Source organism: uncultured Thiohalocapsa sp. (genome assembly GCF_913062725.1).
Taxonomy (GTDB): Bacteria; Pseudomonadota; Gammaproteobacteria; order Chromatiales; family Chromatiaceae; genus Thiohalocapsa.
On the sequence record NZ_CAJXWY010000037.1, the window covers coordinates 1 to 43,294 of the forward strand.

General features: G+C 68.5%; 45 protein-coding genes. 28 read left to right on the forward strand and 17 right to left on the reverse strand.

Translation table 11 applies throughout. The features are described 5' to 3' along the window. Nucleotides 1–232 precede the first annotated feature (232 nt). From recO to icd, 14 genes are all read left to right on the forward strand, one after another. Nucleotides 233–955 (forward strand): DNA repair protein RecO, encoded by a 723-nt coding sequence (gene recO, locus QZ588_RS11345; protein ID WP_295542791.1) that lies wholly within the window; start codon nt 233–235, stop codon nt 953–955. Between the two features lie 44 nt (nt 956–999). Beyond that, nucleotides 1,000–1,755: a pyridoxine 5'-phosphate synthase gene (gene pdxJ / locus QZ588_RS11350; protein WP_295542792.1), complete on the forward strand. Its 756-nt coding sequence runs from the start codon at nt 1,000–1,002 to the stop codon at nt 1,753–1,755. Nucleotides 1,756–2,148: 393 nt separating this feature from the next. Then, nucleotides 2,149–3,759 (forward strand): 2,3-bisphosphoglycerate-independent phosphoglycerate mutase, encoded by a 1,611-nt coding sequence (gpmI, locus tag QZ588_RS11355; protein WP_295542794.1) that lies wholly within the window; start codon nt 2,149–2,151, stop codon nt 3,757–3,759. A gap of 61 nt (nt 3,760–3,820) precedes the next feature. After that, on the forward strand, nt 3,821–4,048 hold the full coding sequence (locus tag QZ588_RS11360) for a hypothetical protein (RefSeq protein WP_295542796.1): 228 nt from the start codon (nt 3,821–3,823) through the stop codon (nt 4,046–4,048). A 138-nt stretch (nt 4,049–4,186) separates the two neighbouring features. Continuing rightward, complete coding sequence (locus QZ588_RS11365) at nt 4,187–5,428, forward strand: glucose-1-phosphate adenylyltransferase family protein (RefSeq protein ID WP_295542798.1); 1,242 nt, start codon at nt 4,187–4,189, stop codon at nt 5,426–5,428. A 117-nt stretch (nt 5,429–5,545) separates the two neighbouring features. Next, nucleotides 5,546–6,199, forward strand: coding sequence for an endonuclease (locus QZ588_RS11370; RefSeq protein ID WP_295542869.1), 654 nt, complete (start codon nt 5,546–5,548; stop codon nt 6,197–6,199). Between the two features lie 336 nt (nt 6,200–6,535). Continuing rightward, entirely contained in the window at nt 6,536–6,913 is a 378-nt protein-coding gene (gene sdhC / locus QZ588_RS11375; protein ID WP_295542800.1) for a succinate dehydrogenase, cytochrome b556 subunit, read from the forward strand. Then, a complete protein-coding gene (gene sdhD / locus QZ588_RS11380) occupies nt 6,910–7,254 on the forward strand; it encodes a succinate dehydrogenase, hydrophobic membrane anchor protein (protein WP_295542801.1) in 345 nt (114 codons plus the stop codon). The genes sdhC and sdhD overlap by 4 nt, the downstream gene beginning before the upstream one ends. Nucleotides 7,255–7,272: 18 nt before the next feature. Then, nucleotides 7,273–9,036, forward strand: coding sequence for a succinate dehydrogenase flavoprotein subunit (gene sdhA, locus QZ588_RS11385; RefSeq protein WP_295542803.1), 1,764 nt, complete (start codon nt 7,273–7,275; stop codon nt 9,034–9,036). Nucleotides 9,037–9,133: 97 nt separating this feature from the next. Next, the gene (locus tag QZ588_RS11390; protein WP_295542805.1) at nt 9,134–9,826 is read left to right on the forward strand and encodes a succinate dehydrogenase iron-sulfur subunit; all 693 of its coding nucleotides are present in this window, start codon (nt 9,134–9,136) and stop codon (nt 9,824–9,826) included. A 47-nt stretch (nt 9,827–9,873) separates the two neighbouring features. Then, complete coding sequence (locus QZ588_RS11395; RefSeq protein WP_295542807.1) at nt 9,874–10,161, forward strand: succinate dehydrogenase assembly factor 2; 288 nt, start codon at nt 9,874–9,876, stop codon at nt 10,159–10,161. Nucleotides 10,162–10,398: 237 nt separating this feature from the next. Next, entirely contained in the window at nt 10,399–11,184 is a 786-nt protein-coding gene (locus QZ588_RS11400) for a TatD family hydrolase (protein WP_295542809.1), read from the forward strand. Then, a complete protein-coding gene (locus QZ588_RS11405) occupies nt 11,181–11,930 on the forward strand; it encodes a tRNA threonylcarbamoyladenosine dehydratase (RefSeq protein ID WP_295542810.1) in 750 nt (249 codons plus the stop codon). The genes QZ588_RS11400 and QZ588_RS11405 overlap by 4 nt, the downstream gene beginning before the upstream one ends. Before the next feature lie 216 nt (nt 11,931–12,146). Beyond that, nucleotides 12,147–13,403 carry an NADP-dependent isocitrate dehydrogenase gene (gene icd / locus QZ588_RS11410; RefSeq protein ID WP_295542812.1) on the forward strand — a complete coding sequence of 419 codons (1,257 nt, stop codon included), beginning with the start codon at nt 12,147–12,149 and terminating at the stop codon, nt 13,401–13,403. Between the two features lie 37 nt (nt 13,404–13,440). On the opposite strand, the gene cspD is transcribed toward icd, so the two are convergent. After that, complete coding sequence (gene cspD, locus QZ588_RS11415; protein ID WP_295542814.1) at nt 13,441–13,647, reverse strand: cold shock domain-containing protein CspD; 207 nt, start codon at nt 13,645–13,647, stop codon at nt 13,441–13,443. Nucleotides 13,648–14,025: 378 nt separating this feature from the next. On the opposite strand from cspD, the gene clpS reads away from it, so the two are divergent. Beyond that, on the forward strand, nt 14,026–14,349 hold the full coding sequence (gene clpS, locus QZ588_RS11420; protein WP_200234067.1) for an ATP-dependent Clp protease adapter ClpS: 324 nt from the start codon (nt 14,026–14,028) through the stop codon (nt 14,347–14,349). 196 nt (nt 14,350–14,545) lie between these two features. Continuing rightward, nucleotides 14,546–16,810 (forward strand): ATP-dependent Clp protease ATP-binding subunit ClpA, encoded by a 2,265-nt coding sequence (gene clpA, locus QZ588_RS11425; protein ID WP_295542818.1) that lies wholly within the window; start codon nt 14,546–14,548, stop codon nt 16,808–16,810. An 85-nt stretch (nt 16,811–16,895) separates the two neighbouring features. Here clpA and infA read toward each other — a convergent pair whose 3' ends face one another. The 8 genes from infA to trxB form a co-directional block, all read right to left on the reverse strand. Next, a complete protein-coding gene (gene infA, locus QZ588_RS11430; protein WP_295542820.1) occupies nt 16,896–17,114 on the reverse strand; it encodes a translation initiation factor IF-1 in 219 nt (72 codons plus the stop codon). Between the two features lie 206 nt (nt 17,115–17,320). After that, nucleotides 17,321–18,082, reverse strand: coding sequence for an arginyltransferase (locus QZ588_RS11435; RefSeq protein ID WP_295542822.1), 762 nt, complete (start codon nt 18,080–18,082; stop codon nt 17,321–17,323). After that, nucleotides 18,072–18,533: a leucyl/phenylalanyl-tRNA--protein transferase gene (locus QZ588_RS11440; protein ID WP_295542824.1), complete on the reverse strand. Its 462-nt coding sequence runs from the start codon at nt 18,531–18,533 to the stop codon at nt 18,072–18,074. Before QZ588_RS11440 ends, QZ588_RS11435 begins: the two co-directional genes overlap by 11 nt. A 6-nt stretch (nt 18,534–18,539) precedes the next feature. Then, entirely contained in the window at nt 18,540–19,055 is a 516-nt protein-coding gene (locus QZ588_RS11445; RefSeq protein ID WP_295542826.1) for a hypothetical protein, read from the reverse strand. A gap of 58 nt (nt 19,056–19,113) precedes the next feature. After that, the gene (aat, locus tag QZ588_RS11450; protein WP_366929559.1) at nt 19,114–19,842 is read right to left on the reverse strand and encodes a leucyl/phenylalanyl-tRNA--protein transferase; all 729 of its coding nucleotides are present in this window, start codon (nt 19,840–19,842) and stop codon (nt 19,114–19,116) included. Beyond that, a complete protein-coding gene (locus QZ588_RS11455; protein ID WP_295542828.1) occupies nt 19,839–21,026 on the reverse strand; it encodes a GNAT family N-acetyltransferase in 1,188 nt (395 codons plus the stop codon). Before QZ588_RS11455 ends, aat begins: the two co-directional genes overlap by 4 nt. Before the next feature lie 99 nt (nt 21,027–21,125). Continuing rightward, nucleotides 21,126–21,410: a hypothetical protein gene (locus tag QZ588_RS11460; protein WP_295542830.1), complete on the reverse strand. Its 285-nt coding sequence runs from the start codon at nt 21,408–21,410 to the stop codon at nt 21,126–21,128. Nucleotides 21,411–21,474: 64 nt separating this feature from the next. Next, nucleotides 21,475–22,437, reverse strand: a complete 963-nt coding sequence (trxB, locus tag QZ588_RS11465) for a thioredoxin-disulfide reductase (protein WP_295542832.1) — start codon at nt 22,435–22,437, stop codon at nt 21,475–21,477. A gap of 288 nt (nt 22,438–22,725) precedes the next feature. On the opposite strand from trxB, the gene QZ588_RS11470 reads away from it, so the two are divergent. From QZ588_RS11470 to larE, 11 genes are all read left to right on the forward strand, one after another. Then, nucleotides 22,726–24,018 (forward strand): SGNH/GDSL hydrolase family protein, encoded by a 1,293-nt coding sequence (locus QZ588_RS11470; RefSeq protein ID WP_295542833.1) that lies wholly within the window; start codon nt 22,726–22,728, stop codon nt 24,016–24,018. Nucleotides 24,019–24,234: 216 nt separating this feature from the next. Then, nucleotides 24,235–26,844, forward strand: coding sequence for a DNA translocase FtsK (locus tag QZ588_RS11475; RefSeq protein WP_295542835.1), 2,610 nt, complete (start codon nt 24,235–24,237; stop codon nt 26,842–26,844). A 4-nt stretch (nt 26,845–26,848) separates the two neighbouring features. Beyond that, nucleotides 26,849–27,547: an outer membrane lipoprotein chaperone LolA gene (gene lolA / locus QZ588_RS11480; RefSeq protein ID WP_295542837.1), complete on the forward strand. Its 699-nt coding sequence runs from the start codon at nt 26,849–26,851 to the stop codon at nt 27,545–27,547. Between the two features lie 86 nt (nt 27,548–27,633). Continuing rightward, nucleotides 27,634–28,293 carry a riboflavin synthase gene (locus QZ588_RS11485; protein ID WP_295542839.1) on the forward strand — a complete coding sequence of 220 codons (660 nt, stop codon included), beginning with the start codon at nt 27,634–27,636 and terminating at the stop codon, nt 28,291–28,293. A 111-nt stretch (nt 28,294–28,404) separates the two neighbouring features. Then, entirely contained in the window at nt 28,405–29,535 is a 1,131-nt protein-coding gene (gene ribBA, locus QZ588_RS11490) for a bifunctional 3,4-dihydroxy-2-butanone-4-phosphate synthase/GTP cyclohydrolase II (protein ID WP_295542840.1), read from the forward strand. A gap of 97 nt (nt 29,536–29,632) precedes the next feature. Beyond that, complete coding sequence (gene ribE / locus QZ588_RS11495) at nt 29,633–30,100, forward strand: 6,7-dimethyl-8-ribityllumazine synthase (RefSeq protein WP_295542841.1); 468 nt, start codon at nt 29,633–29,635, stop codon at nt 30,098–30,100. Further along, nucleotides 30,100–30,594, forward strand: a complete 495-nt coding sequence (gene nusB, locus QZ588_RS11500) for a transcription antitermination factor NusB (protein WP_295542843.1) — start codon at nt 30,100–30,102, stop codon at nt 30,592–30,594. The genes ribE and nusB overlap by 1 nt, the downstream gene beginning before the upstream one ends. 55 nt (nt 30,595–30,649) lie before the next feature. Continuing rightward, nucleotides 30,650–31,606, forward strand: coding sequence for a thiamine-phosphate kinase (gene thiL, locus QZ588_RS11505; protein ID WP_295542845.1), 957 nt, complete (start codon nt 30,650–30,652; stop codon nt 31,604–31,606). Nucleotides 31,607–31,727: 121 nt separating this feature from the next. Next, the gene (locus tag QZ588_RS11510; RefSeq protein WP_295542847.1) at nt 31,728–32,246 is read left to right on the forward strand and encodes a phosphatidylglycerophosphatase A; all 519 of its coding nucleotides are present in this window, start codon (nt 31,728–31,730) and stop codon (nt 32,244–32,246) included. Nucleotides 32,247–32,311: 65 nt separating this feature from the next. After that, complete coding sequence (gene parC / locus QZ588_RS11515; RefSeq protein ID WP_295542848.1) at nt 32,312–34,561, forward strand: DNA topoisomerase IV subunit A; 2,250 nt, start codon at nt 32,312–32,314, stop codon at nt 34,559–34,561. 191 nt (nt 34,562–34,752) lie between these two features. Beyond that, on the forward strand, nt 34,753–35,547 hold the full coding sequence (gene larE, locus QZ588_RS11520; RefSeq protein WP_295542850.1) for an ATP-dependent sacrificial sulfur transferase LarE: 795 nt from the start codon (nt 34,753–34,755) through the stop codon (nt 35,545–35,547). 13 nt (nt 35,548–35,560) lie between these two features. Here larE and QZ588_RS11525 read toward each other — a convergent pair whose 3' ends face one another. From QZ588_RS11525 to QZ588_RS11555, 7 genes are all read right to left on the reverse strand, one after another. Then, nucleotides 35,561–35,842 carry a cupin domain-containing protein gene (locus tag QZ588_RS11525; protein ID WP_295542852.1) on the reverse strand — a complete coding sequence of 94 codons (282 nt, stop codon included), beginning with the start codon at nt 35,840–35,842 and terminating at the stop codon, nt 35,561–35,563. Nucleotides 35,843–35,926: 84 nt separating this feature from the next. Further along, the gene (locus tag QZ588_RS11530; RefSeq protein WP_295542853.1) at nt 35,927–36,937 is read right to left on the reverse strand and encodes a transketolase C-terminal domain-containing protein; all 1,011 of its coding nucleotides are present in this window, start codon (nt 36,935–36,937) and stop codon (nt 35,927–35,929) included. Then, nucleotides 36,934–37,911, reverse strand: coding sequence for a 1-deoxy-D-xylulose-5-phosphate synthase N-terminal domain-containing protein (locus tag QZ588_RS11535; protein WP_295542855.1), 978 nt, complete (start codon nt 37,909–37,911; stop codon nt 36,934–36,936). Before QZ588_RS11535 ends, QZ588_RS11530 begins: the two co-directional genes overlap by 4 nt. Before the next feature lie 135 nt (nt 37,912–38,046). Further along, nucleotides 38,047–38,694 (reverse strand): hypothetical protein, encoded by a 648-nt coding sequence (locus tag QZ588_RS11540; protein ID WP_295542858.1) that lies wholly within the window; start codon nt 38,692–38,694, stop codon nt 38,047–38,049. 57 nt (nt 38,695–38,751) lie between these two features. Then, nucleotides 38,752–39,498 (reverse strand): YciK family oxidoreductase, encoded by a 747-nt coding sequence (locus QZ588_RS11545; RefSeq protein WP_295542860.1) that lies wholly within the window; start codon nt 39,496–39,498, stop codon nt 38,752–38,754. A gap of 96 nt (nt 39,499–39,594) precedes the next feature. Continuing rightward, nucleotides 39,595–40,059, reverse strand: coding sequence for an FKBP-type peptidyl-prolyl cis-trans isomerase (locus tag QZ588_RS11550; protein ID WP_295542862.1), 465 nt, complete (start codon nt 40,057–40,059; stop codon nt 39,595–39,597). Nucleotides 40,060–40,083: 24 nt separating this feature from the next. Beyond that, nucleotides 40,084–40,224, reverse strand: a complete 141-nt coding sequence (locus QZ588_RS11555; RefSeq protein ID WP_295542863.1) for a hypothetical protein — start codon at nt 40,222–40,224, stop codon at nt 40,084–40,086. A 201-nt stretch (nt 40,225–40,425) separates the two neighbouring features. Here QZ588_RS11555 and rimO point away from each other — a divergent pair, with 201 nt between their 5' ends. Further along, nucleotides 40,426–41,802 carry a 30S ribosomal protein S12 methylthiotransferase RimO gene (gene rimO / locus QZ588_RS11560; protein ID WP_295542865.1) on the forward strand — a complete coding sequence of 459 codons (1,377 nt, stop codon included), beginning with the start codon at nt 40,426–40,428 and terminating at the stop codon, nt 41,800–41,802. A 57-nt stretch (nt 41,803–41,859) separates the two neighbouring features. Here the strand turns inward: rimO and QZ588_RS11565 are convergent, their stop codons facing one another. After that, on the reverse strand, nt 41,860–42,786 hold the full coding sequence (locus QZ588_RS11565) for an alcohol dehydrogenase catalytic domain-containing protein (protein WP_295542867.1): 927 nt from the start codon (nt 42,784–42,786) through the stop codon (nt 41,860–41,862). Nucleotides 42,787–43,294: the final 508 nt, after the last annotated feature.

Consider the following 43,294-nt stretch of genomic DNA (forward strand, 5'->3'; position numbering starts at 1 on the left):
CTGCACACTCGCGTCTGCGTGAACCCGGACCTATTGTACCCGGCCTGCGGCCCGATAAGTCGGACAGCCTCCTAGTGCCGCGCGGTGCCAATCCATCCATGGGGCGGCGCCGGGTGGCCTGCAACCTCGCATCGGGCGCGTGGCCGCGTCGGCGCCCGGTCGGCTCGCAGCAATGGCGGGCCGCATGCGTGTCCCGGGTGCCATGGGTTGGGCGGGGCAGGGTCGTTGTGCGATGAGTCGCGATCAGCTGCAAGCGGCCTATGTACTGCATCGCCGGGATTACGGCGACACCAGTCTGCTGTTGGAGGTTTTCACGGCGGGTCGCGGGCGCTTGCCCCTGGTGGCCAAAGGCGCACGCCGCGGGCGCCGGGCGGGTGGCAGCCAGGCGGCGCTGCTGCAGCCCTTCGCGCCCCTGCTCATCACCTGGAGCGGGCGTGGCGAGGTCGGCACGCTGACCCGCGCGGAGCCCGCCGGTCGCGCCGCGACCCTGCTGGGCGACGCCATCTATTGCGGCTTCTACGTCAACGAGCTGCTGCTGCGGCTGCTCGGCCGCGCCGAGCCCGATGAGGTGCTGTTCGGGGCCTACCAGCGTGTACTGACGGAGTTGGCCGCGGCGGATGGCGCCGGCGCCCCCCTGCGCCGCTTCGAGCTGACCCTGCTCGAGCAGCTCGGTTATCGCCCGCGGCTGGACCGTGATGCCGAGAGCGGCGCCGCGGTACAGCCGCACCTGCGTTATGTTTGCGACCCCGAGCGCGGGCCCGTGCAGGCGGTCGTGGCGGATGCGGCCGATGCCGTCAGCGGGGCGACGCTGTTGGCGCTGCACAACGGCACGACACTCGCCGGCGCCGCGGCGCGTGAGGCCCGTGATCTGTTGCGCCGGCTGCTGGCGCCCCACCTCGGGGAGAAGCCGCTGCTGAGCCGAGCCCTGTTCGCGGCCCGGCACCGGCGGCGCTGATGCGCTCGTCGCTACCCGAAACCATTGCACGGAGCCAATCCACCATGTCCGAATCCGCCGGTGCACCCATTCTCCTCGGCGTCAATATCGACCACGTGGCGACGCTGCGTGAGGCCCGCGGCACCCGCTATCCGGAGCCCATCCAAGCCGCCCTGGTGGCCGAGCAGGCGGGGGCCGACGCCATCACCCTGCACCTGCGCGAGGATCGCCGCCACATCCAGGAGCGGGATGTGGAGCTGCTGCGGGACATCCTGCACTCGCGCATGAACCTGGAGATGGCCGCAACCGCCGAAATGGGCCGCATCGCAAGCCGGCTGCAGCCGGCGGACTGCTGCCTGGTGCCCGAGCGCCGGGCCGAGCTGACCACCGAAGGCGGACTGGACGTGGCCGATCACCGCGCGGCGCTCAACGACTACTGCGCCATGCTGGCCGAAGCCGGCGTGCGGGTATCGCTGTTCATCGATCCGGACCCCGCGCAGCTCGATGCCGCGGCGGCGGTGGGCGCGCCGGTGGTCGAGCTCCATACCGGCCGCTACGCCGATGCGACATCGCCTGCGGCCCGGCGCGACGAGCTCGCGCGCATCGCCCGTGCGGTGGCGCACGGGCGCACCCTCGGGCTGCAGGTGAATGCCGGGCACGGGCTCGACTATCACAACACCGCGGCCGTCGCCGCCATCCCCGGCGTGCGCGAGCTCAACATCGGCCACGCCATCATCGCACGGGCCATCTTCTCGGGCCTCGCCGCCGCCGTGGCGGATATGAAGACCATCATGCTGCAGGCGGCGGCGACGCGCGCCTGAGGGACCGCCGGCACACGCGGGCGCGGCCACGGCGGTGCGCGCCGCCGCCGGGGCCTTTCGGCGTGACCCGAAGCGGCGATTTGCACCATATCCATGGCAGAAAGCCATAGGCTGCGTTTGCGCGCATTGTGGCTATCCTGTTGGCCACGGCAACGACCGCGACGCTAGCGCCGCCTGCCGTGCCAACGGTGGCTGACAGCTTCGCCGGCGCCTTCCGCCCAAGCAGCGCGCGCGATGCACCGAGAGGGTGCAACCTGGCGCCGGGCCGGCGGCCAGGCGACCGCAGGTCATGCCGCCATTGCCGGCGGCGGGGCGCGGGGGGTTTTAAGGCACGGATCTTGCGCGTCCGGGCCCAAGCACACCCGGCCACCGCAAACCTCAGCGGAGAAACCCATGAGTCAGTCCGATGCAGCGCCGAAGCCCGCGGGCACCGATCCGGCGAAACCCGTGGTGCTGGTGATCCTGGACGGCGTCGGCGTCAACCCCAGCAAGCTCAACAATGCCGTGGCCCAGGCGCACACCCCGCGTCTGGATGAATACTTCCACCGTTACTCCTTCACCATGCTCAATGCCTCCGGCGGTGGCGTGGGCCTGCCGGACGGGCAGATGGGCAATTCCGAGGTGGGCCACATGACGCTCGGCAGCGGCTGTACCGTGCGCCAGGATCTCGTGCTCATCGACGACGCCATCGCCGACGAGCGCTTCTACGACAATGCCGCGCTCATCGCCGCCGCCGACGCCGCCAGGGCCGCCCGGCGGCCGCTGCATCTGCTCGGGCTGGTGTCCGATGGCGGCGTCCATTCCCACAGCCGACACCTGATGGCACTCATCGAGCTGTGCCGGCGCCGCGGCGCCAAGCCGCTGCTGCACATGATCACCGATGGCCGCGACACCGCGCCGAAATCCGCCCTCAACGAGCTGAGTGAGCTGGAGCAGGCTCTACAGGACGCCGGCGGCGGCTTTGCCACGGTGAGCGGTCGCTACTACGCCATGGATCGCGATCGCCGATGGGAGCGCACCGAGCGCGCCTGGCGTGCAATCGTGCTCGGCAAGGGCCGTGGAGCAGCCGACGCCCGCGGCGCCATCAACGCCGCCTATGCCGCCGGCGAGGCCGATGAATTCATCCACCCCAGCGTCATCCATGGCTACCAGGGCATGGCGCCCGATGACCCGCTGGTGCTGTTCAACTTCCGCAAGGACCGGCCGCGGCAGATCGCCGCCGCCCTGGCGCTGGCCGAGTTCGACGGCTTCGATCGCGGCGGCGCGCCGAGGGCGGCCATCACCTGCATGATGGAGTATGACAAGGCGCTGGGCCTGCCCTTCGCCTTCACGCCGGAAGCGCCGGCGGTGGCGCTGAACCGCTACCTGAGCAGCCTGGGCCTGCGTCAGTTCCATTGCGCCGAAACAGAAAAGTACGCGCATGTGACCTTCTTCTTCAACGGCGGTATCGAGACACCGGCGGCGGGCGAGACCCACCGGCTGATCCCCTCACCATCGGTGCGCACCTACGACTTGAAGCCCGAGATGAGCGCGTCGCAGGTGGCGGACGCGGTGGTGGCGGCCATCGATAGCGGCGACTACGGCTTCGTCGTGGTCAATTTCGCCAATGGCGATATGGTGGGCCATACCGGCGACATGCTGGCCGCGGTGCGCGCCATGGAAGCGGTGGATACCCAGGTCGGACGGGTGCTGGATGCCGCCGTGGCCGCCGGCTACGCGGTGCTGCTCACCGCCGATCACGGCAACTGCGATCTGATGACGGACCCCGAAACGGACGAGCCGCACACCCAGCACACCACCCATCCTGTGCCCCTGCTGGTGGTGGATCAGCAACGCTGGCTGCTTGCGCCCAGTGGCACCCTGGCGGATGTGGCGCCATCGGTGCTGGCGCTGATGGGACTGCCGGTGCCGGCACAGATGACCGGACGCTCGCTGCTCCTGCAGCCGTTGTCGTCGCAGCCGACTGCACTCATGCAGGAGCGGCGGATGGCCAAGGCCGGGTGAGCGGCGGCTGATGTCCGGGCCGCTATCCACGCCACCGGCATCACGCCCAGGCAGGTCGCCCATGGCAACACCCGAGTATCTGCAGTCACCCCGGCGACGCGCCCAGCGGCGGCGCCGGTGGCGGCGGCATCGGCTTTCCACCCTGTTGCATCGCCTGGTGCTGCTGCTGGCATTGGCGGCGGGCACCGGCTCGCTGGTTTACAATGCGCTCAGTATCATCAACGGCGAGGGTGGCCTGGTGGGGCTGTCGATGGCAGTGGGGACGGACGTGCGCGCCGCCGCCGGCTGACGCATCCGCGTCGCACGGCACCGGTGAGCCGATGCCCATCGTCACCCACGGTGCCGGGCCCGAGCATTGTGCCCATCCTCGGGCCCTGCCGCCGACTCCACCCGGCGCACCGGCGCGCGCCCCGCACCAGCGAATATCATGCCCAGCGCGACTCTGACCTTCGTCTTCGCCATCGAGCGCGGTGCACCCGCACCGCTCACCCAACAGCGCACGAAAGCCGCGGTGCCCTTCGCGGGCAAGTACCGTGTCATCGACTTCACGCTGGCCAACTGCCTGCACTCCGGGCTGCGTCAGGTGTTGGTGCTGACGCAATACAAGTCGCATTCGCTGCACAAGCACCTGCGCGACGCCTGGTCGGTGTTCAATGCCGAGCTCGGCGAGTTCATCACGGCCGTGCCGCCGCAGATGCGCACCGGCCACGACTGGTACGGTGGTGTGCTCGATGCGCTGAGGCAAAACCGCTACCTGATCGAGCGCTCCGGCGCCGAGCACGTGCTCCTGCTCGACGGCGGTCTGGTCTACCGCATGGACTACGCGGAGCTCATCCGCGCCCACCGCGAGCGAGCGGCTGCGGTGACCTGTGCCGTGCGCCCGGCGGGTGCGGCGGTGGCCGGCGGCGCCGTGGCGCTGCATTGCGACGATGCCGATTGCATTCAGGGCCTGACGCCGTGCCCGGAGGTCGATCCGGACATCACCTTCGATGCCCCCATGGGCGCCTATCTGGTCGACAAGGCCCTGTTGCTCGCCGAGCTGGACGCCCTCGCCGATGCCGAAGCGGGCAGCACGTCCGCGGTCGACTCGGCTTCGCCGCCCGGCGCCGGCGCCGACCTCGCCATCCGCCTGCTACCGTCGTTGCTGGCACGCGAGCGGGTGTGTGCCTATCGCTTCGGCGGCGAGCGCGGGCGCGTGACGCCGGACCGCTACTGGAGCGATCTCGGCTCCACCGATGCCTATTTCCGCGCCAACATGGCCCTGCTGGAGGCGCAGCCGCAGCTCGATCTCTATCAGCCGGACTGGAATATTCTCACCTACCAGGGCCAGTACCCGCCCGCGCGCACGGTGCCCGGGGCCACATCGGGCAATGAGGGCATCTTCGTCAATTCCATGCTCGCCGCGGGCACGGTCATCCGCGGCGGCGGCGTGAGTCACTCTGTGCTCTTTCCGCTGGTGGAGGTGAACGACGGCGCCATCGTCGATGAGGCGATCCTGTTCGAAGGCGTCAAGGTGGGCGAGGGCGCACAACTGCGTCGCTGCATTTGCGACAAAGACGTGGTCATTCACCCCGGCGAGCGCATCGGCTTCGATCGCGCCGCCGACGAAGCGCGTTTCGAGGTCTCGCCGGACGGCATCGTGGTGGTGCCGAAGGGCGAGCAGGTCTGAGGCGTGGCCGGTCGCTGCGGCGATGACGACGCCACCGCTTCGCAGCGGGGCCCGGCTATGGCTGCGTGCATCGACCCCGCGCCGGCCGAGATGCTCACCGCGGCCCGGCGGACGCCGATGGACACCGTCGGCCTGCTGCGCTGGGTGTTCGCCAGCCTACTCGAGGCCCATGGCCGCCAGCGCTGGTGGCCGGCCGAAACGCGATTCGAGGTCATGGTTGGCGCCATCCTCACCCAAAACACCGCCTGGACGAATGTCGAGAAGGCCCTCGCACAACTCGCCGCGCGGACCACGCTGACCCCACAGGCGTTGTTATCCCTACCCGAGGTCGAGCTCGCCGCGCTGCTGCGGCCCGTGGGCTATTTCAATGTCAAGGCGGCGCGTTTGCGGGCCTTCTGCACGGCGCTGCTGGCGGCGGGCGGCGAAGCGGCCCTCGCCGCCGAGGCGACGGACGCGCTGCGAAGGCGACTGCTCGGCATGCACGGCGTCGGCCCGGAAACGGCGGACGACATCCTGCTGTATGCCTTCGCGCGGCCGGTCTTCGTGGTCGATGCCTATACCCGCCGGCTCTTCGGGCGTCTCGGCGTCCTCGGCGGCGGCGAGGATTATGAGGCTATCCGCGCGCGCTTCGAGCGGGCACTCGGCGCTGACGCGGCCTTGTTCAACGAGTATCACGCGCTCATCGTCCGCCACGCCAAGGATCTCTGCCGCGCGCGACGGCCGCTGTGCGCCGATTGCGTGCTCCGCAGCGGCTGCCCGAGCGCCGATTGAGGATAATGCACGCCGCCGCGGCATCGCCCGCACGCTGCGGCTGCGGCGCGGCTCACCACCGATCGCCGCCAATACCCTATTGCGCTCATGGGTCAGTATCGACGCCTGAGATGCTGACTATTGGGCACAGGTGCTTGCGGCACGGTGACGGCATCGATACGATGCTGCGGTGCACAAATGGCGTTGGGGGCTGCGTGCCTCTGTCGCCCGGCTCGGCACAAACCAAAGACGCCGGTCAGTCCGTGCCCGCAGGGACAAAGAAAACGAACCGCGCGCAGCGCGGTCAGACCACCTTGAGACGGTCGTCTCACTGGCCATCGCACTGCTGAGGAGATAATGACAACACATCGACCTGTCTTTCTGGAGCTCTGGCGCATCCATCTGCCGATTCCGGCGGTGGTGTCCATCCTGCACCGCGTCAGCGGCGTGCTGATGGTGCTGTCCATCCCCGTCTTCGCCTGGCTCTTTGCCCAGGCATTGGCCAGCCCGGCGGGCTTCGCTGCGTCGGCGGCCTTCCTCGGCCATCCGCTGGTGCAGCTCGGGCTGCTGGTGATGGCCTGGGCACTGCTGCATCACCTCATCGCCGGCATTCGCTACCTGATGATCGACTTAGGACTGGGTGTGGACCGCTCGACGGCGCGGGGCACCGCCTGGACGGCGCTGACCGCGGCGCTGGCGCTGACGATCCTGGTGGCCGGGGGGATGCTGCTGTGAGCCGGCGCGCGTCCGGTCTCAAGGCCTGGTTCGTGCAGCGGGCGAGCGCGGTCTATCTCGGGGTTTTCGGCGGCTATCTGGCGCTGTACTTCATGCTGGCGCCGCCATCGGGCCATGCGCAGCTGGCCGCCTGGGCAGCGAGCCCCTGGGTGGCGCTGGGGCTGCTGGTGTTCATTCCGCTGCTTCTGGCGCATGCCTGGGTGGGCATCCGGGACGTGTTCATGGACTACATGAAGCCCATCGCCCTGCGGGCGGTGGCGATGACCCTGGTGGGCTTCGTATTCCTCGCCTCCGGGCTGTGGGTGGCGCAGGCCATCATCGCCGCCCGCGCACTCCAATAACAACGCCGGGAGGTGACTATGTCCATTCCCCATCGCAGATTCGATGCCCTCATCATCGGCGCCGGCGGCGCCGGACTCAACGCGGCCCTGCGCCTGGCGAGCGCCGACCTGCGCGTGGCCGTGGTGTCCAAGGTCTTCCCGACGCGCTCGCACACCGTCGCCGCCCAGGGCGGGGTGAACGCGGCGCTCGCCAACGTGCTGCCGGACGACTGGCATTGGCACATGTTCGACACCGTCAAGGGCTCGGACTACCTCGGCGATCAGGATGCCATCGAGTACATGTGCCGGGAGGCCATCCCCACCGTCTATGAGCTGGAGCACGCCGGCGTGCCCTTCTCGCGCATCGACGACGGGCGCATCTATCAGCGCGCCTTCGGCGGGCAGAGCCAGAATTTCGGCGGCGACCAGGCGGCGCGCACCTGCGCGGCGGCGGACCGCACGGGCCATGCCATCCTGCACACGCTCTACCAGCAAAACGTGCGCGCACGCACGCACTTTTTCGATGAGTATTTCGCCATCGACCTGATCCGGGACGAGGAGGGCGCCATCCTGGGCGCCCTGGTGCTGGAAATCGAAACCGGCGAGCCCCTGGTCATCGAGGCCAAGGCGACCCTGCTCGCCACCGGCGGCCACGGGCAGGTGTTCCGCACCACCACCAACGCCTTCATCAACACCGGTGACGGCATGGCCATGGCGCTGCGCGCCGGCGTGCCGCTGATGGACATGGAGTTCTATCAGTTCCATCCCACCGGCGTCGCCGGCAAGGGCATGCTCATCACCGAGGGTGCCCGCGGCGAGGGCGGCTATCTCATCAACGGCGACGGCGAGCGGTTCATGGAGCGCTACGCACCGCGGGCGCTGGATCTGGCGAGTCGCGACGTCGTCGCCCGTTCCATGGTCACGGAGATCCGCGAAGGCCGTGGCTGCGGGCCGAACAAGGACCACGTCATGCTGCGCCTGGATCACCTGGGCGCCGACGTCGTCCACCGCCGTCTGCCCGGCATCACCGACATCTGCCGCGTATTCCTGGGCCTGGACCCGGCCGAGCAGGCCATCCCGGTGTTCCCGACGGCGCACTACGCTATGGGCGGCATCCCGACGGATCGCTTCGCGCGGGTGGTCGCGCCGGCGCGCCACGGACCCGAAGAAGTGGTTCCCGGCCTCTACGCCGCCGGTGAATGCGCCTGTGTCTCGGTGCACGGCGCCAACCGACTCGGTGGCAATTCGCTGTTGGACATCCTCGTGTTCGGTCGCGCCGCCGGCACGGATATCCTGGCGTACGTCGCCGAGCATCCACACCACCGCCCGATACGCGATACCGACATCGAGCCGGCGCTGACCCGCCTGGGACGCTGGGACCGCACCGGCGAGGGCGAGTCCGTCGCGGCGGTGAAGGCGGATTTGCGCAAGCTCATGGAAGACCATTGCGGCGTGTTCCGCGACGACGCCACCATGGCCGCGGGCGTCGACAAGCTGAAGGCCCTGCGCGAGCGTGTGGAGCATGTGCGTCTCAAGGACCAGAGCCGCACCTTCAACACCGCCCGCATCGAAGCACTGGAGCTCGACAACCTGGTGGACGTGGGCATGGCGACGCTGATGTCGGCATTCCATCGCCAAGAGAGCCGCGGTGCGCACTCCCGCGTCGACCACCCGGAGCGCGATGACGAGCAGTGGATGAAGCACAGCCTCTACGCCCGCGACGGCGACCGCATGGACTACAAGCCCGTTCGCACCAAACCGCTGACGGTGGAGAGCTTTCCGCCGAAGGCGCGGGTTTACTGATCAAGACCTATCGAGGGTCGAGGCGCGCGGGTCGCGGCGTAGCAGCCACCGCGTGACCCACCTCGATGCTCGAGATTCCCAACGCGATACTCGAACCATGCAAATCAGCGTATACCGTTACCACCCCGAGCAGGATCAGCAGCCCCGTATGCAGACCTACGAGGTCGAAGAGCAGCCGGGCATGATGCTGCGCGAGGCCCTGTTGGCCATCAAAGAGCAGGACGAGACCTTCGCCTTTCGGCACTCCTGCGGCGAGGGGGTGTGCGGCTCCGACGGCATGAACGTCAACGGCAGCAACAAGCTCGCCTGCATCACGCCGGTGTCGGCGCTGAAGCGGCCGATCCAGGTGCGCCCGCTGCCGGGCCGCCCGGTGATCCGCGATCTGGTCGTGGACATGACCCAGTTCTACGAGCAGTACCGCAGCGTGCAGCCCTACCTCATTCGCAAAGAGCCGCTGCCTGAGCAGGAAATCCGCCAGTCGCCCGAGGATCGCGACAAGCTCGACGGACTCTACGAGTGCATCATGTGCGGCGCCTGCTCCACCGCCTGTCCGTCGTTTTGGTGGAACCCCGAGAAATTCCACGGACCCCAGGCGCTGCTGGCATCCTGGCGTTTCCTCGCCGACAGCCGTGACCAGGCCACCGAAGAGCGTCTGGACGCGCTGGAGGGGCCTTACAAGCTCTTCCGCTGCCACACCATCATGAACTGTGTCGAGGTCTGCCCCAAGGGCTTGAACCCCACCCGCGCCATCGGCAAGATCAAAGACCTCATGCTCGAGAAGTCCATCTGACCCCCCGCACCATGAACCGCCGCATGGACCCGCCCGAGACCCAGGCCATGCCTACGCAGGAGGCCGGCCGAGAAGCGGCGCGGCTGCGCTGGCAGTGTCGCCGCGGCATGCTGGAGCTCGATCTGCTGCTGAATCGCTTCCTGGAGACGGGCTTCCCCGCACTGGATGCCGCCGGCCGCGCCGACTTCGTGCGTCTGCTGGGCTACCAGGACCAGATCATCCACGATTGGCTCATGGGTCAGGCGGTGCCGGCGGATGCGGCCATGCGGCGCTTGGTTGGCGAGATTAGGGCAGCGATGCGCAACGCCACGGCCGCCACGGGCGACGCCCCCTGAGGTGCCGCGCGCACGATCCGCGTCGATCCGCCGGCGGCGGCGGTCGGCCCCCCGCGTGTCGCAGCGGATACTCACGCCGGGCGGGACACCCGCCGGCGTCTCACCGGCCCGCTCCTGCACCGCCGGCTTGCCGCAGCCCACGGCGCCGGGCCGGTCGCTGGTGACCATGCGCTCGCCCGGAGGCGCCGGTTGCCCGCCTGTGCCGTCCGTTTCAGTGCCGCGCGCCATCCCTCGACCATGCACCTGATCGATACCCACTGCCACCTCGATGTCGCCGATTTCGATGTCGATCGCGACCGTGTGCTCGCGCAGTGCCGGGCGCAGGGCGTGCGCGACATCGTGGTGCCGGCCATCGACCGCGCCGGCTGGCCGAAGCTGCTCGCGCTCTGTGCCCGCGAGACCATGCTGCACCCCGCGCTTGGCATGCACCCGGTGTTCATGCTCCGCCATCGGCATGCGGATCTGGCGGCGCTGGAAGCCGCCCTCGCCGCGGCGCGACCACTGGCCGTCGGCGAGATCGGCCTCGATTTTGCGCAGGAGACGGACGCCGCGGCCCGCGAGCGCCAGCGCGACCACTGTGCCGCCCAACTCGCCATCGCCGCGCAGGCCGGGCTGCCGGTGCTGCTGCACGTGCGCAAGGCCCACGACACCATGCTCGGGCTGCTCCGGCGGGCCGGCGTGCCGGGGGGCATCGCGCACGCCTTCAACGGCAGCCCGGAGCAGGCGCGGGCCTATCTGGACCTGGGCTTCAAGCTCGGCTTCGGCGGCATGCTCACCTTTCGGCGCTCGTCCAAGCTGCGCAGGCTCGCGGCCGCGCTCCCCAGCGCGGCCCTGGTGCTGGAGACGGATGCGCCGGACCTGACCGTCGCCTCCCACCGCTACGAGCGCAACAGCCCCGCATACCTGCCGGAGGTGCTCATGGCCCTCGCCGACGTGCGTCAGGCCGACCCGGCCGCGGTGGCGGCGGTCACCACCGCCAACGCCCGGGCGGTGCTCGCTCTCCCGGCGCCCGCAACCGCATGAGCGCCGCCAGCCCCATCGGTGAGCGCACGGCGATCCTCATCGGCGCCGCCGGCTGTGAGCGCCTCGCGGCGGCCCATGTGCTGCTGGCCGGGCTCGGCGGCGTCGGCTCCTTCGCCGCAGAAGCCCTGGCGCGCGCGGGCATCGGCCGGCTCACCATCGCCGATTTCGACGTCGTGGCGCCGTCCAACCTCAATCGCCAGCTCTGCGCGCTGCACAGCACCCTGGGTGCACAGAAGGCAGCGGTGATCGCGGCGCGCATTGCGGACATCAACCCGCACTGCGCGGTGACCATCCGGGACGAATTTTTGTCCGTCGATGCCCTGCCCACGCTGGTGAGCGAAGGCGCCTTCGATCAGATCGCGGATGCCATCGACAGCCTCAGCAGCAAGGTCGCCCTGCTGGCCGCGGCACTCGATGCGGGGATTCCCGTGAGCGCCAGCATGGGCGCCGGCGGGCGCCTGGACCCCACCCGTATTCAGGTCACGGACCTGATGGAAACCCGCGAGTGCGCCCTGGCGCGGGAAGTGCGCAAGCGCCTGCGCCGTCTTGGCCACACGCGCGGTGTGCAGGCGGTCTGGTCCGATGAGCGCCCGCTGCCGCCGCTGCCGCCGCAGCCCACCGGCCGCGGCCGCGACCGGGCTGTGAACGGCACCATCAGCTACATGCCGGCGCTGTTCGGGCTGACACTGGCGGGCGTGGTGGTGCGGCGTTTGCTCGCCGACCCGGCGCGTCCACCCATCGCCTGATCGGGCGGGCGCCGCAGAACGCCTCGCGCGGGGCAGAGCATCGGCCCAGCACACCGGCGGACTTGCCGAGCAGAACCGGGCAGAATCGGGCGGGACATCGTGGCGGCAGTGTCGGCGGCTCGGGTGTTACCATCGGGGCGGTCCGCCGCGTTCCATCCTTGCGCTTCCCAACCAACATCGCCGCCACCGGCGGCGCCCCTTCCGAGGACTTGCAGCATGGCCTACCAACACATCCAGATTCCCACCGATGGCGAGCGCATCAGCGTCGACGCCGACCACCGCCTGCAGGTACCCAGTCGACCCATCATCCCGTACATCGAGGGCGACGGTATTGGTATCGACATCACGCCGGTGATGAAGGACGTGCTCGACGCCGCGGTCGCCAAGGCCTACGGCGGCGAGCGCAGCATCGCCTGGATGGAAATCTACGCCGGCGAGAAATCCACGCGCGTGTATGGTGAGGATGTCTGGCTGCCGGACGAGACGCTGGAGGCGGTGAAGGACTTCGTGGTGTCCATCAAGGGGCCGCTGACCACCCCCGTGGGCGGCGGTATTCGCTCACTGAATGTCACATTGCGCCAGCAACTGGATCTCTATGTCTGCCTGCGGCCGGTGCGCTATTTCGCCGGCACACCAAGCCCGCTGGTGCACCCGCAGGATACGGACATGGTGATCTTCCGCGAGAATTCCGAGGATATCTACGCCGGCATCGAGTGGCAAAGCGGCTCGCCGGAGGCCAAAAAGATCATCGAATTCCTGCAACAGGAGATGGGCGTCACCAAGATCCGTTTCCCGGAAACCTCAGGTATCGGCGTGAAGCCGGTCTCCAGCGAAGGCACCAAGCGCCTGGTGCGCAAGGCGATCCAGTACGCCATCGATAACGACCGGCCCTCGGTGACCCTGGTGCACAAGGGCAACATCATGAAATTCACCGAGGGCGCCTTCAAGGAATGGGGTTATCAGCTCGCCAAGGACGAATTCGGCGCCGAGGAGATCGGTGCCGGGCCCTGGTGCAGCTTCAAGAACCCGCGCACCGGCACCGAGATCACCGTCAAAGACGTCATCGCAGATGCTTTCCTGCAGCAGATCCTGTTACGCCCGAAGGAATACGACGTCATCGCCACCCTGAACCTGAACGGGGACTACATCTCTGATGCGCTGGCGGCGCAGGTGGGCGGCATCGGCATGGCGCCGGGCGCCAACCTGTCCGATACCGTCGCCATGTTCGAGGCCACCCATGGCACGGCACCCAAATATGCCGGCAAAGACCAGGTGAACCCGAGCTCGCTGCTGCTCTCGGGGGAGATGCTGCTGCGCCACCTGGGCTGGACCGAGGCGGCGGACTTGGTGATCAAGGGCATCGAGGGGTCGATCTCGGCTAAGACCGTCACCTACGACCTCGAGCGACTGATGGAGGGTGCCGTCAAGGTGAGCTGCTCGGGCTTCGGCGCGGCCGTCATCGACAACATGTAGGATCGGCGCGGGCGCCGACGGCGCGCGCGCCGGCCGGTCAGTACGCGCGCTGTACTTTGGCGGCGTGGAGCCCCTTCGGCCCCTGGCTCACCTCGAACGCGACTTTCTGGCCCTCTTTGAGCGTCTTGTATCCGTCCATTTCGATGGACGAGAAGTGCACGAAGACATCCTCCTCGCGGTTGTCAGGCTTGACGAATCCGTAGCCCTTGGCATTGTTAAACCACTTAACGACGCCTGTCATCATGGCGGGATCTCCTCCGGTGCTCGACCGCTGTCGCGCGGTTCGATTGGTGGGTGGTGGTCGCATCGTTGTTGTCGGCGAGTGCAAGTCTGGACCGATCGCACATCGCCGGGTGCCAGGGTGCGGCCTGCACCGCCCGCCGGTCACCGTATCCCCGAAGTATAGTCTGCTGATTCACATGGTCAATCGGCGTGATTGCCAACCCGGCGCTGACCCGTGGCTCAGGGTGCCGTGTGTCCAAGATGGGTGCCGATGCACGCATGTACGGGCGTAGACGGCGGCGTATGGGGGCTGTATTTTCTGTTGTCGAGCCCTCACAACTTGGAAGGGCGCGAGCCCACCCAACCACCACCCCACAGTCTGTCGCGCCAAACCGAAGTCATGAGCGAGTGGAATCCAAACGAAGACCAGGACTCGGGTCTCGTCGTCCAGGAGTCCAAGCCAGCGCTGAAGCGCCCACCCTTGTTTAAAGTCTTGCTGGTCAACGACGACTACACGCCGATGGAGTTTGTCGTCCACGTCTTGGAGACATTCTTTCGCATGAACCGCGAGAAAGCCACCCAGGTGATGCTGCATGTGCACACGCGGGGGGTGGGCGTCTGCGGCGTCTTCACCCGTGATATCGCCGAGACCAAAGTGAACCAAGTCAACGACTTCAGTCGCGAGAACCACCATCCGCTGCTGTGCACCATGGAGGAAGCGTGAGCCTCAGCTGTCCATCCATCCGCGCGGCCGCCACCAGCCCCGCGATCCGCCTTGGTGCCGAGGGCTCGCACGGGGGTCCGTATGGCGGGCGACGGCGCGCGCGCACTCATCGAAGCCCCATCGTCGCCACGTCCTGCTGTACCACCGGGCTTCCGGTATCCTTTTCTTGCTCCCAACGCTATCCAGGGTCCAGAACATGTTGAGTAAAGAGCTCGAATTCACTCTGAACCACGCTTTCAAGGAAGCGCGCGAGAAGCGGCACGAGTACATGACCGTCGAGCATCTGCTGCTCTGTCTGCTGGACAACCCCACGGCGGCCAAAGTCCTGCGCGCCTGCGGCGCCGATGCCGATAAGCTGCGCAAGGACATCGCCACCTTCATCGACGAGACCACACCCCTGATCGCGGAGGGCGACGCCCGCGAGACCCAGCCGACACTCGGCTTCCAGCGGGTCCTGCAGCGCGCCGTCTTCCATGTCCAGTCCGCTGGCAAGAAGGAAGTCACGGGCGCCAATGTGCTGGTGGCCCTCTTCAGCGAGCAGGACAGCCAGGCGGTCTACCTGCTGAATCAGCAGGACGTCTCCCGGCTCGACGTGGTCAACTACATCTCCCACGGCATCTCGAAGGTGCCGGGCGAGGAGCAGGACGACGACACCCAGGCCGAAGCCGAGGAGCCGCGCGCAGAGGAAAAGGAATCATCCAGTGCCCTTGACAACTTCGCCACCAACCTGAACGAGCTCGCCCGCCAGGGCCGTATCGACCCGCTCATCGGTCGCAGCGGCGAGGTGGAGCGCACCGCGCAGATCCTCTGTCGGCGACGCAAGAACAACCCGTTGCTGGTGGGCGAGGCCGGCGTCGGCAAGACCGCCATCGCCGAGGGGCTCGCAAAGAAGATCATCGACGGCGACGTGCCCGATGTGCTCGGCGATGCAGTCATCTACGCGCTGGACCTGGGCTCCCTGGTGGCCGGCACCAAGTACCGGGGCGATTTCGAAAAGCGCCTCAAGGCCGTGCTCGCCGAGCTGAGGCGCCGGCCCCATGCCATCCTCTTCATCGATGAGATCCATACCATCATCGGCGCCGGCGCCGCATCCGGCGGCGTCATGGACGCCTCCAACCTCATCAAGCCGGTGCTGGCCTCCGGTGAGCTGCGTTGTATCGGCTCCACCACTTATCAGGAGTTTCGCGGCATCTTCGAGAAGGACCGGGCCCTGACCCGGCGCTTCCAGAAGATCGACGTGCATGAGCCGACGGTGGAGGAGACCTTCGAGATCCTGAAGGGCCTGAAGAAGCGCTTCGAGGAGCATCACCAGGTCAGCTACACCAACCCGGCCCTGCGGGCGGCGGCGGAGCTCTCGGCCAAGTACATCAACGACCGTCACTTGCCCGACAAGGCCATCGACGTCATCGACGAGGCCGGCGCCAACGTTCAGCTGCGCCCGGCGGCCAAGCGCAAGAAGCGCATCGACGTGGGCGATGTGGAAGCGATCGTCGCCAAGATCGCCCGCATCCCCCCGAAAAAGGTGTCCACGTCCGACACCGAATCCCTGCGCAACCTCGATCGTGACCTGAAAATGGTCGTGTACGGCCAGAACGAGGCCATCGATGCGCTCACCGCCGCCATTCGCATGAACCGCTCCGGCCTCGGCAACGAGGAGAAGCCCATCGGCTCGTTCCTGTTCACCGGCCCCACCGGCGTCGGCAAGACCGAAGTCACCCGCCAGCTGGCGCGTATTCTCAGCATGGAGCTGATCCGCTTCGACATGTCCGAGTACATGGAGCGGCACACGGTCTCGCGCCTCATCGGTGCACCGCCCGGCTATGTCGGCTTCGATCAGGGCGGGCTGCTGACCGAAGAGATCACCAAGCACCCGCACTCGGTGCTGCTGCTCGATGAGATCGAGAAGGCGCACCCGGATGTGTTCAACCTACTGCTGCAGGTGATGGATCACGGCTCGCTCACGGATAACAACGGGCGCAAGGCGGATTTCCGCAACGTGGTGCTGGTGATGACCACCAACGCCGGCGCCGAGGAGACCAGCCGCCGCTCCATCGGCTTCACCGAGCAGGACCACTCCACCGACGCCCTGGAAGCACTCAAACAATACTTCACGCCGGAATTCCGCAACCGACTCGATGCCGTGGTGCAGTTCGACGCGCTGGATCAGACCACCATCGCCAGTGTCGTCGAGAAATTCATCTTCGAGCTGGAACAGCAGCTGGCCGAGAAGAAAGTCGCCCTGGTGGTGGACCCGGATGCCAAGGCCTGGCTGGCAGAGAAGGGTTATGACCCGAAGATGGGCGCACGCCCGATGGCGCGGGTCATCCAAAATCACATCAAGAAGCCGCTGGCCAATGAGCTGCTGTTTGGAGAGCTCGCCGACGGTGGTACCGTAACGGTCAAGCTGGGGCCGGATGACGACCTCATCTTCAGCTACGAAACCGAGAAAGCGACGGCCTAGCAGCCAAATCACGGGACGACGGAGCGTCCCTTTGTGCGCCTACTGCACGGTGGCCGGCGCGTTCCGGCCTCAGTGCCAGCGACGCTCAGCGTGCGCGGTACGTGATCCGCCCTTTGCTCAGATCGTAGGGGGTCAGCTCCACCGTCACCTTATCGCCGGTGAGGATGCGGATGTAGTGCTTGCGCATCTTGCCAGAGATATGAGCGGTTACGACGTGGCCATTCTCAAGCTCCACGCGGAACATGGTATTGGGCAGGGTCTCCATGACCACACCTTCCATCGTGATAACGTCTTCTTTTGCCATGGATTTGGATGGGTGCTTCGGTTCCGGCTCCGCGGCCGCGTCGCCGCCACTCGCGCTGTTTGGAAGTTGGGAGGGTGTTGCCAGTCGTCTTACGGGCCACACCACGTAAGCCCACCATCATATCACACTCGGCTTTTCCAGCTGCCCCCATGCCGACCATCCACGATGCAATATCACGTCGCCTTGGCAAAGCATCTGCCGGCACGCTAGCAGCGGATGATCTCCCCCTTGCCGTAGCGTCGCCACCCGCGTCCGTCCCAGGCCTCGATGGGCCGGAAGCCGTCCTTGTAGGCCATCTTGCGGCTCTCACCGATCCAGTAGCCCAGGTAGACATACTCCAGGCCCAGGCGACGGGCTTCGCGAATCTGGGCGAGCACCGCATAGGTGCCCGGCGCGCGTTGGGATTCTTCCGGGTCGAAGAATGTGTAGACCGCCGAGAGGCCATCGCTGAAGAAATCGGTGACGGCAACACCCACCAGTTGGGCGTCATCGCCTGAGCCGCGGCGGAGCTCCAGAAAACGGGTGTGGCCGCCCCATGGCGCCAGCAGGAAGCGCGCATAGGTCTCCACTGAGACGTCATCGGCCATATCGCCGTCGTGATGGCGATGCAGCAGGTAGCGCTCGTAGAGCTGGTAGTGCTCCGCCACGAGGCTGGCCGGGCGGGTGACGATGTGCAGCTCGGCATCGTTGCGCACGGCGTTGCGGCGCTGGGAGCGGTTCGGCGTAAAGGCGGTCACGGGCACCCGCACCGGTACGCAGCGTTGGCAGCCGCGGCAGGCGGGGCGGTAGAAATGCTGACCGCTGCGGCGGAAGCCGATCTGTTGTAGCCACTCGGCGCGGGCGGCGTCGATGTTGGCGAGGGGATCGACGAATAGGGTGCGCGCGCGCAGGCCGTCGATGTAGGAGCATTCGTGCTCGCCGGTCAGGTAGAGCTGCAGATCGCCGCGGGCGGGGCGGTCATCGCGCATGCCCCACCTCCGCCGCCACATCGGCGGCTCGCGGTCCCTCGGGGATGGCGATGCTGCCAGCGTCCCGGGAGGCCTGGAGTGTCGGCTGGTCACGGTACTGCCCCGGCAGATGCGCGAATTGGGCGCGCGGGATCTGCTCTGCACCCGGGCTCGGCAGCTGTCCGGTGAGGATCTGGCAGTCGATGGGCGCAAAGCCCCGGCTGTGGAGGAAGCGGCAGAGGTGCACAAGGGCCACCTTGAAAGCGTTGTCGATGCGGGTGAAGATGGATTCACCGAAGAAGATAGCGCCGATGGCGACGCCATACAGCCCGCCGGCGAGTGTGTCATCCTGCCAGACTTCGACGGAAGTGGCGATATGTCGCACATTAAGTGACCGGCTGGTAGCGATCATCTCCGGAACCAGCCAGGTGTCACCGCCATCGGCGCGGGGTGTGGTGCAGGCGTTGCTCACGGCGGGTCAGACCGGCGGCGCTAGCGGCTGGAAGTAGCGCATGGCGGTGATCACCAGGCCGACGCCGGTGACGATGAAGCCGATGAGCCACAAAAAGTGTTTATCTTGGCGCTTGAGCATTTCATCGAAGCGCCTGTCGACTTGCTCGAAGCGCTTGTCGACTTGTTCGAAGCGCTTGTCCATATCCGCCTTCATGAGATCCAGGCGCTTGTCGACTTGCTCGAAGCGCTTGTCGACTTGTTCGAAGCGCTTGTCGACTTGTTCGAAGCGCTTGTCCATATCCGCCTTCAGGAGGTCCAGGCGCTTGTCGACTTGCTCGAAGCGCTTGTTGACCTGCTCGAAGCCCTCGCGCATCAGTTCGCGTTGGTGCTTGAGCTCTTCCTCCACGCGCACCATGCGCTCGTGCAGTTCGATCTCGTATATCGCCGTCGGTTTGCCAAGGCTTTGCTCGGCGATCCAGTCGCTGATATGCGCTTTGACGTACTCGCCGATTTGTTGCAGGTCTTGTTGAGCCAGGGCCATCTGCGTGCTCCGTGTTGCCGAGGGGCGATGCCACCGCCGTCGAATGTACCAGCAGCCGCTAACAGGCAGATCGGTTGCCATTATCCCAGGAGACCTGGGGTGCCGGCTGGTCACGGTACTGCTCCAGCAGGCGCACGCATTGGGCGCGCGGGATCTGCTCGGCGCCCGGGCTCAGCAGGTGCCCGGTGAGGACCTGGCAGTCGATGAGCGCAAAGCCCCGGCTGTGGAGGAAGCGGCAGAGGTGCACAAGGGCCACCTTGGAAGCGTTGTCGACGCGGGTGAACATGGATTCACCGAAGAAGATAGCGCCGATGGCGACGCCATACAGCCCGCCGACGAGCGTGTCATCCTGCCAGACTTCGACGGAATGGGCGATTCCATGCACGTGCAGCGCCCGGTAGGCGCTGATCATCTCCGGGACCAGCCAGGTGTCACCGCCATCGGCGCGGGGCGCGGCGCAGGCGTTGATCACGGCGGGGAAGTCCCGGTCGAGGGTGACGCTGAAGGGTTGTCGCCTGAGCAGCTTGCGCAGGCTGCGCGAGACCCGTAGCCCCTGTGGACGCAAGACCGTGCGCGGGTCCGGCGACCACCAAAGGATGGGGTCGCCGGCGCTGAACCAGGGAAAGATGCCGTGGCGGTAGGCGTTGACCAAGCGCGCGACGCTGAGGTCGCCGCCCACCGCCAGCAGACCGTCCGGGTCCGTCAGCGCTTCGCTCACGTCCGGAAATGCGGCGCTCGGGTCGTTGGGCGCCAACAGATAGGGCAGATGACGACTCGTTCGGCTCAAGCCTGCGCCGGTCCCTTGCCGTTGGCGTGCGCCGCGCCGTCCTTGTAGGGGCTGTGGCTGCGCATCTCGTCGATATAGTCCTCTACGGCGTCGATCTCGTGCTCGAGGAAGGCGCCGATGGGCTGGCGAAAGCGCGGGTCGGCAATCCAGTGCGCGGACCAGGTGCGCGTGGGCAGAAAGCCGCGGGCCACCTTGTGCTCGCCCTGGGCGCCGGGCTCGAAGCGCGTGAGCCCGTGCGCGATACAGTGCTCCAGCCCCTGATAGTAGCAAGCCTCGAAGTGTAGGCTGTGATAGTCCTTGAAGCAGCCCCAGTGGCGGCCGTAGAGGCTGTCGGCCCCCATCAGGCAGAAGGCGGCGGCGACGATCCGCGTGCCCGCCGGGCCGGCCTCCTCGGCGAGCACCAGCAGCAGATGCTGGCCCATGGTCCGCCCGATCTCCTCGAAGAACCCCAGGCTCAGCGTCGGCAGGCCGCCGCGTTTATCGAAAGTGTCTTCGTAGAGCCGGTGGAAGACACGCCATTCATCGGGGGTCACCGCATCGCCGCGCACGCGGCGGATGCGGATGCCCGACTCGGCTACGCGGCGGCGCTCGCGCTTGACCTTCTTGCGTTTTTCCGCCGAGAAGGTGGCGATGAAGTCGTCGAAGCTCCCGTAGCCCGGATTGTGCCAGTGGAACTGGCAGCCGAGCCGGGTCATCAGGCCCTGCTCACGGGCCCAGGCCGCCTCGGCATCGCTGGTGAACAGCCAGTGCAGGCCGGACACCCCCAAGCGCTCGGCCACCTGCACCGAGCCCTGCAGCAGCGCCGTCGCCAATGCCGGGCGCGCCGGGTTGTCGCCGGTGAGGATGCGCAGACCCGTGGCCGGCGTGTAGGGAGAGGCCACCACCAGCTTGGGGTAGTAGCGCGCGCCGGCGCGCTGGTAGGCGTCCGCCCAGGCCCAGTCGAAGACGAACTCGCCGTAGGAATTGAACTTGAGATAGCAGGGCGCGGCGGCGAGTGCCCGGTCCTGCGCGTCACGCAGCACCAGGTGTCGCGGCAGCCAGCCGAAGCGCTCGCCGACACAGCCGTGGTGCTCCATGGCGGCCAGGAACTCGTGCCGCAGGTGCGGCAGATCGTCTCCCGCCAGCGCGTTCCAGTCGGCGGCTGAAATCTCGTCGATGGCGGCGAGTGTGGTGAGTCGATACATCCGATGCCGGTCTCAGCTGCCCGGCCAGGCGTAGCCCTAAAAGGACAACGGTATGGGCGATTGCCGACATCGGAAAGGTGTCATCCGCCCGGGGCCGTCTCAGCCCGGCCAGTAAGCGAGCAGGTTGGCGCCAAAATCCAGGGCCAGCACCAGGTTGGCCGCCAGCCGCAGCAATACGCCGCGCGGGCGCGGCTGTGTACGCAGCGCGGCGAGCCCGAAGTAGGCCCCCACCGCGTTGATGATCAGTCCGAGCTCGCTGGCCAGCAGCAGCGCCAGCAGCGGCACCCGGGTCTCGCCGGGCGCCGGGCCGCCGCCGAAGATGACGATCAGCAACAGCGGCACCGAGACTGCGATGGCAATGGTGGGGAAATTGTGGCGGTTCATGGGCTGGCCGGTGCTGGCTGCGGAGATTGGACGGGCGCAGGCGAGCACACTGCGCCGGGCGGCCTTATGTTTGCTGGGCCATCAGGTCGAGATATTTCTCGGCATCAAGCGCCGCCATGCAGCCCGTGCCCGCCGAGGTCACCGCCTGGCGGTAGACATGATCCATGACGTCGCCGGCGGCGAACACGCCGGGCACGGAGGTGGCGGTGGCATTGCCGTCGATGCCGCTCCTGACCTTGATGTAGCCGCCTTCCATGTCGAGCTGGCCCTCGAAGATCTTGGTGTTCGGCTGGTGGCCGATGGCGATGAAGACGCCATGCAGATCGAGCGCTTCGGTGGTGTCGTCGTTGACGTTCCTGATACGGATGCCGGTGACGCCGGACTGGTCGCCCAGCACCTCGTCCAGCACATGGTTCCAGGCCAGGCGCACATTGCCGTTCTCGGCCTTGTCGAATAACTTCTGCTGCAGGATCTTCTCGGCCCGCAGCGTGTCGCGGCGGTGCACCAGGGTCACCTCGGCGGCGATGTTGGAGAGATACAACGCCTCTTCCACCGCCGTATTGCCGCCGCCGATGACTGCCACTTTCTGGCCGCGGTAGAAGAAGCCGTCACAGGTGGCACAGGCGGACACACCGCGGCCCATGTAGGCCTTCTCCGATGCCAGCCCCAGGTACTTGGCGCTGGCGCCGGTGGCGATGATGAGCGCATCGCAGGTGTAGGTGGCGCTGTCTCCGGTAAGCTCGAAGGGGCGCTTGCCCAGGTCGACGGCACTGATCTGGTCCAAAATGAGCTCGGTCTCGAAGCGCTCCGCGTGCTTGCGCATGCGCTCCATCAGGTCCGGGCCGAGCACGCCGTCGGCGTCGCCGGGCCAGTTGTCCACGTCGGTGGTGGTCATCAGCTGGCCGCCCTGTTCGAGGCCGGTGACCAGCACCGGACTCAGGTTGGCGCGCGCCGCATACACGGCGGCGCTGTAGCCGGCGGGGCCGGAGCCGAGGATCAGCAGTCGGCAGTGTTTGGTCTCGCTCATGATGCATCTCCAGTCGGGGCTCGGCGGCGGCCAGGTATCGACGGCGCACGGCCCCACACGATTAAGGCGCCAAGTGCCATAGATGCTACGCGTCGCCAGGATGTCGGTAAAGCGACCGCCGCCGACCATCCCCGCCGCCCACCGCGCGCAACACCCGGGCGGCCCGGCCGGCCCGGCCGTCGGCTGACATGACGTGCCAGATACGGCGCTGAGTGCGCCGCGCGACATGGCTATACTGCGCGGCCATCGGCGGTGCATCGCACCTGCCGGGACGCCTCGCCGCTACGCATGCGATTCCCCACCGATACGATGCACAAGCACGCCTGGATCGGCAGCCTCGGCCTCACCCTCGCGGCGGCGGCGGCGGCACTGCTGTTGGCCGAAGGGCTGCTGCGCCTCGCCGGTCAGTCTTATTATTGGGCCATCGCCAAGCGCCCTGATCCGGTGCTCGGCTGGCGACCGCCGCCGCATGCGCAGGCCTGGCAGCGCTTCGAGGGGGAGGCGCTGGTGCGTACCAACGGGCTCGGCTTCCGCGACGAGGATCATGCCCGGCCGAAGGCATCGGACACTCTGCGGATCGCGGTGCTCGGAGATTCCTTCACCGAAGCGGTGCAGGTGCCCCTGGCGCAAGCGTGGTGGCGAGTCATGGCCGCCAGGCTCAACGGCGAGGCTTGTGCATTGCCTTTGCGGGTGGAAGCGCTGAGCTTCGCCGTCAGCGGCTACAGCACGGCGCAGTCGCTGTTGGCATGGCGTGCCCATGCCCGCACCTTTCATCCCGACATCGTCGTGCTCGCCTTTTTCATCGGTAACGATCTCACCGAGAACCAGCCGGTCCTCGATGCCGAGCCGATGCGTCCGTACTTGCGCCCGTCTGCGCAGACGGGCGGTGCGTTGGTGCAGGACGCGGATTTCCGGCGCCGGCCGGCCTATCTCGCGGCGACGGCCCTGCGCGGGCGTCTGCTGCAATGGCTGCTGGAGCATTCGCGCATCGCCCAGCTCGTGATCCAGGCGCGCGACGCCGGGCGTCTGCGCGCGCTGGCCGCGGCGCCCGCCGCCGCGCCCGCAGCCAGACAAGCCACGGGGCTGTCCGCGCCGGCGGACCCCGCGCCGCAGGAGCCGGGCGTCGACAACGCCATTTATCGCCCGCCGGACAACAGCGCCTGGGATGATGCCTGGCGGCGCACCGAGGCCATGCTCGCGGCCTTCGCCGATGAGACCCGGGCCGTCGGCGCGACACCGGTGCTCATGCTCATCGGCACGGGCGTACAGGTGCATCCCGACCCGCGGGTGCCGGCGGCCTTCGCCGCCGCACTCGAGGTCCCGGATCTGGGCTATCCCGTGCGCCGTCTGCTGGCCGTCGCCGAGCGCCAAGCCATGACCGTGCTGAATCTGCCGGCGTCGCTGGCGGCGCGCGCCGAGCGCGATGGCCTCTTGCTGCATGGCTTTCCCGGCGGTCGCCCCGGTCTTGGTCATTGGAACGCGGATGGCCACCGCGCCGCCGCCGACGCGGCGGCCGAACGTCTCTGCCCCCTGGCGCGGGCGCTCGCGTCGGACACGGACGCGACGGGGTCGGGGGATTGAGGTCGCCGGGCAAGCCTGGCCGGCGTGCGTCCACGCCGCCGGGCGGGCGAAGCGACCGTGCGCCTGCGCCGGTCGGTCGCGGGCGCCACGCGGCGGGGGTTGATCGCCGCGGGTGCCAGCGCCCCGCGGACACCGACGGCGGCGCTGGAAACCACGCGAAGAAGCTGCGATAAGGGTACAATCTGCCAAGTCATTTCGTTGGATGAGGTGTGCTTTGTGACTCAGGCGACCCGCGCAGACCAGCTAACGCTCGCAGATTATTTGGATCGCGCCTGGCGCGAGGGTGCCATGTGGACCCTCATCTGTGCGGCGCTGTATCTGGTGGTGGCGCTGGCGAGCTACTCGCCGCAGGACCCGGGCTGGTCATTCGTCGGCGCGAGCGAATCGGTGGCCAACGCCGGCGGGCGTATCGGCGCCGTCTTCGCCGACTTCACGTTGTTCGTGTTCGGCGTCTTCGCCTATCTGCTGCCGGCGATGGTGGCCTGGAGCGCCTACCTCGTGTTCCGCCAGCGCGCGCCGGAGCCGGAGACCAAGCTCTACTGGCTGGTGCTGCGCTGGGTCGGCTTCCTCTGCCTGCTGACGGCGGGGGCGGCGCTCGCCAGCTTCTACGGTCCACAGGCGATGCCGGAGCTGCCGAATGGCGTCGGCGGCGGCTTGGGGCTGCTGGTCACCGACTATGCCATGCGGGCATTCGGCAGCGCCGGCAGTCCGCTCATCCTCACCGCGCTGTTCCTGGTCGGATTTCTGCTCACCACGGGCATCAGCCCGCTGTTCGTGGTGGACGCCGTGGGCGGACTGACCCTGGCGCTATTCCGGATGCCGGTGCGCGGGTTGCGCACGCTGGCGCAGGTACGGCCATCGTTGGCGCGACTGCGTCCGCGGTGGGCCGCCGCCGACACCGAGATGGAAACCGACGCCGAGCACGCCGCCGTCGAGCCCCTCGCGGCGAGCCGGGCGTTACCGGCGCCACCGCGGGCGCCGGCGGACGACCCGGTGCCACAGCCCCGGCGCCCCGCGCGCGCCGCGCATGAGGTCGAGGCGGAGACGCTGACCGACTTGAGCGCGTTCGTCGCCAACGAGCCAACGCCAACGCCAGCACCAACGCTAACGCCAACGCCAACGCCAGCACCAACGCCAACGCCAGCGCCAGCACCAGCGCCAACGCCGGCCACCGCCGCTGAGATCGCGCCGTTCGCCCCGGCAAAGCCATCGCCGGAGTGGCCCGCGGCGGCGGGGCGCAAGCCTGGCAAGCCGGTGGCCGCCGACGACCGGCAGCGCCCGCCGCAGGACCTCGTCGGCGAGGCCGGCGAGCCCCCGCCGCTGGAACTGCTGGAGCCGCCGCACAAGAGCCAGCGCGCCGTCAGCGCCGAGCAGCTGGAAACCATGTCGCGGGAGCTGGAGGCGCGCCTGGCGGAGTTCGGCGTCGTCGCCGAGGTGGTGGCGGTGCATCCCGGGCCCGTGGTGGCGCTGTTCGAGCTGGCGCTGGCGCCGGGCGTGAAGGTGAGCAAGATCACCGGCCTCGCCAAGGACATCGCCCGCGCCCTGTCGAAGGTGAGCGTGCGCGTGGTGGAGGTGATCCCGGGCAAATCCGTGATTGGCCTGGAGGTACCGAATGACCAGCGCGAGATGGTGTATCTCAGCGAGACGCTCGGCTCGCAGCCCTACCGCGAGGCCAAGTCGCCGCTGACCATCGGCATGGGCACGGACATCGCCGGCGCACCCGTGGTGGCCGATCTTGCCCGCATGCCCCATGCGCTGATCGCGGGCACCACCGGCTCGGGCAAGTCGGTGGCCATCAACGCCATGATCCTGAGCCTGGTCTACAAGTCCAGCGCCGAAGAGGTGCGGCTCATCATGGTGGACCCGAAGATGCTCGAGCTCTCGGTCTACGAGGGCATCCCGCATCTGCTCACCCCCGTGGTCACGGACATGAAGGAGGCGGCCAACGCACTGCGCTGGTGCGTCGGCGAGATGGAGCGCCGCTACAAGCTGATGGCGGCCCTGGGTGTGCGCAACATCGCCGGCTACAACCGCAAGGTGCTGGACGCCATCGATGCCGGCACGCCCATCCCGGACCCGCTGTACAAGCTCGCCGACGACATGGCGCCGGCCTTCGGCGACGACGGCGCGCCCGAGATCCCGACGCTCGGCAAGCTGCCCTATATCGTCGTCATCATCGACGAGCTCGCCGATATGATGATGGTGGTGGGCAAGAAGGTGGAGGAGCTCATCGCCCGCCTGGCGCAGAAGGCGCGGGCCTCCGGCATCCACCTGCTGCTGGCCACCCAACGGCCGTCGGTGGACGTGCTGACCGGCCTCATCAAGGCCAACATTCCCACGCGCATGGCCTTCAAGGTGTCGGCGCGGGTGGATTCGCGCACGGTGCTGGACCAGATGGGTGCCGAGCACCTGCTGGGCCACGGCGACATGCTCTACCTGCCCCCGGGTGGCAGCATCCCGCAGCGGGTGCACGGTGCCTTCGTCGACGACCACGAGGTGCACCGGGTTGTGAGCTTCCTGAAACAGCAGGGCGCACCCGAGTACATCGAGACCATCCTGCAGGAGCCGGGCGAGCACCTGCCGGGCATCGACCCGGAGCCAAAGGGCGGCGGCGATGTCGAAGACCAGGACCCGCTGTTCGACGAGGCGGTGCAATACGTCGTCGAGAGTCGCCGCGCATCCATCTCCGGGGTGCAGCGCAAGCTCAAGATCGGTTACAACCGGGCGGCGCGGATGGTGGAAGAAATGGAGCGTATTGGCGTCGTCGGTCCGGCGGAGACCAACGGTAATCGCGAAGTCCTGGCGCCTGCGCCTGTGGAGGGCTAGTCACTTGTTGTCGTTCTTACTGCACATCACGGCGCCCGTGCGCAAGCGCCTGGCGCCGTGCCCGCGCCGGCGCCGGCGCGCCACGGTACTCGCGCGCCATGCGTTGCTGCTCGCCGCGCTCACCGCGGCGCCCGGCGCCGGCGCCGACGGCGTCGAGGCGGTCACCGCCTATCTGCGCGGCCTGAACAGCCTGCAGGCGGATTTTCGACAGATCACCATCCCGGCGGATGGCGGCGCGGCCCTCGAGGCCAGCGGCACCTTCTACCTGCTGCGCCCGGATCGCTTCCTCTGGGACTACGAAAACCCCAGCAACCAGCGCATCGTCGCCGATGGCAAACGCATCTACATGCACGACGAGGAACTGAGCCAGGTCACCCACCGCAGCCAGAAGCAAATCCTGGACGGCACCCCGGCGCAGTTGCTGGCGAGCCGCGAGCCGCCGGAGCAGTATTTCGACATCAGCAACCTCGAGCGCGATGATCACCGCACTTGGGCCGAGCTGATCCCGAAGACGCAGGACACGGACGTGGCCAAGCTGCAGATCGGTTTCGTCGACGGCGAGCTGGACACACTGCTGATGGAAGACCGCTTCGGGCAGCTGACGCGCTTCATCTTCACCGACGTCGACCGCAACCCGCAGCTGCAGTACAGCATGTTCCGCTTCGAGCGCCCCGCCGGTGTCGATTTTCTGCAAATCGATTGAGCCCGGCGCATCCTGGAGCTGGAGACGAGTCACCGCCGCGTCCGCCGTCAAAGGCGGCCCGGCGCCAACGCACGCCCTATCGAGTCATGTTCACAGGCCTGATCCAAGCCGTCGGTGAAATCGAGCGCATCGCCCCCGCCGGCGGCGACATGCGCCTGCATGTGCGCTGTGGTCCCCTGGACCTGAGCCGGGTGAGCCTGGGCGACAGCATCGCCGTCAACGGCGTTTGCCTCACCGCGGTGGCGCTCAACGGCGATCGCTTCGCCGCCGATGTCTCCCGCGAGACCCTGGCGAACACCACCCTCGGCGGCCTCGGCAACGGCGCCCGCGTCAACCTGGAAACCGCGCTGACGCTCGCCACACCCCTGGGCGGACATCTCGTCAGCGGCCATGTGGACGGCGTGGGGCAGGTGCTGGAAGTGCGCGAGGACGCACGCTCCTGGCGGCTCCAGATCCACGCCCCCGGCGCATTGGCGCGCTACATCGCCCACAAGGGCTCCATCTGCGTGGACGGCACCAGCCTGACGGTGAACCGGGTGGTGGGCGCCGTGTTCGAGCTGAACATCGTGCCGCACACCCTGCAGGAGACCATCATCGGCGACTATCGCGTCGGCACCCGCGTGAACCTGGAAGTGGATCTGCTCGCGCGCTACCTCGAGCGCCTGCTGCTCGGCGACCATGCGGCGGAGGCGGGCACCGAGGCCATCACGGAGGAGTTCCTGCGCCGCCACGGCTTCGCCAGCTGATGCCACCGGCGGCGACCAACCCTCGCGCTTACCTGGTGACGGTCCCCCGGGCGCTATGGTAAATTGTGGGGCTGTTTTGCACTATGCCGCCCGCGTGCGTCCGTCCACCCGATGATGTCTGCCACCGCCACAGCGCTGAACTCCACCGACGAGATTATCAGTGACCTGCGTGCTGGGCGGATGGTCGTCATCATGGACGACGAGGATCGCGAGAACGAGGGCGACCTGCTCATCGCCGCGGACTGCATCACGCCCGAGGCCATCAACTTCATGGCCAAGTACGGCCGCGGCCTCATTTGCCTGACCCTCACCAAGGCCCGCTGCGAGCGCCTGCACCTGCCGCTGATGGTCAACGCCAACAACGCCCCGCACTCCACGGCCTTCACCGTGTCCATCGAAGCGGCGCGCGGCGTCACCACCGGCATCTCCGCCGCCGATCGGGCCCAGACCGTGCGCGCCGCGGTGGCGCCGGACGCCAAGTCCACGGATCTGGTGCAGCCGGGGCATGTGTTTCCGCTCATGGCGCAGCCGGGCGGGGTGCTGGTGCGCGCCGGCCACACCGAGGCCGGCTGTGATCTGGCGCGGCTCGCGGGCTTCGAGCCCGCGGCGGTGATCGTCGAGGTGCTGAACGAGGACGGCACCATGGCGCGGCGGGCGGATCTCGAGGCCTTCGCCGCCGATCACGGTCTCAAGATCGGCACCATCGCGGATCTGATCCACTACCGCGTCGCCAACGAGAAGGCCGTGATGCGCGAGGAGCGCTGCGAGCTGCCCACCGAGCTCGGGCACTTCCGCGTCACCGCCTACCGTGACACCATCGAGGGCCAGGTACACCTGGCGCTGGTGCTCGGGGAGATCTCGCCCGAGCGCCCGACGCTGGTGCGGGTGCATCTGCAAAACACCCTCTGCGACCTGTTCGGGGCCGATCACCCCGCCTGCGGCTGGCCGCTGCGGGATGTGATGCGGCAGATCGCCGAGGCCGGCGCGGGCGTGATCGTGGTGCTGCGCAACCGCGACCGCTCCGACGACGTGCTGAGCAAGGTCCGCCAGCTCTGCAACCAGGACGACGAAGAACAGGCGCCCCGGCTGCGCACCGACCGCAGCGAGCTGCGCACCTACGGCATCGGTGCGCAGATCCTCGCCGACCTGGGCGTGCGCAGGATGCGGGTGATGAGCGCACCCAAGTCCATGCACGGCATCTCCGGCTTCGACCTCGAAGTGGTGGAGTACGTCGGCGGCTGACGCCGCTGGCGCCGGCAACCCGGCGTCCGGAGGCGGGCGCGTCGGCGGCAGCGGCACCCGTGCCGCTGCAATCAGCAACCAATTGCGGTGACAAACCATGATCAAGACCGTCGAAGGCGTGCTGCGCGCGGAGCAGGGCCGTTTCTGTCTGGTGGTATCGCGCTGGAACAGCTACATCGTCGAAAGCCTCGAGAAGGGCGCCATCGACACCCTGATCCGCCACGGCGCCGATGAGGCCAATCTGCGCATCGTCCGGGTGCCCGGCGCCTTCGAGATGCCGGTGACCATCGAGCGCATCGCCGCCAAGGGCGGCTTCGATGCCATCATCGCCCTCGGCGCCGTGATCCGCGGCGGCACGCCGCATTTCGACTACGTCGCCGGCGAGTGCGTGAAAGGCATCGCCCAGGTGAGCCTGCAACACGCCGTGCCCGTCGCCTTCGGTGTGCTCACGGTGGACAGTATCGAGCAGGCCATCGAGCGCGCCGGCACCAAGGCCGGCAACAAGGGCGCCGAGGCGGCCATGTCCGCACTGGAGATGGCCGATCTGCTGCGCCAGCTCGACTGATGGCCGGACCCCGCAGCGAAGCCCGCCGCTATGCGCTGCTGGCACTCTACCAGTGGCAGCTCAGCGCCCAGGATCCCGCCGAAATCGTGCGCCACTTCCTGGATGATCCGGCCTGGGCCGCCGCCGTCGCCGAAGATCTGCTGGGCGAGACCGCCACGGACGCCGAGACCCTCACCCGGGCGCGCTACAGCCCGCAGCTGTTCAGCGAGCTGGTGCGCGGCGCCGCCGAGCACGCCGACGCCATCGACGACGCCCTGCGGCCCCTGCTCGACCGCTCGGTCACCAGCCTCGACCCGGTGGAGCGCAATATCCTGCGCATCGGCGCCTACGAGCTGCTGCACTCCCCGCAACTGCCCGTGGGCGTGATCATCAACGAGGCCGTGAATCTGGCCAAGGAGTTCGGTGCCACCGAGGGGCATCGCTACGTCAACGGTGTGCTGGACAAGCTCGCCCGCAGGGTGCGCGGCCCCGCGTCTGCCGCCGGCGGGCGTTGATCAGCGCCCATCCACGGGCCAGCGCGCGCCCCGTACGGCACGGGTCAGCCGAGCCATGTCCGAGTTCCATCTGATCCGCCGTTATCTCACCGGCGTCGGCGCCGCCCGCGACGATGTGCTGGTGGACGTCGGCGACGACTGCGCCCTGTTGCGGGTGCCCGCGGGCCAGGCGCTCGCCGTGGGCATCGACACCCTGGTGGCCGGCGTGCACTTCCTGCCCGACACCGACCCCGAGTCGCTGGGGTGGAAGGCCCTGGCGGTGAATCTCAGCGACCTCGCCGCCGTCGGCGCCGAGCCCGCCTGGGCCACGATGGCGCTGACCCTGCCGGAGGCGGACGCGGCCTGGCTCGCCGCTTTGGCCCGCGGCTTCGGCGCGCTGGCGGCGGCGCAGGCCGTGCGCCTGGTGGGCGGTGACGTCACCCGCGGGCCGCTCACCATCACGGTGCAGGCTCATGGCTTCGTGCCGGACGGCCGCGCGCTGCGGCGCAACGGCGCCCGCCCCGGCGATATCATCGGCGTCAGCGGCACCATCGGCGATGCGGGCCTGGCGCTGCGGCGCCTGTTGGCCGGCGAGCCCGTGGACGAGGCGCTGCGCCGGCGCCTGGAGCGCCCCACGCCGCGGGTGGCCCTCGGCGAACGGCTGCGCGATGTCGCCACCTCGGCCATCGACCTCTCCGACGGCCTGCTCGCAGACCTGGGTCATGTGCTCGAGGCCAGCGGCTGTGGTGCACGGGTCGAGCTGGCGCGGCTGCCGCTGGCGGATCAGGTGGCGGCGGTGGTGGCACCGCACGACGACTGGATGCTGCCGCTGGCCTCGGGGGACGACTACGAGCTGTGCTTCACGCTGCCCCGCGCGGCGGCGGCGCAGTTGCCGGCGCTGGCGGCGGCCGCCGGCTGCCCGCTGACCATCATCGGCGAGATCGAGTCCGGCGACGGCCTGCGCTGCCTGCGCACCGACGGCAGCCTCTGGCGCGGGCACGGCGGCGGTTACGATCACTTCGCCGCCACCTGAGCGTGCGGCCGCGTCAGGGCCGGATACCGGCGGCGCACCGTGCGTGCTGCTGTGCGACAATATCGGCGTTTACAGGCCAATCTTTTGATCCCAATCATTGTCATCGCCCAAGGAGTCAGAAATGAGCACATCCGCCGAAGCCGCCGCACCCAACATGAATCTCTCCGACCCCAAGCACCTGCTCGCCTTCGCCGGTGGCGCCGGGCTCGCCCCCAAGGCCCCCGGTACCGTCGGCACGCTGGTGGGTGTCGCACTCTATCTGCTGCTGTCCATGCTGCCGCTGGTGCTCTATGTGGTGGTGGTCGCCGGTCTGTTCGCCGCGGGCGTCTGGGCCGTGGGTCAGGTGGCCGATGACCTCGGCGCCGATGACCCCGCCGCCATCGTCTGGGATGAAGTGGTCGGCTTCCTCATCGCCATGATCGCAGCCCCCGCGGGCATCATGTGGATCATCGCCGGCTTCGCCCTGTTCCGCGCCTTCGATATCTACAAGCCGTGGCCCATCGCGGGCCTGCAGGAGCGCTTCAAGGGCGGTCTCGGCATCATGCTGGACGACCTGGCGGCCGGCGTTTACACCTGGATCGTGCTGCACATCATGTGGCTGATGGTGGAGGCCTCACTGCGTGGGGCCGGCGCCCACTAAGACACCGCAAATCCACTGGCCGTCCCGCCGGCCGCAACCGCGCGGGACTCGAGCATCGGGCGCCCATGAGCGATCTCACCACACCCAATCCGGAGGGGCTGGAGCGCCTGCCCCTGCATCTGTTCAGCGAGCGCGCGTACCTGGACTACTCCATGTACGTCATCCTCGACCGTGCCCTGCCGCACGTCGGCGACGGGCTGAAGCCGGTGCAGCGGCGCATCCTCTACGCCATGTCCGATCTCGGGCTCTCGGCGACGGCCAAATTCAAAAAGTCGGCGCGCACCGTCGGCGACGTGCTCGGTAAATTCCATCCGCACGGGGATTCGGCCTGCTACGAGGCCATGGTGCTGATGGCACAGTCCTTCAGCTACCGCTATCCCCTCATCGACGGGCAGGGCAACTGGGGCTCCGCGGACGACCCCAAGTCCTTCGCCGCCATGCGCTATACCGAGGCGCGGCTGACCCGCTACTCGGAAGTCCTGCTGGCGGAGGTGGGGCAGGGCACCGTCGACTGGCAGCCCAATTTCGACGGCACCCTGGAAGAGCCCAAGCTGCTGCCGGCGCGGCTGCCGAACCTGCTGCTGAACGGGGCCGCCGGCATCGCCGTCGGCATGGCCACGGACATCCCCTCGCACAACCTGCGCGAGGTGGCCCGGGCCTGCATCCATCTGCTGCGGCATCCGGAGGCCGATGTCGCCGCGCTCATGCGCGACGTGCCGGGGCCCGACCTGCCCACCGCCGGCGAGATCATCACCCCGGCGCCGGAGCTCAGGCGCCTGTACGAGACCGGTCAGGGCAGCATCAAGCAACGCGCCCGCTGGAGCCTGGAGCAAGGCGAGATCGTGATCACGGCCCTGCCATACCAGGTGTCTGGCAACCGCATCATGGAGCAGATCGCCGGCCAGATGCAGGCGAAGAAGCTGCCCATGATCGAAGACCTGCGCGACGAGTCGGACCACGAGTGCCCGACCCGCTTCGTCATCGTGCCGCGCTCGAGCCGGGTCGATGTGCCGCGGCTCATGTCGCACCTGTTCGCCACCACGGACCTCGAGAAGAGCTACCGGGTCAATCTCAACATGATCGCCATGGACGGGCGCCCGCGGGTGATGAATCTGCGGGAGATCCTGGGTGAATGGCTGGACTACCGCCGCGCGACCGTCCGCCGGCGGCTGCAGCACCGGCTGGATAAGGTGCTGGAGCGCCTGCACCTGTTGCAGGGCCTGCTCATCGCCTTCCTCAATATCGACGAGGTCATCCGCATCATCCGCACCGAGGATGAGCCCAAGGCGGTGCTGATGGCCCGCTTCGAGCTTGCCGACACCCAGGCGGAGTATGTGCTGAACACCCGGTTGCGGCAGCTGGCGCGGCTGGAGGAAGTCAAGATCCGCGCCGAGCAGGCATCCCTGCAGGCGGAGCGCGACGCGCTGCAGGCCACGCTGGGCGACCCCGGCAGGCTGCGCGATCTCATCATCGAAGAACTGCAGCACGACGCCGACGCCTATGGGGACGAGCGGCGCTCACCGCTGGTGGAGCGCGAAGGCGCGCAGGCCCTCAACGACACGGAACTGAATCCGAGCGAGCCGGTGACCGTGATCCTGTCGCAAAAGGGCTGGGTCCGCTCGGCGAAGGGGCACGACATCGATCCCACCACCCTGGGCTACAAGGCCGGCGACGGCTTTCTCGGCGCGGCGCGGCTGCGCAGCAACCAGCTCGCGGTCTTCCTGGACTCCACCGGCCGCGCCTACGCGCTGCCGGCGCATACCCTGCCGTCGGCCCGCGGCCAGGGCGAGCCCCTCACCGGTCGGCTCGAGCCGCCGCCCGGTGCGAGCTTCGTCGCCGTGCTGGGCGGCGACGCGGATGGCCGTTGGCTCCTGGCCTCCGATGCCGGCTACGGCTTTATGTGCACGCTGTCGGACCTGTTCGCCAAGCCCCGCACGGGCAAGGCGGTGCTGACACTGCCGGCGGGCGCGCAGGTATTGCCGCCGGTGTGCGTGCCGGGCGACGCGGCCGGGCTGGTGGTCGCCGTCACCAGCAATGGCCACCTGTTGGCCTTCCCCATCGCCGATCTCCCGGCGCTCGTGCGCGGCAAGGGCAACAAGCTCATCGGCATTCCGGCGGCCAAAGCGCGGGCGCGTGAAGAGCATGTCGTTGCCATGACCGTGCTGAGCGCGGCTGCCCATCTCGTCATCTTGTCCGGCAAGCGCCGCCGCAAGCTAAAGCCCGACGAGCTGCAGCGCTATGTGGGTGAGCGCGGGCGCCGGGGCACGGTGCTGCCCCGTGGTTATCAGCACGTCGATGGCCTCGCCCGGGAGTGATGCCCGCGCCGGCGGCCGCGCCGTCCAGATCCGTCCCCCCCACCCCCACTGCGATCCAAGCCGCTGCAGCGTCAGTCGGACATCGGCTGACATCGGGTATATACTGCCCCGCCGACCGCAGGCGCGCGGCCTCGTCGCCGGCGTACAGACCACCAACAACAGCGGCGGTGAGAGACACCGGGAGGCTGGCGATGGATGCGAGGTACGAGGCCGTGGTGAACGGCCTGAGCAATGTCGATGGCGGCATCGCCGTGGCGTTCTCCGGCGGGGCGGACAGCGCCCTGCTGCTCGCCTGCGCGCGCGCGGCGGTGGGCGCCGACAAGGTGGTGGCGCTCACCGCCGTGACGCCCTACATGGTCCGCCAGGAGATCGGCGATGCCGTGGAACTGGCCACGGCGCTGGGCCTGCGCCATGAGCTGGTGGAAATGGAGATGCCCGCGGGCATGGCGGACAACCCACCGGATCGCTGCCATCGCTGCAAGTACCGCATGTATCAACTGCTGCTGGAGCGGGCGCAGCGGCTCGGCCATGCCACCGTGCTCGACGCCAGCAACCTCGATGATGCCGCACAGAGCCGCCCGGGCTTGCGGGCGCTGCGGGCGCTCGGTATCGGCACGCCGTTCATCCAGCAGGGCATCGACAAGGCGGCCGTGCGCGCCATCTCCCAGGCGCTGGATCTGCCGACCTGGCGCAAGCCGAGCAACGCCTGCCTGCTGACACGGTTACGCCATAACCACCCGGTCTCCATGCGCGAGCTGCAGCGCGTGGAAGAGGCCGAGCGCCTGCTGCAGGACATGGCCTTCGAGTCCGTGCGGGTGCGCAGCCACGGCGCCCTCGCACGCATCGAAGTCGCGTCCGGCCAGCGTGAGCGCCTGGCGCAGCACGCCGATGCGGTCGGCGAAGCGCTGCAGAGCCTGGGCTTTCGCCACGTCTGTCTGGACCTGTTCGGCTATCGTCACGGCAGCATGGATGAGCCGGGCGACTGACGGCGGCCGCCGCCTACTGTAGGTCGTAGTGCTTCTCCACCGCCTGGGTGATCTCCCAGGTGCACGAAAGGCCGGCGGGGAACGTGATCAGATCTCCGCGACCGAACTGCTGGGGCTCGCCGCCGTCGGGCGTGACGGTGAACTTGCCGCGGACGATGTAGCAGGTTTCGGCTTGGCTGTAGGTCCAGGGGAAGGTGGACGGCTCCTTTTTCCAAACGGGCCACTGCTCCACGCCCAGCACCTCCAGCTTGGCGGGGGAGGGCTTGTGCTCGCAGCGGATTTCGAGATCGGACATGAATGAGGGTCTCCTTCGGGATGGGACAGCCGCCGGGGATGGGCCGAGTGAAACGGCCCGAGAATCCGGTCGAGCCGCGCGGAATCAAAGGTCTTCGGTCTTCTCGGCGGCCGTCAGCGTGCCCATGCGCACCGCCGCCAAATCGCTGTCATCGATGTCCAGGCGGGCGCCGGCGAGGGTCTCCGCCGCCCGCACCAGGGCCGCCGCATCGAGCCCGTACTCCCGCAGCAAATAGGCCTTGCCGGCGCCGTGGGCATAGGTGTCCTGCAGCCCCAGTCGCCGCAGGCGCCCACCAACGCCGTGCTTGGTCATCAGCGCCGCCACGGCGTCACCGAGGCCGCCGATGACGCTGTGGTTCTCCATGGTGATCACCCCCAGGCGCACGCCGGCCAGGGCATCGAGCACGGCTGGATCATCGAAGGGCTTCAGGGTGGACACGTGCAGGTGCCGCACGCCCAGCCCTTTGGCGCGCAGCGCCGCGGTGGCGCGCAGGGCCTCTTCGGTGCAGATGCCGCTGGAGACCACGCACAGGTCGTCGCCGCCGGCGAGCACGCGGGCGCGTCCCAGCCGCATGGGAGCATCCGCCGGAAACAGCCGCGGCACCTCGCCGCGCAGCTGGCGGATATACACCGGCCCATCCACCGCCTGGGCCACGTCCAGCACGGACGTCACCTCCGTGGCGTCCCCCGCCTCCAAAACCGTCATGTTGGGGATGAGACGCATGAGACCAACATCATCGATGGCCTGATGGGTGACCCCGCCCGGCGTCGTCAGCCCGGGCAAAAAGCCCACCAGCCGCACCGGCAGGCTCGGATAGCCGATGGCCATGGCCACCTGGTCGAAGGGCCGGCGGGTGATGAACACCGCAAAGGTGTGGACGTAGGGGAAAAACCCTTCGCGGGCGAGCCCGGCGGCGAAGCCCATCATGTTCTGCTCCGCCATGCCGAGGGAGAAGAACCGCCCGGGGTAGGTGTCGCGGAACAGGTCCGCCTCGCAGGAGGCGGTGAGGTCCGCGGACAGCACCAGCACCTCGGGCCGTTGTGCGGCCCAGCGCACGAGGTGCGCGCGATGCGGGCGGGTGACGGTTTCGATCATGCCCGGGCCTCCGCGTCGAGCGTCGCCAGCAGCGCCGCATAGGCCTGAAGCTCGGCATCGGACTTGAAGCGCAGGTAATGCAGCCTGGGTGCGCGCGCGCGCATCAGCTCGACGCCGCGGCAGGGATCGGTGCGGGCAATGACCGCCAGCGGGCGGTCGCCGCCGCCGAAGTCCGCCGCCGGCGCCGCCAGCGCATCGCTGTCATGGCCGTCCACCTCGTGCACCTCGGCGCCGAACGCCCGCAGGCGCCCGGCCAGCGGCTCGATGGTCATGGTATCGGCCATGGCGCCGTCGCACTGCTGGGCGTTGGCGTCGATATAGACGCCGAGGTTGCCGATGCGGTGGTGCGCCAGCGCCGCAAAGGCCTCCCAGGTCTGGCCTTCCTGCAGCTCACCGTCGGACATGAACACCCAGACGCGTCCGCGCTCGCCTTTGAGGCGCCGCGCCAGGGCGATGCCGCCGGCCTGGCTCAGGGCCTGGCCGAGGGAGCCTGCTGTGACTTCGTGTCCCGGCGAATGCTCGGCGCCGATGAGCTCCACGGTGCTGCCGTCCTGGTTGAAGGCCTCGAGACCATCGGGGCCCAGGCGGCCGAGCTCGATGAGCAGGGAGTAGAGCACCAGCGCGTAGTGCACCGGCGAGAAAATGAACCGGTCCAGTGCCGGGTCCCGCGGGCCGTTGTAGTCGGCGCCGGTGAACGCCTCGGGGTTGCCCGCGCCGGGGACGCCGGCAAAGGGGCGCGGCACCAGCGGCGCCGTGCTCGGCCCCAGCCGCAGCACCCGCAAATACAGGGTCGCCAGCAATTCCGCCGAGGAGCAGGCCTGGCTCAGATAGCCGCCGTTGTTCTGCAGGGTGTAGTCGAGCACCCGGCGGCGCACGGCGTCGGCGACCCGGCGCACATCGGCCGCGGTGGCGCCGGCGGTGCGGGTGGCGGCATGGCCGGCCTGGGCAGTGGCTGGGGCGGTGGCTGGGGGCATGGTCTCCGGGCTCGTGTGCTTGACGGCGGCTGTGGGCAGACTCGCCATTGTAGCGTGCAGAGGCCGTCGGCGCGGGCGATTGGCAGCAACACTGGCGCGGCGGGGTGCGGCGGCAGCCGACCGCCGCGCCCAACGTCAGCCGGTGCGCCGCGGACGGGTGGCCAGGTACAACAAGGGCCCGAACAGTGGCAGGTGTTGCCAACCGGGCGCCGGTCCCAGTGCGCGGCGCCGTCGATCCGTCGCGGCGGCGAGGTGCAGGGCGGTGGTGAGGGCGAGTAGATCTGCGCTCATCACGGCGATGAATTGCGAGCCGGCAAACTGTTGGGCGTAGGCCGCCGCGCTGCCGGCGATGAGCGCAAAGCCCACCAGGGCCAGTGCGATGAGGAGCAGGATCCGGCCCGCAACCCTTGAGCCGATGGCTCGTGTGAACGCGCCGGGTGACGGTTGCAGCGGTTCGCCGCTGTTGCGCAGCACCAGATAGGGCAGCAGGATGATGCCGCCCAGAAAATAGGCGCCGATGGCGAAGGGCCACGGGCCCACCGGCGATGCGGGTCGGCCGGGATCGAACAGCACAATGGCCAGAAAGGCCGTCGGCAGCACGCCCAGCAGGTTGAACACGGCGATGGCGATGGGGTCGACGCGGCTGGTGTCAGCCACCGCCAGCGCGGTGATCTCACCGAGGAGGTCCGCGGGCGGCGCGGGCGAGAAGAACAGCCAATAGCCCACCAGCGCGAGCCAGAGCCCGGCGTAGATGAGACGCTCCCCAGTCTGCGTCCAATGCACGCTGTTTACCGCCTCGGCATCAATGCCCGCATGGCCAGGCTGCCATCGCCTGCGGCGTCAGGCGCCCTGCGCCGAGAGCGCCTGGCCCGTGGTGCCGGCCGAATCCGGGCCGAGCAGCCACAGGTATGCGGGCACCGCCACGTCCGCGGTGGGCAGGGTGTTGGGATCCTCGCCCGGGTAGAGCTGGCGGCGCTGGGCGGTGCGCACAATGCCGGGGTCCAGGCTGTTGACGCGGATGCGGGTGCTGTCGCGGGTCTCTTCCGCCAGCACCTGCGTGAGCCCTTCGATGCCGAACTTGGCCGCAGCAAAGGCGCCCCAGTAGGCGAGCCCGCGGCGGCCGACGCGGTCGGCCGTGAACACCACCGAGGCATCGTCGGCGGCGCGCAGCAGCGGCATGCAGGCCTGGGTGAGCAGAAAGGGCGCCGTCAGGTTGACGCGCGTCACCCGCTGCCATTGCTCGGCGTCGTAATCGTCCACCCGGCTCAGGAAGGGGGCGTAGGTGGCGCAGTGCACCAGCCCGTCCAGCCGCCCGAGCTCGTCGCCCAGCGTGGTGGCGACGCCCAGGTACAAGGGCTCGTCCGCCTGTTCCAGGTCGAGCGGGAGGCTGGCCGGCTCGGGGCCGCCGTCGGCCTCGATCTCGTCGTAGACGGCCTCGAGCTTGGCTTCGTCCTTGGCACACAGCACCACCGTGGCACCGTGCCGGGCGGCGCCACGCGCCACGGCCCTGCCGACGCCCTCGACGGCGCCGGTCACGAGGATGATGCGATCACGCAGCAGATCGGGGCTTGGGTGGTAGTCCTGCATGGAGCCGGTGGGTTGGGGTGAGTGCCGAAAGCCCCTAGGCTACCACCTCGGCCCGGGCGCCCCCATGGTAAAACGCAACGGCGCGCGCCGCACGGATCAGCGCACGGCCTGCACCTGCACCCGGGCATGCAGGCCGCGGTGGGCGAGCGGATGGTTGAAGTCCACGCGCACATGGTCAGCGCTCACCGCCAGCACGGTGCCAGGGGTCTCCTGGCCGCCCGGCGTGGCAAAAGCGATCACCTGTCCGGGCGCGGCGGTAAAATCCGCCGGCAGGTCAGCCACCGCCAGATCATGCACCAGATCCGGCTCCGGCGCGCCGAAGATCGCGGCGCCCTCGGCGAGCAGTCGCGTCTCGGCACCCGCGGGCAGATCGAGCAGCATCTCCTCCAACCCCGGCGCCAGCGTGCCATCGCCCATGGTGAAGCTGAGGGGCTCGTCGCCGAAGGTGGACAGCACCTCGGTGCCGTCCTCCAGCGTCAGCGACAGGTGCAGGGTGACCCGACTGCGCGGACCGATACGGGGTGTTGCGTGTGGCATGGACTCGGCCTGGTACACGGGCATTGGCGCTGCGCCCGGGCGGGCGGCTCAGATCAGCAGTTCCTGGGTGACGAACAGATAGCCGACGGTGACGGTGACGACGGCGACCGTCAAGTAGGGGATCAGCAGACAAACGCCGGGAAGATCGTTACACACCTTGCTAAGACGGCAGAGCTTGCAGTTTTTCATGGCCTCGATCCTCACCTGATGTCTGTATCGTAATGGTTGCGTCGTATCGTCGGCGGCTGGGCTCGGACGTTGACCCTGGGTCAGCAGCCACGCCTCTGCGCCAAGTGCCTGGGGGTTAATGCCTACAGCACCGTGCAGTTTCGCCCGTATCCATCATTGAAGCAAGGCACAACACCAGCAAAAGCGCAGGATTCGGACAGCATGTCAGAAGCAGCAACCAGCGTCGGCGATGCCCCAACCGGCAGTCGTCGGCGGATCCCGCAAGTGGGCTTCGTCAGCCTGGGGTGTCCCAAGGCCACCGTGGACTCCGAGCGCATCCTCACGCAGCTGCGCGCGGAGGGCTACGGCATCTCGCCCGATTACGACGGCGCCGACCTGGTGGTGGTGAACACCTGCGGTTTCATCGACGCCGCCGTCGATGAATCCCTGACGGCCATCGGCGAGGCGCTGGACCAGCACGGCAAGGTGGTCGTCACCGGTTGCCTGGGCGCGCGCGCGGACCTCATCCGGCAGACCCATCCCCGGGTGCTCGCCGTCACCGGCCCCCATGCCTACGATGAAGTCATGGACGCCGTGCACCGGCACTTGCCGCGGCCCGAGCCCGACCCGTCCCACCCCTTCACCAGCCTGCTGCCCGAGACGGGCGTCAAGCTCACGCCGGCGCACTACGCCTATGTGAAGATCTCCGAGGGCTGCAATCACCGTTGCAGTTTTTGCATCATCCCCAGCATGCGCGGCGATCTGGTCAGCCGGCCCGCGGGCGCGGTGATGGCCGAGGCCGCCCGGCTGGTGGACGGCGGTGTGCGCGAGCTGCTGATCATTTCCCAGGACACCAGCGCCTACGGACTGGATCTCAGGTACCGCACCGACTTCTGGCGGGGGCGCCCGCTGCGCACCGATCTCGAGAGCCTCGCCCGCGGCCTGGGTGAGCTGCCCGCCTGGGTGCGGCTGCACTACGTCTACCCCTATCCGCACGTCGATCGGCTGGTGCCGCTGATGGCGGACGGTCTGATCCTGCCCTACCTGGACATGCCGCTGCAGCATGCGAGCCCGAAGATCCTCAAGGCCATGCGCCGGCCGGCGGCGGCGGAGAAAGTGCTGGAGCGCCTCGCCGACTGGCGCCGCATCTGCCCGGCGCTGGTCATGCGCAGCACCTTCATCGTTGGCTTCCCCGGTGAGACGGAGGCCGACTTCGAGGCGCTCCTGGCCTTCCTGCACGAGGCGCAACTGGACCGCGTCGGCTGCTTCGCCTACTCACCCGTCGCCGGCGCCGCCGCCAACGCCCTGCCGGACGCCGTCCCCGAGCCCGTCAAGGCAGAGCGCCTGCAGCGCTTCATGGCAGCCCAGGCCGACATCAGCCGCGCCAAGCTCGCCGCGCGCGTGGGCCAGCGCCTGACGGTGCTGGTGGACGAAGTGCTGGCGGATCAGGTCATCGCCCGCAGCTACGCGGACGCACCCGAGATCGACGGCAACGTCATCATCAACGGCGCCTGGGAGCTCTCACCCGGCGACTTCATCGAGGTGGACATCACCGCCAGCCTGGAGCACGACCTCATCGGCGATCCGGTCTGCGACTGAGCCGCCCGCACCCACGGCTTCGGGTCGTCACGCATCGACCCAAGCAAGGCGCGGTTGTCAGCGGCAGTCGATCAGCACCTTCAGCACCCCGGGCTGCGCCGCCCGGCGCAGTGCCGCTTCGGCCTCGGCGAGGGGAAAGCGCTCGTCGATGAGCGGCCGCGGGTCCACCAGGCCCTGCGCCAACAGCCGCAGCGCAGCGGGCAAGGGTCCGCAGCGGGAGCCGACCACGGTGATTTCGTCCACCACCAGGCCTGCCAGGTCCACCGCCACCGCGCCGGCATAGGTGCTCTTCAGCACCAGGGTACCGCCCGGGCGCAGTGCCTTGCGCGCCAGCGCCAGGCCGCCGGCGGCGCCGCTGGCTTCCACCACCACGTCGAAGGCATCGGCGGGCACGGCGTCTTCGGCCAGCCATCGAAGGCCCGCTTGCGCCAGCAGCGTGCGTTGGCGCTCGCGGCGCGCGACCACCGCGAGATCGCAGCCGGTGAGCCGCAGCGCCCCCGCAATGAGCTGCCCCAGGCGCCCTGCGCCCACAACCAAGACGCGCGCCGCCGGACCCAGAGGCACCTGGCGGGTGATTTGCAACGCCGCCGCCAGCGGCTCGGTGAACACGGCGGCGTCGTCCGGCACCTGCGCCGGCACCGGATGCAGATTGGCCAGCGGCAGCACCAAATACTCGGCGAAGGCGCCGTCGCGCCCGCGGATACCCAGCACCGCGCGCCGCTTGCAGTGATTGCGCCGCCCCGCCCGGCATTGCGCGCAGGTGCCGCAGGCGACATTGATGTCGCCGACGACGCGCTGGCCTGCGCGCGCCGGCGCGTCGGCGGCCGCGGCGATCTCACCGACGAATTCGTGGCCCATGACGCCGTTGAAGGGCGCGTAGCCGCGCAGCATGGCCAGGTCCGTGCCGCAGACGCCGGCGCAGCGCACGCGCACCAGGGCCTCGCCGGGTCCGGGCACCGGCACCGCCAGGTCCTGATGCAGCATCGGAGTGGTGTGCAGGCGTAGGCCCCGCATCGAGCCCGATGCCGCCGGTCCAACCATCAGGTGCCTCGAATATCTCAACGATTCGGTCAGGTGTCAGGTGCCCCGGGCGCCCGGCCTGGCGCAGGTCGATGATGGCCAGCCGCTGCGGTGGGGTGCGCGACCATGATACACACCGGCGTTCCGCACCCCAAGGCCGCCGGCGTGCTTGCTGCCGATCCCCCAGCTGCCTCAGCCGATTGCTCCCTGTGTACCTGCCGCCCGGCGCATCCTCGGTTTTGCCGGCAAACGGGGCAATGACGAGGCAATCATTGGTCAAACGCGCCAAATTCAGGGCAAAGTGCGCCAAATTGGCCAAAATCGCGAATCGCCTGTATAGTGATTTCATTTGTCAGACCAAAGGTGAATGAACTCAAATCATGCAGGCATGTCTAAATAAGTAGAGAGAGAAATTTGTGACGACGTCATGCGGGAGTGCGCCATGAACCACGATTGGATGTCAGATGCCCGA

What these genes read in the sequence shown, in the direction of transcription:
- recO (WP_295542791.1), top strand. Translation starts at nt 233, where the DNA reads ATGAGTCGCGATCAGCTGCAAGCGGCCTATGTACTGCATCGCCGGGAT.
- pdxJ (WP_295542792.1), top strand. Translation starts at nt 1,000, where the DNA reads ATGTCCGAATCCGCCGGTGCACCCATTCTCCTCGGCGTCAATATCGAC.
- gpmI (WP_295542794.1), top strand. Translation starts at nt 2,149, where the DNA reads ATGAGTCAGTCCGATGCAGCGCCGAAGCCCGCGGGCACCGATCCGGCG.
- QZ588_RS11360 (WP_295542796.1), top strand. Translation starts at nt 3,821, where the DNA reads ATGGCAACACCCGAGTATCTGCAGTCACCCCGGCGACGCGCCCAGCGG.
- QZ588_RS11365 (WP_295542798.1), top strand. Translation starts at nt 4,187, where the DNA reads ATGCCCAGCGCGACTCTGACCTTCGTCTTCGCCATCGAGCGCGGTGCA.
- QZ588_RS11370 (WP_295542869.1), top strand. Translation starts at nt 5,546, where the DNA reads ATGGACACCGTCGGCCTGCTGCGCTGGGTGTTCGCCAGCCTACTCGAG.
- sdhC (WP_295542800.1), top strand. Translation starts at nt 6,536, where the DNA reads ATGACAACACATCGACCTGTCTTTCTGGAGCTCTGGCGCATCCATCTG.
- sdhA (WP_295542803.1), top strand. Translation starts at nt 7,273, where the DNA reads ATGTCCATTCCCCATCGCAGATTCGATGCCCTCATCATCGGCGCCGGC.
- QZ588_RS11390 (WP_295542805.1), top strand. Translation starts at nt 9,134, where the DNA reads ATGCAAATCAGCGTATACCGTTACCACCCCGAGCAGGATCAGCAGCCC.
- QZ588_RS11395 (WP_295542807.1), top strand. Translation starts at nt 9,874, where the DNA reads ATGCCTACGCAGGAGGCCGGCCGAGAAGCGGCGCGGCTGCGCTGGCAG.
- QZ588_RS11400 (WP_295542809.1), top strand. Translation starts at nt 10,399, where the DNA reads ATGCACCTGATCGATACCCACTGCCACCTCGATGTCGCCGATTTCGAT.
- QZ588_RS11405 (WP_295542810.1), top strand. Translation starts at nt 11,181, where the DNA reads ATGAGCGCCGCCAGCCCCATCGGTGAGCGCACGGCGATCCTCATCGGC.
- icd (WP_295542812.1), top strand. Translation starts at nt 12,147, where the DNA reads ATGGCCTACCAACACATCCAGATTCCCACCGATGGCGAGCGCATCAGC.
- cspD (WP_295542814.1), bottom strand. Translation starts at nt 13,647, where the DNA reads ATGATGACAGGCGTCGTTAAGTGGTTTAACAATGCCAAGGGCTACGGA.
- clpS (WP_200234067.1), top strand. Translation starts at nt 14,026, where the DNA reads ATGAGCGAGTGGAATCCAAACGAAGACCAGGACTCGGGTCTCGTCGTC.
- clpA (WP_295542818.1), top strand. Translation starts at nt 14,546, where the DNA reads ATGTTGAGTAAAGAGCTCGAATTCACTCTGAACCACGCTTTCAAGGAA.
- infA (WP_295542820.1), bottom strand. Translation starts at nt 17,114, where the DNA reads ATGGCAAAAGAAGACGTTATCACGATGGAAGGTGTGGTCATGGAGACC.
- QZ588_RS11435 (WP_295542822.1), bottom strand. Translation starts at nt 18,082, where the DNA reads ATGCGCGATGACCGCCCCGCCCGCGGCGATCTGCAGCTCTACCTGACC.
- QZ588_RS11445 (WP_295542826.1), bottom strand. Translation starts at nt 19,055, where the DNA reads ATGGCCCTGGCTCAACAAGACCTGCAACAAATCGGCGAGTACGTCAAA.
- QZ588_RS11455 (WP_295542828.1), bottom strand. Translation starts at nt 21,026, where the DNA reads ATGTATCGACTCACCACACTCGCCGCCATCGACGAGATTTCAGCCGCC.
- QZ588_RS11460 (WP_295542830.1), bottom strand. Translation starts at nt 21,410, where the DNA reads ATGAACCGCCACAATTTCCCCACCATTGCCATCGCAGTCTCGGTGCCG.
- trxB (WP_295542832.1), bottom strand. Translation starts at nt 22,437, where the DNA reads ATGAGCGAGACCAAACACTGCCGACTGCTGATCCTCGGCTCCGGCCCC.
- QZ588_RS11470 (WP_295542833.1), top strand. Translation starts at nt 22,726, where the DNA reads ATGCGATTCCCCACCGATACGATGCACAAGCACGCCTGGATCGGCAGC.
- QZ588_RS11485 (WP_295542839.1), top strand. Translation starts at nt 27,634, where the DNA reads ATGTTCACAGGCCTGATCCAAGCCGTCGGTGAAATCGAGCGCATCGCC.
- ribBA (WP_295542840.1), top strand. Translation starts at nt 28,405, where the DNA reads ATGATGTCTGCCACCGCCACAGCGCTGAACTCCACCGACGAGATTATC.
- ribE (WP_295542841.1), top strand. Translation starts at nt 29,633, where the DNA reads ATGATCAAGACCGTCGAAGGCGTGCTGCGCGCGGAGCAGGGCCGTTTC.
- nusB (WP_295542843.1), top strand. Translation starts at nt 30,100, where the DNA reads ATGGCCGGACCCCGCAGCGAAGCCCGCCGCTATGCGCTGCTGGCACTC.
- thiL (WP_295542845.1), top strand. Translation starts at nt 30,650, where the DNA reads ATGTCCGAGTTCCATCTGATCCGCCGTTATCTCACCGGCGTCGGCGCC.
- QZ588_RS11510 (WP_295542847.1), top strand. Translation starts at nt 31,728, where the DNA reads ATGAGCACATCCGCCGAAGCCGCCGCACCCAACATGAATCTCTCCGAC.
- parC (WP_295542848.1), top strand. Translation starts at nt 32,312, where the DNA reads ATGAGCGATCTCACCACACCCAATCCGGAGGGGCTGGAGCGCCTGCCC.
- larE (WP_295542850.1), top strand. Translation starts at nt 34,753, where the DNA reads ATGGATGCGAGGTACGAGGCCGTGGTGAACGGCCTGAGCAATGTCGAT.
- QZ588_RS11525 (WP_295542852.1), bottom strand. Translation starts at nt 35,842, where the DNA reads ATGTCCGATCTCGAAATCCGCTGCGAGCACAAGCCCTCCCCCGCCAAG.
- QZ588_RS11530 (WP_295542853.1), bottom strand. Translation starts at nt 36,937, where the DNA reads ATGATCGAAACCGTCACCCGCCCGCATCGCGCGCACCTCGTGCGCTGG.
- QZ588_RS11535 (WP_295542855.1), bottom strand. Translation starts at nt 37,911, where the DNA reads ATGCCCCCAGCCACCGCCCCAGCCACTGCCCAGGCCGGCCATGCCGCC.
- QZ588_RS11545 (WP_295542860.1), bottom strand. Translation starts at nt 39,498, where the DNA reads ATGCAGGACTACCACCCAAGCCCCGATCTGCTGCGTGATCGCATCATC.
- QZ588_RS11550 (WP_295542862.1), bottom strand. Translation starts at nt 40,059, where the DNA reads ATGCCCGTGTACCAGGCCGAGTCCATGCCACACGCAACACCCCGTATC.
- QZ588_RS11555 (WP_295542863.1), bottom strand. Translation starts at nt 40,224, where the DNA reads ATGAAAAACTGCAAGCTCTGCCGTCTTAGCAAGGTGTGTAACGATCTT.
- rimO (WP_295542865.1), top strand. Translation starts at nt 40,426, where the DNA reads ATGTCAGAAGCAGCAACCAGCGTCGGCGATGCCCCAACCGGCAGTCGT.
- QZ588_RS11565 (WP_295542867.1), bottom strand. Translation starts at nt 42,786, where the DNA reads ATGCTGCATCAGGACCTGGCGGTGCCGGTGCCCGGACCCGGCGAGGCC.